Source organism: Pseudonocardia sp. (genome assembly GCF_050246655.1).
Lineage (GTDB): Bacteria > Actinomycetota > Actinomycetes > Mycobacteriales > Pseudonocardiaceae > Pseudonocardia.
Genome location: NZ_JBFWVQ010000045.1, coordinates 1 through 46,079 on the forward strand (window position 1 = coordinate 1; position 46,079 = coordinate 46,079).

At 73.3% G+C, this 46,079-nt stretch carries 41 protein-coding genes and 2 pseudogenes; 14 read left to right on the forward strand and 29 right to left on the reverse strand.

The genetic code is table 11. The annotated features are described in order from the left end of the window. From AB7J25_RS16010 to AB7J25_RS16020, 3 genes and pseudogenes are all read left to right on the forward strand, one after another. The coding region (locus AB7J25_RS16010) for an MOSC domain-containing protein (RefSeq protein WP_428509739.1) at positions 1-595 on the forward strand (595 nt) is incomplete at its 5' end. A 124-nt stretch (positions 596-719) separates the two neighbouring features. Beyond that, entirely contained in the window at positions 720-2,372 is a 1,653-nt protein-coding gene (locus tag AB7J25_RS16015) for an FAD-dependent oxidoreductase (RefSeq protein ID WP_428509741.1), read from the forward strand. A 773-nt stretch (positions 2,373-3,145) separates the two neighbouring features. Continuing rightward, positions 3,146-3,373 (forward strand): annotated as a pseudogene (locus tag AB7J25_RS16020) (transposase); the annotation flags it as partial. 37 nt (positions 3,374-3,410) lie between these two features. Here AB7J25_RS16020 and AB7J25_RS16025 read toward each other — a convergent pair. The 13 genes from AB7J25_RS16025 to AB7J25_RS16085 all read right to left on the reverse strand — a co-directional run bounded on the left by AB7J25_RS16025 (position 3,411) and on the right by AB7J25_RS16085 (position 14,847). Continuing rightward, positions 3,411-3,629, reverse strand: coding sequence for a hypothetical protein (locus AB7J25_RS16025; protein WP_428509743.1), 219 nt, complete (start codon positions 3,627-3,629; stop codon positions 3,411-3,413). Between the two features lie 428 nt (positions 3,630-4,057). Beyond that, the gene (locus AB7J25_RS16030; RefSeq protein ID WP_428509745.1) at positions 4,058-4,510 is read right to left on the reverse strand and encodes a DUF1931 family protein; all 453 of its coding nucleotides are present in this window, start codon (positions 4,508-4,510) and stop codon (positions 4,058-4,060) included. 14 nt (positions 4,511-4,524) lie between these two features. Beyond that, the gene (locus tag AB7J25_RS16035; RefSeq protein ID WP_428509747.1) at positions 4,525-6,231 is read right to left on the reverse strand and encodes an FAD-dependent oxidoreductase; all 1,707 of its coding nucleotides are present in this window, start codon (positions 6,229-6,231) and stop codon (positions 4,525-4,527) included. Beyond that, positions 6,228-6,512 (reverse strand): UBP-type zinc finger domain-containing protein, encoded by a 285-nt coding sequence (locus AB7J25_RS16040; protein WP_428509749.1) that lies wholly within the window; start codon positions 6,510-6,512, stop codon positions 6,228-6,230. The genes AB7J25_RS16035 and AB7J25_RS16040 overlap by 4 nt, the downstream gene beginning before the upstream one ends. Continuing rightward, the gene (locus AB7J25_RS16045; RefSeq protein ID WP_428509751.1) at positions 6,509-6,928 is read right to left on the reverse strand and encodes a hypothetical protein; all 420 of its coding nucleotides are present in this window, start codon (positions 6,926-6,928) and stop codon (positions 6,509-6,511) included. The genes AB7J25_RS16040 and AB7J25_RS16045 overlap by 4 nt, the downstream gene beginning before the upstream one ends. Continuing rightward, positions 6,925-7,392: a thioredoxin gene (trxA, locus tag AB7J25_RS16050; protein ID WP_428509753.1), complete on the reverse strand. Its 468-nt coding sequence runs from the start codon at positions 7,390-7,392 to the stop codon at positions 6,925-6,927. The genes AB7J25_RS16045 and trxA overlap by 4 nt, the downstream gene beginning before the upstream one ends. Next, positions 7,389-10,031 (reverse strand): ATP-dependent chaperone ClpB, encoded by a 2,643-nt coding sequence (gene clpB / locus AB7J25_RS16055; RefSeq protein ID WP_428509755.1) that lies wholly within the window; start codon positions 10,029-10,031, stop codon positions 7,389-7,391. The genes trxA and clpB overlap by 4 nt, the downstream gene beginning before the upstream one ends. Continuing rightward, positions 10,022-10,345 carry a chaperone modulator CbpM gene (locus tag AB7J25_RS16060; protein WP_428509757.1) on the reverse strand — a complete coding sequence of 108 codons (324 nt, stop codon included), beginning with the start codon at positions 10,343-10,345 and terminating at the stop codon, positions 10,022-10,024. The genes clpB and AB7J25_RS16060 overlap by 10 nt, the downstream gene beginning before the upstream one ends. A 13-nt stretch (positions 10,346-10,358) precedes the next feature. After that, positions 10,359-11,324: a DnaJ C-terminal domain-containing protein gene (locus AB7J25_RS16065; protein ID WP_428509759.1), complete on the reverse strand. Its 966-nt coding sequence runs from the start codon at positions 11,322-11,324 to the stop codon at positions 10,359-10,361. 4 nt (positions 11,325-11,328) lie between these two features. Continuing rightward, the gene (locus AB7J25_RS16070; RefSeq protein WP_428509761.1) at positions 11,329-11,892 is read right to left on the reverse strand and encodes a nucleotide exchange factor GrpE; all 564 of its coding nucleotides are present in this window, start codon (positions 11,890-11,892) and stop codon (positions 11,329-11,331) included. 10 nt (positions 11,893-11,902) lie between these two features. Continuing rightward, positions 11,903-13,792: a molecular chaperone DnaK gene (dnaK, locus tag AB7J25_RS16075; RefSeq protein ID WP_428509763.1), complete on the reverse strand. Its 1,890-nt coding sequence runs from the start codon at positions 13,790-13,792 to the stop codon at positions 11,903-11,905. Between the two features lie 2 nt (positions 13,793-13,794). Further along, on the reverse strand, positions 13,795-14,328 hold the full coding sequence (locus AB7J25_RS16080) for a general stress protein (RefSeq protein ID WP_428509765.1): 534 nt from the start codon (positions 14,326-14,328) through the stop codon (positions 13,795-13,797). A gap of 27 nt (positions 14,329-14,355) precedes the next feature. Beyond that, a complete protein-coding gene (locus tag AB7J25_RS16085; RefSeq protein WP_428509767.1) occupies positions 14,356-14,847 on the reverse strand; it encodes an Hsp20/alpha crystallin family protein in 492 nt (163 codons plus the stop codon). Positions 14,848-15,251: 404 nt separating this feature from the next. On the opposite strand from AB7J25_RS16085, the gene AB7J25_RS16090 reads away from it, so the two are divergent. Continuing rightward, the gene (locus AB7J25_RS16090) at positions 15,252-15,515 is read left to right on the forward strand and encodes a hypothetical protein (protein ID WP_428509769.1); all 264 of its coding nucleotides are present in this window, start codon (positions 15,252-15,254) and stop codon (positions 15,513-15,515) included. 1 nt (position 15,516) lies between these two features. Continuing rightward, complete coding sequence (locus tag AB7J25_RS16095) at positions 15,517-17,217, forward strand: PucR family transcriptional regulator (protein WP_428509771.1); 1,701 nt, start codon at positions 15,517-15,519, stop codon at positions 17,215-17,217. Between the two features lie 259 nt (positions 17,218-17,476). Here AB7J25_RS16095 and AB7J25_RS16100 read toward each other — a convergent pair whose 3' ends face one another. Beyond that, a complete protein-coding gene (locus tag AB7J25_RS16100) occupies positions 17,477-18,106 on the reverse strand; it encodes an MEDS domain-containing protein (protein ID WP_428509773.1) in 630 nt (209 codons plus the stop codon). A 293-nt stretch (positions 18,107-18,399) separates the two neighbouring features. Between AB7J25_RS16100 and AB7J25_RS16105 the strand changes: the two genes are divergently transcribed. Beyond that, on the forward strand, positions 18,400-20,670 hold the full coding sequence (locus AB7J25_RS16105) for a response regulator (RefSeq protein ID WP_428509775.1): 2,271 nt from the start codon (positions 18,400-18,402) through the stop codon (positions 20,668-20,670). A 99-nt stretch (positions 20,671-20,769) separates the two neighbouring features. On the opposite strand, the pseudogene AB7J25_RS16110 reads toward AB7J25_RS16105, so the two are convergent. The 5 genes and pseudogenes from AB7J25_RS16110 to AB7J25_RS16130 all read right to left on the reverse strand — a co-directional run. Beyond that, positions 20,770-21,708: pseudogene (locus AB7J25_RS16110) on the reverse strand (AraC family transcriptional regulator); the annotation flags it as partial. A gap of 328 nt (positions 21,709-22,036) precedes the next feature. Then, positions 22,037-22,810, reverse strand: a complete 774-nt coding sequence (locus AB7J25_RS16115; RefSeq protein WP_428509777.1) for a hypothetical protein — start codon at positions 22,808-22,810, stop codon at positions 22,037-22,039. Between the two features lie 355 nt (positions 22,811-23,165). Then, the gene (locus tag AB7J25_RS16120) at positions 23,166-23,357 is read right to left on the reverse strand and encodes a hypothetical protein (protein ID WP_428509779.1); all 192 of its coding nucleotides are present in this window, start codon (positions 23,355-23,357) and stop codon (positions 23,166-23,168) included. A gap of 615 nt (positions 23,358-23,972) precedes the next feature. Beyond that, positions 23,973-24,545, reverse strand: coding sequence for a Dps family protein (locus AB7J25_RS16125; RefSeq protein WP_428509781.1), 573 nt, complete (start codon positions 24,543-24,545; stop codon positions 23,973-23,975). A gap of 47 nt (positions 24,546-24,592) precedes the next feature. Beyond that, a complete protein-coding gene (locus AB7J25_RS16130) occupies positions 24,593-25,174 on the reverse strand; it encodes a YceI family protein (RefSeq protein ID WP_428509783.1) in 582 nt (193 codons plus the stop codon). Positions 25,175-25,597: 423 nt separating this feature from the next. On the opposite strand from AB7J25_RS16130, the gene AB7J25_RS16135 reads away from it, so the two are divergent. Then, on the forward strand, positions 25,598-26,419 hold the full coding sequence (locus tag AB7J25_RS16135) for an SAM-dependent methyltransferase (protein WP_428509785.1): 822 nt from the start codon (positions 25,598-25,600) through the stop codon (positions 26,417-26,419). A 13-nt stretch (positions 26,420-26,432) separates the two neighbouring features. Further along, positions 26,433-27,857: an ATP-binding protein gene (locus AB7J25_RS16140; RefSeq protein ID WP_428509787.1), complete on the forward strand. Its 1,425-nt coding sequence runs from the start codon at positions 26,433-26,435 to the stop codon at positions 27,855-27,857. Positions 27,858-27,869: 12 nt separating this feature from the next. Here AB7J25_RS16140 and AB7J25_RS16145 read toward each other — a convergent pair whose 3' ends face one another. The 7 genes from AB7J25_RS16145 to AB7J25_RS16175 form a co-directional block, all read right to left on the reverse strand. Continuing rightward, positions 27,870-28,592, reverse strand: a complete 723-nt coding sequence (locus tag AB7J25_RS16145) for a maleylpyruvate isomerase family mycothiol-dependent enzyme (RefSeq protein ID WP_428509789.1) — start codon at positions 28,590-28,592, stop codon at positions 27,870-27,872. 105 nt (positions 28,593-28,697) lie between these two features. Continuing rightward, positions 28,698-30,050 (reverse strand): right-handed parallel beta-helix repeat-containing protein, encoded by a 1,353-nt coding sequence (locus AB7J25_RS16150; protein WP_428509791.1) that lies wholly within the window; start codon positions 30,048-30,050, stop codon positions 28,698-28,700. Continuing rightward, positions 30,047-32,197: a right-handed parallel beta-helix repeat-containing protein gene (locus tag AB7J25_RS16155; protein ID WP_428509793.1), complete on the reverse strand. Its 2,151-nt coding sequence runs from the start codon at positions 32,195-32,197 to the stop codon at positions 30,047-30,049. Before AB7J25_RS16155 ends, AB7J25_RS16150 begins: the two co-directional genes overlap by 4 nt. After that, positions 32,194-33,516 carry a glycosyltransferase gene (locus AB7J25_RS16160; RefSeq protein ID WP_428509795.1) on the reverse strand — a complete coding sequence of 441 codons (1,323 nt, stop codon included), beginning with the start codon at positions 33,514-33,516 and terminating at the stop codon, positions 32,194-32,196. Before AB7J25_RS16160 ends, AB7J25_RS16155 begins: the two co-directional genes overlap by 4 nt. Before the next feature lie 300 nt (positions 33,517-33,816). After that, positions 33,817-34,671: a polysaccharide lyase family 7 protein gene (locus AB7J25_RS16165; RefSeq protein WP_428509797.1), complete on the reverse strand. Its 855-nt coding sequence runs from the start codon at positions 34,669-34,671 to the stop codon at positions 33,817-33,819. Positions 34,672-34,681: 10 nt separating this feature from the next. Further along, positions 34,682-35,365, reverse strand: a complete 684-nt coding sequence (locus AB7J25_RS16170) for a hypothetical protein (protein ID WP_428509799.1) — start codon at positions 35,363-35,365, stop codon at positions 34,682-34,684. A gap of 84 nt (positions 35,366-35,449) precedes the next feature. After that, the gene (locus AB7J25_RS16175; RefSeq protein ID WP_428509801.1) at positions 35,450-36,121 is read right to left on the reverse strand and encodes a TetR/AcrR family transcriptional regulator; all 672 of its coding nucleotides are present in this window, start codon (positions 36,119-36,121) and stop codon (positions 35,450-35,452) included. Positions 36,122-36,210: 89 nt separating this feature from the next. On the opposite strand from AB7J25_RS16175, the gene AB7J25_RS16180 reads away from it, so the two are divergent. The 3 genes from AB7J25_RS16180 to AB7J25_RS16190 all read left to right on the forward strand — a co-directional run bounded on the left by AB7J25_RS16180 (position 36,211) and on the right by AB7J25_RS16190 (position 39,201). Continuing rightward, entirely contained in the window at positions 36,211-36,849 is a 639-nt protein-coding gene (locus AB7J25_RS16180; RefSeq protein ID WP_428509803.1) for a hypothetical protein, read from the forward strand. A gap of 86 nt (positions 36,850-36,935) precedes the next feature. Continuing rightward, positions 36,936-37,829: an isocitrate lyase/PEP mutase family protein gene (locus tag AB7J25_RS16185; protein ID WP_428509804.1), complete on the forward strand. Its 894-nt coding sequence runs from the start codon at positions 36,936-36,938 to the stop codon at positions 37,827-37,829. A 229-nt stretch (positions 37,830-38,058) separates the two neighbouring features. Further along, the gene (locus tag AB7J25_RS16190) at positions 38,059-39,201 is read left to right on the forward strand and encodes a helix-turn-helix domain-containing protein (RefSeq protein WP_428509806.1); all 1,143 of its coding nucleotides are present in this window, start codon (positions 38,059-38,061) and stop codon (positions 39,199-39,201) included. A gap of 78 nt (positions 39,202-39,279) precedes the next feature. On the opposite strand, the gene AB7J25_RS16195 is transcribed toward AB7J25_RS16190, so the two are convergent. Continuing rightward, positions 39,280-40,863, reverse strand: a complete 1,584-nt coding sequence (locus tag AB7J25_RS16195) for a Na+/H+ antiporter (protein ID WP_428509808.1) — start codon at positions 40,861-40,863, stop codon at positions 39,280-39,282. Between the two features lie 15 nt (positions 40,864-40,878). Then, positions 40,879-41,268 (reverse strand): UBP-type zinc finger domain-containing protein, encoded by a 390-nt coding sequence (locus AB7J25_RS16200; protein ID WP_428509810.1) that lies wholly within the window; start codon positions 41,266-41,268, stop codon positions 40,879-40,881. A gap of 63 nt (positions 41,269-41,331) precedes the next feature. Between AB7J25_RS16200 and nhaA the strand changes: the two genes are divergently transcribed. Beyond that, on the forward strand, positions 41,332-43,995 hold the full coding sequence (gene nhaA, locus AB7J25_RS16205) for a Na+/H+ antiporter NhaA (RefSeq protein ID WP_428509812.1): 2,664 nt from the start codon (positions 41,332-41,334) through the stop codon (positions 43,993-43,995). Between the two features lie 13 nt (positions 43,996-44,008). On the opposite strand, the gene ald is transcribed toward nhaA, so the two are convergent. After that, a complete protein-coding gene (ald, locus tag AB7J25_RS16210) occupies positions 44,009-45,130 on the reverse strand; it encodes an alanine dehydrogenase (protein WP_428509814.1) in 1,122 nt (373 codons plus the stop codon). A gap of 143 nt (positions 45,131-45,273) precedes the next feature. Between ald and AB7J25_RS16215 the strand changes: the two genes are divergently transcribed. Both AB7J25_RS16215 and AB7J25_RS16220 read left to right on the forward strand, forming a co-directional pair. After that, positions 45,274-45,714 (forward strand): Lrp/AsnC family transcriptional regulator, encoded by a 441-nt coding sequence (locus AB7J25_RS16215; protein WP_428509816.1) that lies wholly within the window; start codon positions 45,274-45,276, stop codon positions 45,712-45,714. Between the two features lie 9 nt (positions 45,715-45,723). Continuing rightward, on the forward strand, positions 45,724-46,079 hold a 356-nt coding region (locus AB7J25_RS16220; RefSeq protein WP_428509818.1), incomplete at its 3' end, for an MOSC N-terminal beta barrel domain-containing protein.

A 46,079-nucleotide genomic window follows, 5' to 3' on the forward strand; every position in this document is an offset into this window, starting at 1 on the left:
CGGGTTCGGCCTCACCGCCCGCCGATTGCCCGCCCTGCTCTGGGCCTCGGCCCGGCTCGTCGCGGACCGCGCCGAGCCGGCCGTCGAGATCGTGCTCCCGGACGGCACCGTCACCGTGGACGACGCGGTCCTCTCGGACTGGCTGGGCCGCCCCGTGGCGCTGCGCGCCGCCGAGGAGGTGGTCGAGCGCCGCTACGAGAACCCGTCGGACACCGAGACCGAGGCGCCGGCGTCGTGGGCGGCGTTCCGGGGTGCGGAGGGCGCCTTCCACGACAGCGTGGTGGTCACCCTCGTCTCCCTGGCGACCCTGGCGGGACAGCCGCAGCGGCGGTTCCGGGCGAACGTCGTCCTCGCGGGCGGCGAGGGCGAGGACGACCTGGTCGGCCGCGTCGTGCGCATCGGCGAGGCGGCCGTGGACGTCGCGAAACCGGTGTCGCGCTGCGTCATGGTCACCCGCGCCCAGCCCGGCGGCATCGCGGTGGACCGCGAGATCCTGCGCCGGATCCACCGCGAGCGCGACGGGCTGCTCGCGGTCGGCGGATCGGTGACCCGGCCGGGGACGGTCCGCGTGGGCGACGAGCTCATCCCCGCCTGACGCCCCGGCCGGGGCGTAACGTCGCCGTCGGCTGCCGCCGCCCGTGCGGGCGGACTAGCGTCGACGCTGCGCGGCCGCCGCTGTCCGCCAGGCCCGCCCCGTGCGATCCGCGAGGAGTCCCTGCATGCCCAAGCCGGTGCTCATGACCGTCGACGACGATCCGCAGGTCTCCCGCGCCGTCGCCCGCGACCTGCGGCGCCGCTACGGCGAGGAGTTCCGCGTGGTCCGCGCGGAGTCCGGTGCGGACGCGCTCGACGCGCTGCGGGAGCTGGTACTGCGCGGCGAGCCCGTGGCCGCGGTGCTCGCCGACTACCGGATGCCCGAGATGAACGGCATCGAGTTCCTGGAGCAGGCGATGGACATCGCCCCGCTCGCCCGCCGGGCCCTGCTCACCGCGTACGCCGACACGAACGCCGCGATCCAGGCGATCAACGTCGTGGACGTCGACCACTACCTGCTCAAGCCGTGGGAGCCGCCCGAGGAGAAGCTCTACCCCGTCGTCGACGCGCTGATCGAGACGTGGCGGCTGACGGGTGTCCGCGCGATCGAGCAGACGCGCGTGGTGGGCCACCGCTGGTCCGCCGAGGCGTTCGCGCTGCGCGACTTCCTGGCCCGCAACTCCGTCCCCTACCGCTGGTACTCCGTCGAGGACCCCGAGGGGCTGCGGCTGTGCACCGCCGCGGGCGCGTCCCCGGACGACGTCCCCGTCGTGATCACCCCCGAGGGCACGGCGCTGCGCTGCCCCAGCGAGTCCGAGCTGGCGGCGGCCGTCGGGCTCACCACCACCCCGATCTCGGACTTCTACGACCTCGTGATCGTCGGCGGCGGCCCGGCCGGGCTGGGCTCGGCGGTGTACGGCGCGTCGGAAGGCCTGCGCACGGTGCTCGTCGAGCGCCAGGCCACGGGCGGGCAGGCCGGGCAGAGCTCGCGGATCGAGAACTACCTCGGCTTCCCGGACGGCGTCTCGGGCTCCCAGCTCACGGACCGGGCGCGGCGGCAGGCGGCGAAGTTCGGCGCCGAGGTGCTCACCGTCCGGGACGTGGTGGCGCTGGAGCCGCGCGGCTCGGCGCGGGTGGTGCGCTTCGCGGACGGCAGCGAGATCGCCGCGCACAGCGTCGTGCTCGCCACGGGCGTGGCCTACCGCAGCCTCGTCGCGCCCGGGATCGCCGAGCTGACCGGCCGCGGCGTGTACTACGGCTCCGCCGCTACCGAGGCCCCCGCCTGTGCGGGCCAGGACGTCTACATCGTCGGCGGCGCCAACTCGGCGGGCCAGGCCGCGGTGTTCTTCTCCCGCTACGCCAAGACCGTCACGCTGCTGGTGCGCGGCCCGTCGCTGGAGGCGTCGATGTCGCACTACCTCATCCGGCAGCTGGAGGGCATCGACAACGTCACGGTGCGCACCGGCACGCAGGTGTGCGAGGCGCGCGGGGACGGGCACCTGGAGCAGCTGGTCCTCGCGGGCCCAGACGGCACCGAGGCGGTGAACGCGGCGGCGCTGTTCATCTTCATCGGGGCGGCACCCCGCACGGACTGGCTGGACGGCGTCGTGGAGCGCGACGAGCGCGGCTTCGTCCGCACCGGGCCCGACCTCGTCGTGGCCGGGCGCCCGCCCGCCGGATGGCCGCTGGACCGCGAGCCGTACTACCTGGAGTCGAGCGTGCCCGGGGTGTTCGTCGCGGGCGACGTGCGGGCGGCGTCGGTGAAGCGCGTGGCGTCGGCGGTCGGCGAGGGCGCGATGGCCGTCACGCTGGTGCACCGCTACCTGGAAGAGCAATGATCCCCGCCCAAAACATGCCGCTGACCTGCAGAAACGCGCTCACGCCTCATCCTCGGTCCGCATGAGGTCCGCATGAGGTCCGCACGAGGCTGCGCCCGGGCATCGGCATCGTCCACGGCCCGCCGAGTACGGTCCTCAAGATCGGGAAGTAGGTGGCCGTACACCCCGCAGAACCATCGTCGCGTCGTCATGCCCGAGCCGTTCGGAGACCGCCACGACCCACTCCCCCGCGGCGAGCAACACGGACGCGTAGTGATGTCGAAGATCATGGCTCGACGTGCCCGCTGGCACGGCCGGGACCAGTCGACGCACGGCCTGCGCGATGATGCGTGCGGTATACGTAGGGTGCAGGTAGGGCCTGCCGCTCTGCGGGCCGTAGAACAGCGACCACGGAGCCCGACACCGGTCTGTGCGAGCACCATCGCGCGGCAGCGGTCGGGTACCTCCTCGGCGATTAGGCGGACCTGGTCGACGGTGAGCGGCACGATCCGCGGGCGGTCGCTGCGCGGCAGCGCGATCCGCACCACGGGCAACAAGGCCACGAGTCGGTCCAGCACCGCAGCCGAGTAGATCGACGGTGTCGCGGTAGGCCCCGCGGCCCCACACCCAGGGCAACGACCCGGCCCGGTCGTGACCAGGTTGCCGAACACCACCGTCGTCTCCCCGTCGAGGGCGGCGTCGGTGATCGTCACCCCAAGCTCGACCGTGCGCACGATCGTGTCGGCGACAACGCAGACCGGCGTGGACGTAGGCTGCGACACAACCCCCGGGGAACGATGTTGACCGACGTCGGGCCCGTCGAGATCGGCGTGCCATGTCACCGCGACGGCAGCTTCGAGCCGAAGATCGTCGCGTAGCGGCAGCGGCGCTCCGGGGTGGACGAGCTGGCCATCTCGCTGTCGGCGAAGGGCCTGACCACTGGTGAGGTGCAGGCCCATCTCGCCGAGGTCTACGGCGCCCAGGTGTCGCGGCAGACCATCTCCACGATCACCGACCAGGTCGGCGACGGCATGGCGAGGAGGCCGCAGTCCGATGACGTCACCGGCCGGTACCGGCGGCGTACCGGCCGGCGGCAACCGCCTCCGCCGCAGCGCCTCGACCATGCCATGCAGGTGGGCCACCGCGAGACGCGATGTCGTGGTACGTGCGCTGTCCCGCGCGCGACTCGGCGGCCAGCAGCCCGCAGTGGTGGACCTTCTCGACGTCGCCGTACGGGTACATGTAGCGGCCCTTCCGCTCCGGGTCCTCCCTCGTCATCCCCCGAGGTACCACCTGGCATACTCCCCGATCCCGGGCTCCTCGACGAACGCGTTCTCCCGCTGTGCCGAGGGCCGGTTCACTCCACGCGTCGCGGTCGTCGAACGTGCACGACCCCGAGATGATCAGATCGCGGGCGTGGTCGAACGCCCTCCTGTTCAGCCTGACCGTCATGATCCGTCCGTTCCCGGCTCGGCGGACCGGAGGTGGGCGAGGAACCAGTCCCGCGCCAGCCCGGCGACCTGCTCCAGCACGCCGCGCTCCTCGAACAGGGGGCGTCGGCGATCTCGTAGGCCACCGGGACACCGCCCCGGGGCAGCCGGAGGACCACGACGTCCGGCTGCCCCGGTAGTGCTGGAGCAGGCCGCCAGCGTCCGTCCCGCGTCCCGCGGTCCCGGAACCCCCGATCCGACATTCCCTCTCCCGGGTCAGTAGACCAGCTCGAACACCGCGAACGCCCGGTCCCAGTGCTCGGCCCCGGGGCGCACCAGCCGCGGGTCCAGGATCCGGAACGAGCGCGCCAGCGCGATGCTCAGCCCGCCGAACAGCTCGGGCAGCAGCCGCTCGGTGTCCTCGCCGAACGTAACGTCCCCGGGCGGGCGGCGCACCGTCGCGCGCAGCAGCTCGCGGACCTCGTCGGCGACGTCGAGCCCGTCGAACTCGCGCATCCGTTCCTGCAGGCCCTTGGTGATCGGCAGGTCCTGCGGGGCGATCACGTCCCGGCCGTTCCACTTCGCCGAGTTGCGTCCGGTGACCGCGATGTCGTCGATCATCTCGTCGACGAAGCGCCGGTACCGGCGCAGGTCGTCCTTGTTCATGTCGAGGCTCGCCACCTCGCGGAAGAAGCGCTGGAACAGCGGGATCCCCGTCGGCCGCGTCACTGATCCGCCTCCCTTCATCGCGTCGAGGCCAGGTACTCGTGCACCATCCGGACGGCCATCGCGCCCTCGCCCACCGCAGAGGCGACGCGCTTCACCGACCCGCTGCGGACGTCGCCAGCGGCGAACACCCCGGCTACGCTGGACTCCAGCAGGAGCGGCGGGCGGTCCGCACCGTCGTCCCGCCCGGCGTCGCGGCCGGTCAGGACGTAGCCCCGGTCGTCGAGCGCGACCGCGCCGTCGAGCCACCCGGTGGACGGGGCGGCGCCGATGAACACGGCCAGGATTCGGGCGGGCAGCGTGGTGCGCATGCCGTCCTCGTCGTCGCCCTCCACCACAACGGCCTCCAGGGCGCCCCGCTCCCCGGCCAGCTCGCGCACCTCGGTGTGCAGGTGCACCTCGATGCGGGAGTCGCGCAAGACCCGGTCGGCGAGGTAGCGGGACATGTTCTCGTCGAGGCTGCGCTCGCGCACGACGAGCCGTACCGCGCCCGCGTAGTCGGCGAGGAACACCGCGGCCTGGCCCGCCGAGTTGCCGCCGCCCACGACCACCACCGGGTCGCCCGCGCACATCCGCGCCTCGACCACGGTCGCCGCGTAGATCACGCTGGTCGGCTCGAACTCCTCCAGCCGCGGTACGGGCAACCGCCGGTACCGGGCCCCGGACGTGACGACGACCGCGAGCGCGGCGATCGTCGCCCCGTCGCCGGTGCGCAGGCGGTGGTGCCCGTCGGCGCCGACCTCCAGGCCAACCACCTCGGCGGGCACCGACAGGTTCGCGCCGAACTTCTCGGCCTGCACCACGGCCCGGTCGGCGAGCTCGCCGCCGGAGATCCCGGCCGGGAACCCGAGGTAGTTCTCGATCCGCGACGAGGTGGCGGCCTGCCCGCCGGTGGCGATCCCGTCGAACAGGACGGTGGTGAGGCCCTCCGAGGCGCCGTAGACGGCGGCGGCCAGCCCGGCGGGCCCGGCGCCGACCACGGCGAGGTCGAACACGTCGACGCCGCCCTCAGCGGAGCGGAGCCCGGTGAGCGCGGCCAGCTCGGCGGGCTCGGGGTTGCGCAGCACCCGGTCGCGCCAGACCACGACGGGCGTCTCCGCCGGGGGAATGCCCAGCTCGCGCAGCAGGTGCTCCGCAGCCGGGTCGGACTCCACGTCGACGAACCGGTGCGGCAGCCGGTTGCGGCAGACGAACTCCCGCAGCCTGTGGGCGTCGGGGGAGAACCGGGACCCGATGATGCGGAACCCCGCCCCCTCCGCGATCACCAGCGTCCGCCGGAGGAGATAGGCCCGCAGGATCTCGTCGCCGAACGCCGGTTCGTTGACGCAGCGGGCGCGGAAGCGGTCGGCGGGGACGACGAGCAGCTCGGTCGGCTCGGCCGCCACGTAGGTCACGAAGGACACCTGCCCGGTGAGCAGGCCGAGGTCGCCCAGGAACCGCCCCGGCCCGTGCACCCGCACCACCCGCTGCTCGAGGCTGCCGAACGCCTCCACCACCGCGACCCGCCCGGACAGCACGACACGGAACGCGTCGTCGGGGGCGCCCTCGGCGACCAGGACCTCGCCGCGCCTGGCCCGCCTGCGCTCGCCGAGGGCGGACAGCGCGCGGATCCGCGGCTCGTCGAGCCGGGGGAACGCGCCGCTGAGGTCGGGCGTCTCCCCGTCGGGCACGGAGGCGAGCAGCCGGTCGAGGTCGGGCGGGGCAGGCTTTGTCGTCTGTGTCATGCGAAGCTCTCGTCGACGTAGCACCACCGCCAGCGCTCCCCCCGCTCCATCGACTGCACGATCGGGTGCCCGATGACCCCGGCGTGCGTCCGGGCGTGGCGCATCGGCGAGGAGTCGCAGCAGCCGACGTGCCCGCAGGTCAGGCACATCCGTAGGTGCACCCACGGCGTGCCCATCCGCAGGCACTCCTCGCAGCCCTGCGGCGTGCGCGGCGCGACGTCACGGATCCAGGCGACGTGCGGGTCGGCGACCCGGTCGGGGACCGCGTACCGCGCTGTCACCGCCGGCTCCGGTCGCCGACCACGAGCGCTGCTCCGATGGCGGCGAGCCAGGCGTCCTTGGCCAGCGCCATCCCGTCCTGGCTCGGGAACGGCGAGCCGGGGCGGCGCATGCCCGGCGTGCGGGCGTAGAGCCCGAGCAGGCCAGCGCCGAAGCCGAGCAGCCCGAGCCCGGCCACGGTCGCGGGGACCATCGGGACCAGCAGCGCCGTTCCGATCAGCACCTCGCCGACCGAGAGCGCCTTCGCGAACGTCGTCGCGTCCGTGTCCTTCAGGAAGGGGTAGGCCCCGCTTGCGAAGCCGTGCAGGTGCTTCGCGCTCTCCTCGTCGGCGCCCCACTTGCGCAGGCCCGAATCCAGGACGTAGGCCCCGGTGCTCAGTCGCAGCGGCAGCTGCCAGGCCCGATCGCGCAGGTTCACGTCGTGCTCCTCTCGTTGGATGTGTCGCCGAGCGTCCCGTCCAGCCAGGTGCGCAGTGCCGGGACGGGCGCGGCGCCCGGCTGCCGGGCGAGGACCGCGCCGTCGCGCAGCACTATCAGGGTCGGCACGGCGCGGACCTCGAAGCGCTCCGCGAGCCGCGGGGCGTGGTCGATGTCGACCTTGACGAGCTTGATCCGGCCCGCGCGCTCGGTGGCCAGCCGCTCAAGGGCCGGACTGATCATGCGGCACGGGCCGCACCAATTGGCCCACAGGTCCACCAGCACCGGCAGCGGCGCCCGCTCGGCGACCTCGGCGAAGTCGTCGTCCCCGGCGTCGGCGATCCACGGCAGCGGGCCGTGGCAGCTGCCACACTTCGGCACCCCGTCCCCGACCGCGGGGACGCGGTTGCGCTTTCCGCAGTGGGGACAGGTGACCACCGTCGAGCGGGAGGTCCCGGCCGTCATACCGGCACCGCCACCTTCTCCACCCGCGTCGGGGCGTCGTGGCTGACGACGAGCTGGCCGTCGCGGACGTCGACCATCACCCGGGAGCCGTCCACGACCTCGCCGGCAACGAGGGCCCGGGCCACCCGGGTCTCCACCTCGCGCGAGATGAAGCGGCGCAGCGGCCGCGCCCCGTACACCGGGTCGTAGCCCTCGCGGGCGATGAACGCCCGCGCCTCATCGCTCACCTCGATGTCGATCCGGCGCTCGGCGAGCCGCATCCGCAGCTCGGTGAGCATCAGGTCGACGATCTCGCCGATCTGCTCGGGCGCCAGCGGGGTGAACAGCACGGTGTCGTCCACCCGGTTGAGGAACTCGGGCCGGAAGTGGGCCCGCAGCTCCGCCATGACCAGGTCGCGGGCCTCCGGCTTGAGCTGGCCGCCAGCCGTGACGCCGTCCATGAGGTACTGCGACCCGATGTTCGACGTCATGATCACGACCGTGTTGCGGAAGTTCACCGTCCGGCCCTGCGCGTCGGTGAGCCGGCCGTCGTCGAGCACCTGCAGCAGCGTGTTGAACACGTCCGGGTGCGCCTTCTCGATCTCGTCGAAGAGCACCACCGCGTAGGGCCGGCGCCGGACCGCCTCGGTGAGCTGGCCGCCCTCGTCGTAGCCGACGTACCCGGGCGGCGCGCCGACCAGCCGAGACACCGTGTGCCGCTCCTGGTACTCGCTCATGTCGATCCGAACCATGTTGTCCTCGGAGTCGAACAGCGCCGCGGCCAGCGTCTTGGCCAGCTCGGTCTTCCCGACCCCGGTGGGGCCGAGGAAGATGAACGACCCGGTGGGCCGGCGCGGGTCCTTGATCCCCGACCGGGCCCGGATGATCGCATCGGCGACCGCCTGGACCGCCTCGTCCTGCCCGACGACGCGGTTGTGCAGGATCGTGTCCAGGCGCAGCAGCTTCTCCCGCTCACCCTCGGTGAGGCGGTTGACGGGGATCCCGGTCCATGCCGAGACGATCTCCGCGATCTCCTCCGGCGTCACCTCCTCGCGCAGCAACCGGTGCGCCCCCTGCTTCTCGACCAGACGCTCCTCCTCGGCCGCCAACCTGCGCTCCAGCTCGGCGAGCCGCCCGTAGCGCAGCTCGGCGGCGCGGTTGAGGTCGTAGCTTCGCTCGGCCTCCTCGGCCTCGTGGCGCACCTGCTCCAGCTCGGCCCGCAGCTCCTGCACGCGCCGGATGGCGTTGCGCTCAGCCTCCCACTGCGCGCGCATGGCGTCGGACTCCGCACGCAGGTCGGCGAGCTCGCGACGCAGGTCCGCCAGCCGGGCCTTGCTCGCGGGGTCGTCCTCCTGCGCGAGCGCGGCCTCCTCGATCTCCAGCCGCGTGACCCGCCGGGTGATCTCGTCCAGCGCCGCGGGCATCGAGTCGATCTCCGTGCGGAGCCGGGCGCAGGCCTCGTCGACCAGGTCGATCGCCTTGTCCGGGAGGAACCGCTCGGTGAGGTATCGGTCGGACAGCGTCGCCGCGGCGACCAGCGCGCCGTCCTGGATCCGGACCCCGTGGAAGACCTGCAGCCGCTCGCGCAGTCCGCGCAGGATCGAAACGGTGTCCTCGACGGTGGGCTGATCCACGTACACCGGCTGGAAGCGGCGCTCCAGCGCGGCGTCCTTCTCGACGTGCTTGCGGTACTCGTCCAGAGTCGTCGCACCGATCATGTGCAGCTCGCCGCGCGCGAGCATGGGCTTGAGCATGTTGCTCGCGTCCATCGCGCCCTCGGTCGCGCCCGCGCCGACCACGGTGTGCATCTCGTCGACGAACAGCAGGATCCGGCCCTCGGCCGCCTTGATCTCGGCGAGCACCGCCTGCAGCCGCTCCTCGAACTCGCCGCGGTACTTCGCGCCCGCGATGAGCAGGCCCATGTCGAGGGCGAAGATCGTCCGGTCCTTGAGGCCCTCGGGGACGTCGCCGTGCACGATCCGCTGCGCCAGCCCCTCGACGATCGCGGTCTTGCCGACGCCGGGGTCGCCGATGAGCACCGGGTTGTTCTTGGACTTGCGGGACAGGATCTGCACCACGCGGCGGATCTCCGAGTCCCGGCCGATCACCGGATCCATCCGGCCCGCCCGCGCCGCCTCCACCAGGTCCTGCCCGTACTTGGACAGCGCCTCGTAGGTGACCTCCGGGGTGGCCGATGTGACCCGCTGGTTCCCCCGGACCGAGGTCAGCTCGGCGAGGAAGCGGTCCCGGCTGACGCCGTAGTTCGCCAGCAGCCGCCCGGCCGAGGTCCGTTGGCCCTCCTCGGCGAGCGCGACGAGCAGGTGCTCCACGGACACGTACTCGTCCTTGAGCCGGCGGGCCTCGCGCTCGGCCGCCTCAAGCAGTCGGGCGAGCCGCTGGGTGACCGAGACCTGGCCGGGCTGCGTGGCCGGCCGGGTGGTCCGCGGCTTGCGCTGCAGGTCCGCCTCGAGCTCGCCACGGACCCGGCCGAGGTCGACCCCCAGACCCGCGAGCAGCCGCGGGACCAGCCCGTCGGGCTGGTCGAGCAGCGCGAGCAGCAGGTGCTCCCCGTCGACCTCGGTGTGGCCCGCGCGGGTCGCGAGGTCCTGCGCGGTCGAGAGCGCCTGCTGGGACTTCTGGGTCAGGCGGTTCAGCTCCATCTCCGTACCCCGTCGGTGTCGTGTCGCTGCCGCAGCGCGGCCTCGAGCTGTTGGATCCGGTCGAGCAGGTCGATCACCAGCCCGAGCGCGGTGTAGTTGAGCGAGAGCCCGGTGCGCAGCCGCTCGACCCGGGCCACCGCGGGCAGCTGGTCGGGTGAGAACCAGAGGGAGCCGTCGGGCACGCGGCTCGCGCGGACCAGGCCGAGCGCGACGAACCGCCGCAGCAACTCCGGGTGCACGCCGCTGCGCCGCGCGAACTGCTCCTGGCTCAGCAGACGGTTCGGAATTCGCACGGGGAGGTACCGGGTGCTCATCGCGGGCCGCCCTTCACCGCGACTCCCGCCGCGGGTCGAACCTCGAGTCCGCCGCCAGCTGGGCGAACAGCTGGCGTTCGCGATCGGTCAGCCGAGGCGGAACCATGATCTTCACTTCGGCGATCAGGTCGCCGGGCCTGCCTTTCGGGTTCGGCATCCCCTCGCCGCGCACCCGCAGCCAGCGCCCGGTCGAGGATCCCGGCGGGACCGTCACCTTGGCCTCACCGCCCGGGGTGGGTACCGGCACCGTGGCCCCGATAGCGGCCTCCCACGGCGCCAGCGGCAGGTCGACGTGGATGTCGCGGCCCTCCACCCGGAACCGGTGGTGCGGCTGGAGCCGCACCACCAGGTAGAGGTCGCCCGCTTCGCCGCCGCCGATGCCGCGCCCGCCCTCGCCGGCCAGCCGGATCCGCTGTCCGTCGGTGACCCCGGCCGGAACGGTGACGGTGTAGTTCCGCGGCCCCGACGTGCCGGTCAGGGTGATCGACCGCCGGCCGCCGCGGTAGGCCTCCTCCACCGTGAGCGGCAGCTCGGCCTCCTGGTCGGCGCCGTGGATCGGGCCCGTGCGCCCGCGGCCGCGCCCGAAGGCGCTCCCGAGCAGGTCCTCGATGTCGATTCCCTCGAAGCCAGAGAACCCCTCGAACCCCCGGTCGTCGTACCCCTCGGAGTAGCCCCCGCCCGGGGCGTGGCCGGAGCGGAAGCCGCCCGAGCGGAAGCCGCCCGCGCCCGCGCCGACCCGCTCCTCCCAGTCCTCGGGGACGCGCCGGAAGTCCGCCCCGAACCGGTCGTACCGCTTGCGCTGCTCGGGGTCGGACAGCACCGAGTAAGCCTCGTTGACCTCCTTGAAGCGCTCCTCGGCCGCGGGGTCGGAATTGACGTCGGGGTGGTTGGCCCTGGCCAACCGCCGGTACGCCTGCTGCAGCTCGTCGGGGCCGGCGTTCCGGGACACGCCGAGCACCTCGTAGTAGTCCCGGGCCATCCGGTCACCCCCCCGGCGCCCGGCTGACGGTCACGGAGGCGGGCCGCAGCTGCCGCTCCGGAGGGCCGTAGCCGGGCCGCACCACCGTCGCGACCGCCCCGGGCGGAACGCCGGCGTCCTCGGGCGCGACGATCCCGACGACCTCGTGCCGGGCGGGGTCGAACGGCATGCCCGCCTCGTCCTGGCGTGGGTAGCCGAGCGCGGCCAGCAGTGCCAGCGCCTGCTCGCGCACCGCGCGGACGCCCGCGACGATGGCTGCCGGATCCGCCTCCGCGTGCCGCAACGCCAGGTCGATGTTGTCGAGGACGGGGAGGAAGGCCGCCGCCACCCGGTCGCGCTCCGCGCCGCGCTCCCTCGCGAGATCGCGGTGGTAGCGCTTGCGCAGGTTGTCCAGGTCCGCGGCGGCGCGCCGCCACCGGTCCTCGAGATCGGCGACCGTCGGGCCTTCGGTGGTGGGCCCGTCCGCGCTGGTCGGGGTCCGGCCCTCCCGTTCCTGCGTCGCGCCCTCGGCCGGGACCGACGGGCCGGAGGCCGACCCGTCGTGCCCGTTCTGTTGTGTGCTCGTCATCGCGCCCGCCTCAGCCGCGGTCGAACTCGGCGTCGATAACGTCGTCGTCCGCCGCCGACGAGGCCGACCCGGCGCCGCTCCCATCCCCGCGTGCCCCGGTGCCGCCCGCGGCCGAGGCTTGCAGCCCCGCCAGCACGCCCTGCAGGTCCTGGATCAGCTCACGGACCCGGTCCGCCGGGGCCTGGTCGGCCACCGCTTGCCGGGCGTCGGCGACCAGTATCTCCGCGCGGGCCCGCTCGTGCGCCGGCGCGGCGTCGCCGAGCTCGTCGAGCTGCCGCTGCACCCGGTAGGCCAGCGCATCGAGCTCGTTGCGCGCGTCGACCTCGCGCCGCAGCTGTTGGTCCGCGGAACGGTTGCGCTCGGCCTCCTGCACCATCCGGTCGACCTCGGCCTGGTCGAGGGTCGAGCTCTCCGAGATGGTGATCCCCTGCTCCTTACCGGTGTCCTTGTCCCGCGCGGTGACGTGCAGGATGCCGTTGGCGTCGAGGTCGAGGGTCACCTCGATCTGCGGTTCCCCCCGCGGCGCCGGCCGGATGTCGGTGAGCTGGAAGCGGCCCAGCACCCGGTTGTCGGCGGCGCGTTCCCGCTCGCCCTGCAGCACCACGACGTCGACCGCGGGTTGGTTGTCCGCGGCGGTCGAGAACGTCTCACCGCGCCGGGCCGGGATCGTGGTGTTGCGCTCCACGATGCGGGTCATCACGCCGCCCTGGGTCTCCACGCCCAGCGACAGCGGGGTGACGTCGAGCAGGACCACGTCGGACACGTCGCCCTTGAGGACACCGGCCTGGATCCCTGCGCCGACCGCGACGACCTCGTCGGGGTTGACCGACATGTTGGGGTCCTTGCCGCCGGTGAGCCGCCGCACGAGGTTCTGCACGGCCGGGATCCGGGTGGAACCGCCGACGAGGATGACCTCGTCGATGTCGTCGGGGCTGACCTTCGCGTCGGCCATCGCCTGCTTGACCGGGTCCATGGTGCGGTCGATCAGGTCGGCGGTGATCTGCTCGAACGTCGAGCGCATCAGCGTCGCCGTCAGGTGCTTGGGCCCGTTCGCGTCGGCGGTGACGAACGGCAGGTTGACCTGGGTCTGCGTCACCGAGCTCAGCTCGATCTTCGCCTTCTCCGCAGCCTCGTAGAGCCGTTGTAGCGCCTGCGGGTCCTTGCGTAGGTCGATCCGCTCCTCCTTCTGGAAGGAGTCGGCGAGGTGGTCGACGACGCGCCGGTCGAAGTCGTCGCCGCCGAGGTGGGTGTCCCCCGCGGTGGCCCGCACCTCGACCACCCCGTCGCCGACGTCGAGGATGCTCACGTCGAACGTCCCGCCGCCGAAGTCGAACACGAGCACCGTCTCGTGCTGGTGCTTGTCCAACCCGTAGGCCAGGGCGGCGGCCGTCGGCTCGTTGATGATCCGCAGCACCTCGAGGCCGGCGATCCTCCCGGCGTCGCGCGTGGCGGTCCGCTGCGCGTCGTTGAAGTAGGCGGGAACGGTGATCACCGCTTCGGTCACCTTCTCGCCGAGGTGGCGCCCCGCGTCGTCGGCGAGCTTGCGCAGGATCATCGCGCTGATCTCCTCGGGGGCGTACAGCTTGCCCCGGATCCGGATCCGCGCGTTGCCCTGGTCATCGGGCACGACGTCGTAGGTGACCTGCTCGGCCTCCTCGCGGACCTCGTCGAACTTGCGTCCGATGAAGCGCTTGACCGAGTAGACCGTGCCTTTCGGGTTGAGGATCGCCTGCCTGCGCGCGAGCTGCCCCACCAACCGCTCGCCGCTCTCCGTGAACCCGACGACCGACGGCGTCGTACGCTGCCCCTCCGCGTTGGGGATCACGTCCGACTCGCCGCCCTCCCACGCGGCGATCACCGAGTTCGTGGTGCCGAGGTCGATCCCGACGGCTCGTGCCATGGTCAGATCTCCTTGTCGAGCAGGCGGATGGCCTCGTCCGCGACGTCGGCGTCGACGAGGACCTCGTAGCGCTGCGGTTGCATCAACACCACGGAGGCGAAGTCCCGTCGGCCGCCCTGCATCGCGTGGATGATGAGGCCCACGATGGCACCGAGGGCCGCACCGATGACCAGCCCGTAGAGCCCGAGCAGCAGCCCGGCGATCAAGGGGTCCACCCAGCTGAACACACCGAAGATCCAGCCGATGAGGGCGCCGGGCAGGGCCCCGCTCAGCGCACCGCGCCAGGCGGCCCGGCCGTAGGTCATCCGACCCGTGACCTGCTCGACGAGCTGCATGTCGTGGCCGATGATCGCCACCCGCTCCACCGGGAAGCCGCGGTCGGACAACGTGTCCACGATGCGCTCGGCCGTCGCGTAGTCGGCGGTGGAGATGATCGACCGACGCGGACCGGGTCGAGGCGGTGCGGTCGGCGGGGCGGTGGCGCCGTCGCGGGCGATGACCGGGACCCGCCGGACGCCGCTCGGTTGCTCAGTCATGACTGCCCTCCAAAGGGGGACGACGGCCTAGCCGCTCGCCGACGTGGCGGTCTCGGACGTTTCCGTGGACCTGGACCGGTCCTTCCCGTTCGTCACTCCGTCCTCCGGCGGGCCGCCGGAGGACCCGAGGGCGACGCGGCGCGGCTTGCTCGACTCGGTGACCGGGATGCGCAGGCTCAGCACGCCAGCGGCCAGCTCGGCCGACAGGCCGCCCGGATCGAGGTTGTCGCCGAGGAACAGCTGACGGGTGAACTCCCCGTACGGCCGCTCGTCGACGATCACCTCGTCGCCTTCCTGGCGCTGTGGGACGCGACGCGTGCGGACGGACACGACGTTGCGCTCCACCGTCACGTCGACGTCGTCCTGGCGAACCCCGGGCACGTCGAGGTAGACGAAGAACTCGTCGCCCCGGCGCAGCGCCTCCATGGGCATGCTGCGCGACGCCCTCGCCGCGACCGAGAACGCTTGTTCGGTCAGGCGGTCGAACTCACGGAAGGGGTCGAACCGCATCAGTGTCATAGGGAACCTCCAAAGATCTCGTCTCGCTGCCCTTGTTCGGGTCTGCGGTCCGGGACCACGGTTGCAGCGCCGGGTGCGGCGTCGAACCGGCCTCGCGGGGTCAACCTCCGCCGCACCGATCACCCCGGGGGACCGAGTCCTGGCCGGAGTGGTGCCGTAGGTGCCTCGGCGAATCGACAGCGGGAACATCGTGTCGCTGATCCCGATGACCTGGCCGACCTCGACGAGCTGTCCCTCGGTGTGGCCGGTGCTGCCCGCAGGCGCAACGCTCTGCACCGCCGCGGGACCACGCGCGCGGGCGAAGGGGGACAAGCGCCGACCGGGCGTTTGCTGCACCGATCGCCCGGGTACCCTCCTGACCCCTGCGTCCGAGGAACTCGATGAGCGCACTCCGGGAGGTTCGGATGGCCCCTGTCGCCCACGGGCGCTCCGCGCATCCGCCCACGGGCGTTCCGCGCATCGACGGCGCCGAACTGCTGTCCCAGGGCTACGTGACCCCACCCGCTACCGCAGCCGGCGCCATGCCGACGCAGGCGCTGATGTCCGAGGCGGTGGCGCGCAAGCTCGTCGCTGCGGCGGTCGACGCAGTGGCGCGCAGCCAGGAGCTTCTCGAGCAGGTTCGCTGCGGCCAGCAGGAGACGCGCCGGGAGCGCAGGGGCGAGGGATGACGTGCCCGTCGACGACGACGTGTCGCTGCGGACGCGGATATCCCAGCTGACCGGCCTGTCGGTCCTTGCCATGCTCATGCTCGACCGGCGGGAGGACGCGGAGATCCTACGCCTCGCCGTCACGTCGGCGACCTCGTTCGGACGGTCCCACGTCGTCGCCACCAGCCTGGCCAGCGACGGGGGCATGCTCCGCGGTGCCGACGGTGAACCGCTCGCGGGCCATGACATCGGCGCGCAGCTGGTCGCGCTGGACGGCGCGGACGGGCCGGTCTCGAGCAGCTTGGCGCCATGGGTCTGGGCGTTCACCCTCCGCGGCATCGGCGGGTATGCCGGATACGTCGTCGTCGGTGCCGACGCCGAGCCCCCCGAGAACGACCTCTTCCTGCTGCGCATGCTCGCGCTGCAGACTGGCGTCGCCCTGACCAGCGCCGGGCTGCACCGGCGGGAGCGCGAGACAGCGGCCGAACTGGGCCGGGTGAACTCCGAGCTCGCCTTCGTCAACGAGCAGCTCGGCGCGAGCATCGTCGACCTCCAGCGGCACCGCCGGATCCACGAGGTACTTACGGCGGTCTCCGCATCCGGCGGCGGCGAACGCGGCATCGCCGCCGCGGTGCACGACCTGACCGGCCTTCCGGTCACCGTCGAGGACGGATTCGGCAACCTGCGGGTGTGGGCGGGCCCGGGCGAGCCCCCGACCACCCCCACCTCGGTATCCCACCGCCGGGAGGAGGTGCTGGCGAAGGCCCGTCAAGCGGGCCGGCCGATTCGGGACCGCGGCCGCGTGATCGCTCTCGCTCAGCCCCGCAACGAGGTCCTCGGCGTGCTCGCCCTCATTGACCCCGAGCGGCGCGCGGGCAAGCACGAGCTCGTGGCCCTCGAGGAGGGCGCGGTCGTCCTGGCAATGGAGCTGGCCCACCAGCGCGCGCTGGCCGAGACCGAGCTGCGGCTGCGTCGCGACCTCGTCGACGACCTGCTGTCGGGAACCGACGACGCAAGCGCGCTCCCGCGCGCGGCCGTCCTCGGGCACGACCTCAGCGACCCGCACCAGGTGCTGCTCGTCAGATGGCCCGGCGAGTCCCGCGACGACGCCGTGGAGCAGGCGCTCGAACGCGCCCTTGCCGCGGTCCTGCAGACGCGCGCCCTGCTCGCCCGCAGGCCGGGCGGCGTCGTCGCGATCGTCCCCCAGCCCGCCGGCCCGCCCGCACGTCCCCGCTGGGGCGAGGTCTACAAGGCGGTGGGCGAGCGGCTCCGCAACCCCAATGGCGCGATCGGCGTCGGCGGTGTCGTCATGTCCGCATCACAGGTCCCGCGCTCGTATCACGAGGCGCAGCGTGCGCTACGCATCCGGCAGGGGTCGACCGTGCCCGCCGGCGTGACCGCCTACGACGAGCTCGGCGTCTACCGGCTGCTCGCCTCCGCGGACAGCGTCGAGGCCGAGCATTTCGTCCGGGAGTGGCTGGGCACCCTGCTCGACTACGACGCCGCGAAGCAGACGGAACTGGTCCTGACGCTGTGGCGGTACTACGAGTGCGGCGGGAACTACGACTGCGCGGCCCGGGCGCTGCACATTCACCGCAGCACCCTGCGCTACCGGCTCCGCCGCATCCGCCAACTCACCGGGCACGACCTCAACGCGGTGGACAGCAAGCTCAACCTGCACGTCGCCACCCGGGCATGGCACATCATGCTGGGCTCCTCCTGAGATCGCGCCAAACCGCTCCCGGAGGGCGACGAGCGCTTCTGGCTGCCTGACCGAGGGTGGCACGCGATCGGGCTCGACCGCGACAAGCGTCACCTCGACGCGCTGACCTCGAACGTGGGCCACGCCGAGCTCGCCGCTCGAGAAGCGCCGTTGGCGGGGGCGCGGGTCGCCCTCCACGTCGGCGACGACGGGGCGCATGTCGAGGGCGTGCCGGCGGGCCTGGACATCCACCGACATCCACCCCGACGGCTGACGCCGGTCACGCCACCATGCACCAGGGGTTCTGCACGAGGAGGTTGCCGATGAGCAGCTTCGGGTGCGTTGTCATCGCGTCGACCAGCATGCCGCCGCCGAAGCGCCGCAGGTCGTACATGCACAGCAGCGCCTGTGGGTACCGCGGCGCGAAGCGGTTGATCGCCGCCTCGTACGTGAACAGCTCCTCGCTGGCCGGGGGCTCGCGCAGCACCCAGCTCATCTCGCCGACGGTGCGGACGAACCGGAATGCGTCGGTGGCGAGGGCCGCCCCGATCGTCTCGTCGAGGTACTCGATCATGATATCGGGGGAGAACCGGCCGCCGTTCCGCAGGTAGGCGGGCCCCGCTGGCTCGACCACGAGCTGATCGGAAGCCGCCGCAACGCCCTCGTCCTCGACCTGCCGACGCACCACGTGCGGCTCAGTCGAGTCGATCAGGCAGATGCACTTGTCCCCGTGGCGCAACCCGGCGCGCAGATAGGCGCGCAGGATCCGGTCCCGTTCGTCCGCCCCCGAGTAGAAGCAGCAGATGTGGTCCCCCGACGTGATCACCACGCCGGCAAGCCCGAACGGTGGCGGTGAGGGGACGAGGGGCAGCTGGTCGCGAGGGGTCGGTGGGGGGCTCGCAGCACCCATTGGAGGAGCTCCTGGCAGCGGTCGGGGCTGCTGTCCAACCCGAAGCAGACTCTAACCGCGAGCGATCCCTATTTCCAGCTGCGACGGGAGGGCTACGGTGGGGTGCGCCTCCCGGCGATCCGGAACGGAGGCCCAGTGGGCGGCCCCCCAACCCTGCAGCAGCGATCTTCGACGGCGCGGACCCGACCCAGGCCGCGCTGCGGGCCGCGGACTGGGCGGCAACGCCACTCGGCCCGGTGGAGGGGTGGCCCGACGGGCTGCGGGCGGCCGTGCGGACCGTGCTGCCGTCACGCATGCCAATGCTGCTGTGGTGGGGCCCGCGGCTGACCCAGCTGTACAACGACGCCTTCACCCCGCTCATCGGTGACAAGCACCCGCTGGCGATCGGGCAGGACGCGGCCGAGTGCTACCCAGAGGCGTGGTCGGAGCTCGGGCCGCTCGCCGACAGCGTCCTAGCCGGCGGCGGGGCGATCTACTCCCCGGACCTGTACCTGCCGCGCGAGCGGCACGGCCATGTCGAGGAGACCTACTGGACGTTCTCCTGCAGCCCGATTCGCGCGGGCGGCGGCGCCGTGGGCGGCATGTTCATCGCATGTACGGACACGACCTCGCGGGTTCTGGCCGAGCGGCGGCGGCGCATTCTGCACGAGCTGGGCGGGGTGTCGACAGCCGCGGCACGCAGCCCAGCCGACGCCTGCCGGGTCGCGCTCGCGGTGCTCGCCCAACACCGCCGGGATGTGCCGTTCGCGCTCGCCGCCGTGCTCGACGATACGAGCGCGGAGCTGCGCCTTGCCGCCTCGTTCGGCGCGGCGGACGTCCTGAGGGGGCGCAGCCCGACATCCGACTCGGTGAACCAGCGGGTCCTGGCGTCGGGACGGACGGAGATGGCCTCGGGCATCCGCCAGCGGATCGGGCCGGTCGTCGAGCCCGTCGAGCCGGGTGGGGCGGTCGCGGACAGCGCCGTGGTGCTCCCCCTGACCGATCGGTCCAGTGGACGCACCGTCGGCACGATCGAGCTGGGGATGAGCCCGCACCTGGCCTTCGACGAGGAGTACCGTGGGTTCGTCGACTCCGTCGCGCGGCAGGTGTCCGCGGCCGTGACCGACGCCCTCGCCTACCAGGCCCGGCGGGAGCGGGCGGAGGTCATCGAGGCCCTGGACCGTGCCAGGACGCGGTTCCTGCAGAACGTCAGCCACGAGTTCCGCACGCCGCTGACCCTGGTCCTCGGGCCGCTCACGGAGCTGCTGCGCGACCCGGACCTGTCGGTGCCCCGGCGGGCGGGGGCCGAGGCCGCCCTGCGGGCGGCTCGGCGGCTGGAGCGCCTGTTCGAGAGCCTGCTGCAGTTCGCTCGCGCCGACGGCGAGCCCGAGACGCGCCGCGAACCGACGGACGTCGCGGCGCTGACGGCGGCGTGTGCGGGCATGTTCCGGCCCGCGATCGAGCGCGCCGGGCTGACCCTGGTGCTCGACGCGCCGGCGGGGCCGGGCCTGGTCGAGCTCGACCAGGAGATGTGGGTCAAGATCCTGTCGAACCTGCTGTCCAACGCCGTGAAGTTCACCGCGACCGGCACGATCGAGATCCGGCTGCGTCACGGGGAGCACGATGTCGAGCTGGCGGTCGCCGACACGGGTGCCGGGATCGCGGCCGACCAAGTGCCCCGGATCTTCGACCGGTTCCACCAGGTGCCGGAGGTGGCGGCCTCCCGCACCGGCGAGGGGATGGGCATCGGGCTCTCCCTCGTCACCGAGCTCGTGCGGGTGATGGGGGGCGAGGTCGGCGTCGTCAGCACGCCCGGCGCAGGCAGCAGGTTCACGATCGTCGTGCCCGCTGCACCGTCGACCGACCCCGGCCGCGAGCGCCCGGCGGCCCTGGCGTTCGTGCGCGCCGCGGTCGCGGAGACGGAGTCGTGGGCCAGCACTCCCGAGGAGCCCGAAGCGTCGCCCGCGCGGGAGCCCGGCCCGGGTGGCGCGAACGTCCTGCTCGTCGAGGACAACGCCGAGATGCGCTCCTACCTCGTGCGCCTGTTGCGCGACGACGGCTGCTCGGTCGAGGCGGTCGCCGACGCCGACGCCGCGCTGCGCGCGATCGAGACGGGTTACGACCTGGTTCTTTCCGACGTGATGCTGCCCGGCATGGACGGTCTCGACCTGGTGCGGGCCCTCCGCGCGGCGCCCGCCACGGCCCGGCTCCCGATCCTCCTGCTCACGGCTCGCGCCGGGCCCGAGTCGGCGGCGGAGGGACTGCGTGCCGGCGCGGACGACTACATCGTGAAACCGTTCGGCCCGGTCGAGCTGCTCGCCAGGGTGCGGTCCCACGTGGAGCTGACGCGGCTGCGCGAGTACGCCCTCGACCAGGCCGAGCGCCGGGCGGCCAACCTGCAGGCGGCGTTGGCCAGCAACCGGCAGATCGGCACGGCGATGGGCATCCTCATGCAGCAGCGCAAGGTGACCGAGGCCGAGGCCTTCGACCAGCTCCGCCGCGCCAGCCAGACGGCGAACCGGAAGCTCCGGGACGTCGCCGACGATGTCGTCCTGACCGGTACGCTCCCACCGCTCGGCACCTGATCGCTCTGTCGCGACGTAGACGACCTCCAGCCCGGTCAGGGCCCCCGAATCCGCGTACCGAGCCGTCACCGGACGCCCGGGACCCAACGTCTCTCCCGGCGTCCGGCCGTAGATGCGCAGGTAGACATCGGCGAACCGGTCCGAGTCGGAAAATCCCCAGCGGCAGGCGGTTTCCGTCACCGAAGTCTCGTCCGGGCTCCCGTCCCGTAGCTCGTCGTGCACCCGCTCCAGGCGGACCCGGCGCAAGTACGTCATGGGCGGCCAGCCCACGTGCCGGAGGAACCCCTCCCGCAAGGCCCGCGGCCCCACCCCGACCGTGTGCGCGAGCAGAGTCGGGGTATACGGGAGCTCCGGTCGGTCGTGCATCGTTTCGACGGCCCGGTGCACCGGGCCCAGACACCACGTCCGGATCGGCCGCTCCATCCCGTCCCGGTCGCGGTGGTCAGCAGCGACGAGCATCCCGCGGACGACGGCGTCGCGAAGCGGCGCGGCGACCAGCGGGTTGGCGAGCGCCCCGCTCCACGCGGCGGCGCCCACTAGGCGCACCAGGCGGGCCCAGCGCGCACCGGCCGGAGCCCGCAGATTCACGCTCGGCTGCGGGTCGGGCGGGTGGCCGGGGGCTCGGTCGAGCAGCTCGAGCAGCGCGTCCTCGAGCGCCTCACGATCGATCCGAACCGTGAAGCAGGAGTACCTGTCTCCGAGCCTCATCCGGACGTCTCCGACCGGCTGGCAGATGACCCCCTGCCCGCGGAACGCCTCGGTGGACGCCGACCGGTGCTCGGTCTGCCGCACGCCGGCGCCGGGAAGGTCGACCGTGTAGCAGGTCTGAATGTCTGACGCGGTAGCCCGGATCGCGGCGGCGCACTGGAACCGCCCCACGCTCAGGGGACCGAGCACGACCTCGGCGCCGCGGACGTCGTACGACGATTCTCGGTACAGCATCTCCAGGGAATTCGTGGCGAGGCCGCGTCCCCCCTCGGCCGCGGCGCGGTCGAGGTCCCGATCGTGGTACGAGCTGATGTGGGTTGGCTCCGCCATGGTGCGCACTCCTGTCGCGTCGCGTCGCAGCGGAGCACCAGCGTCACGGGCCGGGCCGCACCGGACATCGGCACGGCGTGCCCAGGAGGTCGGGTCGATCCGGGCCCGCCGGGACGAAGACCGAGCGCCTCCGGTGTCGTCGGATCACTTCGCACCCTTCGCGGTCCACCTGGTGTCCGGCTCCGGCCTGCCTCGTCGGGTCTCCCGACCGAAGCGGCGGACAGTCCACCCGGCGTCTACCTGAGGGCGGCGGTGCCCACACGAGGTAACCGATGGTCAGCAGTTGCAGGTCGACCCCGTCGGGCCGCCCAGGCGACGGGTGAGCCGGTCACGCGGCGCCGGGGTGGGCCAGGTACGTCGTCGCGGCCAACAGCGCGGAGTACGTCGCCAGACCGATGGCGAACCAGCCGAGGCTGGAATGACGTTCAGGCGGGAGCTCGGCGATGAAGACGTTGAGCAGCACGGCGCCACCCAGAAACGCGGTGAGCAGATTGATCAGCACCGTGCTGGTCGGCGCGGCCAGCACGGCCGCCAGCCAACCGCCGACCGCACCCCCCGACAGGGCTAGCAACCTCGCGCGAGTAAGTCCGGCCGGGAGACGCTCGCGCAGGACGTGGTCGGTGGAGAGCAGGTGCAATGACATCGCCGCGGCGAACAGCGTCGCCGGCAGCACGCCGGCCTGCAGTTTGGTCGGCAGGGTGTAGGTGATGAGGCCGCTATACAGCGCGAACACGCCCAGCTGCAGGCCGAACACGGCCGGGATGACCCGGCTGTTCTCGGGTAGCGACAGACGCGCCGCGCGTTCCAGCGAGTAGAAGGCCAGGAAGCCGAGCAAGGCGACCCCGAACGCTGCGAGATTCGACAGCGGGGTTCGTCCCACCTCCTGCTCCAGCAGCCGTCCGACGACCTGGTTTCCCTCCGAGAGCCGGGGCAGCAGGTACAGGAAGACGTAGGCTGCGGCGACCCCGCCGCCGAAGGACCGCACGTCCCGGACCGGGGTCACCGGCATCCTCTCGATCCTCGGGCTGAGCAGGTGCACGGCGGCCAGCACGGCAGTGATCCCCAGAGCGACCCAAACGCTCTGCGGAACCGGCAGGGTCACGGCAGCCCCATGGCGGACAGGGCGTCCCTCACTCCGGCGGCCCACGTCACCGCGCCGTCGGTGGATCCATGCCGCGGCAGGCCTGTGTCCAGGCCGCCGCTGTCCTGAGGCGCGCGCTCCGCTCCCACGGCAGGGACGGTCCAAGCGACGGCGCGCGATGTCAACCGGTAACTCCTCGGCCCGCGACGCGCCGTCAACACCCCTCACGCACGCCTGCGCCAGCTCGGCGGCAGCGGCAGACCGCTCTACCGCGTCGCCGTTTGGTCGCAATGTTCCCGGCCGGTTCTCCGCCGAGTACAAGCGCCGCTTCGGCGTGTCCCCGTCGATGGAAATCCCGCGGAGCTGACCGTCGTGCTCAGCTGCACACGCCCAGCGATCGCTCAGCGCGTCGGACGCTGTCGTGGATGTCGAACAGATCCCCGGCGGGAGCGCCGTCGAGCACACGGTCCACGGCGCCACCGGCGGTGACGAGGTAGAAACCGATGTCCGCGCAGCCAGCGCGACCAGCCAGTGGGTTGAGGCCGACCCGACCGGGCGGGCCGAGCATCCCGATCTCGTCCTGCCAGAGCGATGCCGCCGGCCGATGACCCGCGCATCGGTGGGTGTGGCCGCCGATATGGCTGGTCGATGGGGTGGCGGGGCGGCAGCTTGCGCGGTTCGGCTTCGTGTCCGAGTCGGCGGTCCGGCTTTCCGACGCGGATCGGATCGCGGAGGGCCGATCGACTCGGCGATCATCCGGGAGGACGAATGTCCGAATCTCGGCCGACTCGGGGGAGAGCCGTCGCACCCGTCCCGCCCGGCAGCGTGTTAGCGCGCACAGTTCGCACGATCGAGATCACCGAGGACATCGTGCACGCGATGGTGTGAGTCCTCCTCGTGCTGGTCGGGATCCTGCTCGTCGTCGACACCGCGCGTCACGTCGCCGCCGCGCTGACCGACGGGCAAGACCTGCAGGCGATCGTGATCGTGATCCTCCAGGAGACCCTCCTGCTCTTCATCAACTGCATGACCCACCCCCGGCGGTGTTGCGCGTCCTGGCCAAGGTCAGACTCGCCGACCTCCTTGACGAACGGGCCGCCTGACCCAGCCGTAGCCAGGCACGCGCAGCAGCCAGACACATTGCGCGGCTCAGCGTGCCGCGCCGGCCGGATCGGCTCGAGAGTCAGCTCACGACCGGTACGGGGTCGAGGTGCTCGGCCAAGAACCACACCTGCATCTCGTGCCGCCGGAGCACGTCGCCCATCAGCAGGTCGTTCGTCCCCCATTCGCCGGTCTCCTCGGTGCGCACGATCCCCTCCCGCACCTTGCCAATGATGATCTCGTGGGTCTCGAGCAGCCGGGACAGCATCGCCGGCACCTCCTCGGCGCCATCCGGCGGGCGAGCTACCGAGGTCAGCTCGGCGACGTGCCGCGGGTCGCCGACCGCGACGCCACCCAGCATCTGCACCCGCTCGGCGAGCATGTCGATCAGCTCGAGCTGCTCCGCCGCGTGCTTGTCGAGCAGCAGGTGCAGCTGGTAGAAAGTGTGCCCGCGCATCAGCCAGTGATACTTCTTGTAGTGGCTGTACAGGAGCAGGGAGTCGGCCAGGATCGGGTTGAGCAGCTCGACGCTGCCCTTCCGGGTGCCCTGATCGAGCGCGATCGGCAGGTCGCGGAGCTTCCCGAACGGCTGGATCTCCACGCCGTTGTGGTGCAGGCGGGGCTGGCTGTCGCGAACTTGGGTGTCGCTGGTCATCGTGGCGGCTCCTTCGTGTCAGTTGGTGGATGAAAGTGCTGGCCAGGTCAGCTGGGGACCTTGATCGCGGAGATGTCGACCTCGATGTTCACGCACTCGCTGACCAGCAACCCGCCGGCTTCGAGCGCAACGTTCCAGGCCACTCCCCAGTCCTTGCGGTTGATCGTCGTCTTGCGGTTGATCGTCGTACAGCCCTCGAAACCCACGCGGAGGTTGCCGAACGGGTCGGTGGCGGGGCCGGTGAAGTGGAGATCCATCTCTACCGGACGGGTCGTGGCTTTGATCGTCAGGTCGCCGACGACGTGGAAGACCTCCCCCGACCTCCGCTGCACGGACGTGTTGCGGAAGACGATCTCCGGGTGAGCCGTCGCGTCGAGGAAGTCGTCGGTGCGCAGGTGCTCGTCACGCTGGTTGTTGCCGGTGTCGATGCTCGCGGCCTTGATCCGCACCTCGGCCCAGGGGTTCGCCGGATCCTCGTCCAGGTGTCCCTTGCCTTCGAGCTCCCGGAACTGGCCGCGGACGCGGGTCACCATCGCGTGCCGGGCGGCGAAACCGAGCCGGGTGTGGGCGGGGTCCAGGGTGTAGTCCCCGACGAGCCGTTCGAGGCTGGTGGTCGTGGCGGCGGTCATGGTTCTCCTCCATACGGACATGCCGGTGGTCGATCGCCCGGGGCCGCCGCGGTGAGCAGCGACGCGGCGGCACCACTCGCGAGCATGGCGCCTGACCCGCCGTTCGCCATCGGCCTGGCAGCGCGAGCCGCCAGGGCAGGCGCCGGCCTTCCAGGGCGGTCCAAGGGAAGGTGTCAGATCGTCTGTATACAAGATCGACGATCAGTTGACAGGAGTAGACAGCGACCGTGACTGAAGATCAGCAGTCGGGGCATCCATGGGGGGTGCCGGCCCAGGTCGGCGCCGGCGAGCGGGGCCTGTGCCGCCATCGATCCGGACGGACCGTCCTGCGGTCGAGGTGAGCGTCAGCGGGGTTCGGGGCCGCCGCAACCCCGCTGGTGTTCATCTCGGCCGTGCCGGCCGGCCGCGACTACGCTCGACGGGGTGACGACCACCGGCGCCGCCCGTGCCCGCCGCTACTACGACGCGAACACCTGGAAGTTCCTGCTGTCCGGCAGCGGGCAGCGCGCCATCCACCGCGAGCTGTGGGCGCCGGAGGTCACGGACCTCAAGGGCGCGCTGCACCACGCGCACGACCTCGTCGCCACCGAGATCGGGCCCGAGGACCGGTCGGTGCTCGACCTCGGCTGCGGGGTCGGCACGGCCGCGCTGTACCTGGCGCGACGCCTGCCCGTGGACGTCGTCGGGGTGTCGATCAGCCCGGAGCAGGTGCGGCTCGCTCAGCGGTTCGCCGCCGCGCACGGACCGCTGCGCGGCACCGTCCGGTTCGAGACGGCGGACTTCACCGCCCTGCCTGCCGGGCTCGTCGGGTTCGACGTGGCGTTCGCGATCGAGTCGTTCGTGCACGCGGACCCGGCGTCGGCGTTCTTCCGCGAGGCCGCCCGGGCGCTGCGCCCCGGCGGGCGGCTGCTCGTGATCGACGACGTCCGCACCGGCGATCCCGCCGATCCCCGGCTCGACGACGTCCGCACCGGGTGGCACGCCGAGACCCTCGTGTCGGTGCCGGAGGCGGCCGCGCTCGCCGCCGAGGCCGGGCTGGAGCTCACCGGCTCCACGGACCTCTCGCCCTACCAGCGCCTCGGCCGCCCGCGCGACCGGCTGATCGCGGCCCTGCAGCCGGCGCTGCGCCGGGCACGGTCCCGGTCGGTGTGGGCCGAGTCCCTCGTCGGCGGGGATGCGCTGCAGCGCTGCCACCGCGCCGGCCTGCTGGAGTACCGGCTCTTGCGGTTCGTGAAGCGTTCGTGAAGGAGGGGCCGTCATGACCGACCGCATCACCACCGAAGAGCTGCGCGGGCTCTTCCTGTTCGAGGCCCTCGACGAGGCGAAGCTGGCGTGGCTCGCCGAGCACGCCCGCGTCGTCTCCGCGCCAGCGGGCACGGTGCTGTGCGCCGAGGGCGAGCCGGCGGACTGCTTCCACGTGCTGCTCACCGGGACGGTCGCGATGAGCAGGCGCATCGGGCCCGACGACGTCGAGACCACCCGCACCGACCAGCGTGGCGTCTACTTCGGCGCGGTGCAGTTCTACCTCGACGACGACTCCGCCCGCATCTACCCGGCGACGGTCCGCGCGATCACCGACATCACCGCGATCGCGCTGCCCGCCGTGGAGTTCGCCCGCGCGTTCGCGGACTGGTTCCCGATGGCGGTGCACCTGCTGGAAGGGCTGCTGCTGGGCATGAAGCGCGGCAACGCCGCCGTCGCCCAGCGGGAGCGGCTGCTGGCGCTGGGCAAGCTGACGGCCGGGCTCACCCACGAGCTCAACAACCCGGCCGCCGCGGCCGGTCGCGCGGCGCACGCGCTGCGCGACCGCGTGTCCGCGATGCGGCACAAGCTGGGGATGATCGCGTCGGGCCGGATGAACCGCGACCACCTGCAGGCGCTCGTGGAGATCCAGGAGAAGTTCGTCGAGATCGCTGCGGAGCCGCCGCGGCTCACGTCGCTGCAGGCCGCGGACGCCGAGGACGAGGTGGCGGACTGGCTCGACGAGCAGGGGATCGCCGGGGGCTGGGAGCTCGCGCCGGTGTTCGTCGCGGCGGGGCTGGGGGCCGACCAGCTGGAGGCCGTGCGGGCCGCCGCCCCGCCCGACGCGCTGGAGGGCGCGATCCGGTGGCTCTCCTACACCGTGGAGACCGAGTCGCTGATGCGTGAGATCGCGGACTCGGCGGAGCGGATCGCCGCGCTCGTCGGTGCGGCCAAGCAGTACTCCCAGCTGGACCGGGCGCCGCACCAGTTCTTCGACCTGCACGCCGGCCTCGACGCCACGCTCGTCATGCTCGGCCCGAAGCTGGGCGGGATCCAGGTGGTCAAGGACTACGACCCCGCCGTGCCGCAGATCCCGGGCTACCCCGCCGAGCTCAACCAGGTGTGGACGAACCTCATCGTCAACGCGCGCGACGCGATGGACGGATCCGGCACGCTCACCCTGCGCACCCGGGTCGTGGAGGACTGCGTGGAGGCCGAGGTCACCGACACCGGCACCGGTATCCCCCCGGAGATCCAGGGGCGGATCTTCGAGCCGTTCTTCACCACCAAGCCGGTGGGCCACGGCACCGGGCTGGGGCTGGACGTGAGCTACCGCGTGGTCGTCGGGCGCCACCACGGCGACCTGCAGGTGGACTCCGAGCCGGGCCGCACGACGTTCACCGTGCGGCTGCCCGTCCAGGAGCCGCCCGCCCAGGGATAGCGGGCCGCACGCCTACAGCCAGGCCGGCAGCGCCGGTGCGCGCCTGCCCGAGCCCGTCCGCAGCTCCTTGCCCCTGGACCGGCCGGTGAGCCACGCGGCCAGGCCGGCGATCGGCCCCGTCACCGACTCGGCTGTGCGCCCCTTGCCTGCCAGCGCCCAGGTCCGGTCCACGTCCGAGGCCACCAGCTGCAGCGAGGGGCACCCCTCCCGGGATCCGAGTTGGCCCGTGACCTCGTGGACCAGGGCCAGGAGCATCGGCACCGGCATGTCCGCGAACGACGCGCCGACGTCGAGGTCCACGGCGTGGATCCACATCTCCCGCGCCCGGTACCAGGGCACCGACGCCGCGAGGATCGGCGAGCCGTTGGGGTGCGTCACCGTGGCCGACCAGGCCGACTCCGGCATCCCCCGCACCACCGCGGCGAGCCGGTCCCCGGAGCCGAGGACGTCCTCGCGGATCTCGGCGGGCGTCCGCTTCGCGCCCGCCTCGATGTCGGCGTCGCGGCGCTCCCGGCTCGGGTAGGCGGGGGTGACCGTGCCCGTCCGCGCCCACTCCAGGAGGTTCACCATCGCGTCGGCGTTGCGAGCGATGTGGCTCAGGACGTGCGCGCGGCTCCATCCCGGCAGCGCCGACGGCGCCGCGAACGCGTCCTCGCCCATCCGGGCCATGAGTGCGCGCAGGTGGGCGGCACCGTCATAGGCCCAGGCGAGCGACCTCGCGCGGGACGCCGTCACCCGGCATCGCCCCGGACCGCAGGATGAGCGGGCGACGCCTGGCGCATGGCGACAAACCTACCCGCGGGCGGGCCGCCCCGCTGGGCGGCGGCCGCGGGACGTGGATCACCTCGAGACGACGTCGCCCTCGCGGTTGTCGAACAGGTCGTTGCCCTCCGGTTCCTCCGGCTCGGACCCGTCGCTCTTGATCAACACCCCCACCCGGCTGCCGAAGATGCTGTTCCCGTGGATGTCGAACCGGCCCTGGGTGTCGACGTAGATGCCGTAGCGGGCGTTGTTGCCCAGCGCGTTCGCCCGGACGGTGTTGTCGCCGGCCTCGCTGACCAGCCGCACCCCGTCCCGGCCGTTGGAGAGCACGACGTTGCGCTCGACGACGTTCGCCGCGGACGTCTGGCCGACCCCGATCCCGGACTCGCCGTTGTGGTAGACGCGGTTGTTGCGCACGAGGTTGTGGTGCGACTCGTTGAGGTTGATGCCGTGCGCGACGTTCAGGAACGTCTCGTTGTCCTCGATCACGTTCCGGTCCGACCGCTGGTAGAGCACGATCCCGTGGTGGGCGTTGCGGTACACGACGTTGCCGCGGATCACCGAGTCCACGCAGTCCTCGGCGAGGATGATCCCGTGCTTGCCGTTGTCGTGCACGACGTTGCGCTCGATGACCATGTTGCGCGATCCGGTGTGCGGGTCGATCCCGTAGATGATGTTGTCGTGGAACTCGCTGTCCGCGACGGTGAACCCGTCCACCTCGTAGGTGTAGACCCCGAAGTACAGGTGTGAGACGACGCTGCGCGTGATCGTCCCCGTGGTCCCGGCCGTGCGCAGCGACAGCCCGTAGGACTCCACCGCGCCGTAGCCGAGGAAGCGCACCTCCGCGTGGTCGACGGAGAGCTGCGCGCGGTCGCGGGCCAGCACGTACGCGCGGCCGTCCAGGTGGTCGGTGTCGGCGCGTCCCGCCGCCTCGTCCCACGAGGTGACGCAGCTCCCGGCGACGTCGAGGCGGCCGCCGAGCACGCTCAGCGTGACGTAGCGGCCCGGCTCGCTGCTCAGGCCGAACCACCGGACCTCCGGTGCCGCGATCCGCATGGCCGTACCCGCGGACAGCACGAGGTTCGCGCCGAGGAGCCAGTTGCCGGGGCTCACCTCCCGCAGCACGCCCGGATCGCGCACCGCGGCGGCCAGCGCCGCCGGGCCGAACCCGGTGCCCGCCGTGACCGTGACCGTCCCGGCCGCCCGGTCGTAGCGCGCCGCCACCGGCGTGGGCGGCGCCGGCGCCTGCGGCCCCTGTGCGGCGAGCTCGGCCGACAGGTCCGCCTGGCGCGGGCACGGGTTCGCGGGATCGATCACCACGGGCGCCGGCACCTCCCGCGGCGTGAACGGGGTGGCGTCACGCCCGCACCCGGTGAGCGCCGCGAACAGCAGCAACGCCGCGGCGAGGACGCGGACCGCCCGGCCCCTCACGCGGCACCCACCGGGACGGGCGGGGTGCGCCGGGGGCGCGGCTTGAACCTGCGCTGCCGCAGCGCGTGCACCAGCTCCAGGAACACCGCCACCCCGATCAGGGGCAGCCCGATCGCCGCGATCAGGTTCAGCGGCGGCAGCGACACGTCGTTCACCCCGACCAGCGTCACGTCGCCCCGCAACGACTCGATCGCGTGCACCCGCGACTCGCGCAGCTCCACGCGGGCGGCCGGACCCGCGTCGATCCCGATGTCGAAGGCCTGCACCGCGGCCCGCCGGATCACCACCGGGTCGGCGCCGCGGGCCCGCAACCCGACGTCCGACGCGGACACCGCGACGTCGGTCATCGTCGTGGCGGCCTGGGCGACGATGCCGGTCTCCGAGCCCGCGATCCGGATGTCCTCCAACGTCGCCCCGCTGGAGAACGTCCGCACCGCGTCGTTCGCGACGCCGTCCGTCCGCACGTCGCGGAGCACGACCTGGCCACTGCCCGGGTTCGCGACGATCCCGTCCTCGCCCCCGGAGATCCGCACCCCGGTGACGGTGAACCCGACGGCGCCGCGCTCGACCCGCAGGGCGGTGCCCGTGTCGCTGACGGTCACCCGGGTGAGCGACACGGCCTTGCCGCCGCTGGAGACGCCGACGACCTTCGCACCCTCCACGGTGCTGTCCTCGATCGCCAGCCCGCGGGTGGACTTCTCGATCACGATGCCGCGCCGGCCACCGCTGATCCGGGCCCGCTGCACGACGGCGTCCGCCGTGCCCACGTGGGTGAAGAGGGCCAGCGGCTGGTCGATCGCGGTGAAGTCGGCCACCAGGGCGTTCGTCGAGCGGTTGATCCGCAGGCCACCGGTGAGGTCCGCCTCGGTCGTGACCCCGCGGATCTGCGGCGCCACCTGCCCGACGACCGCGAGCCCGAACCCCTTGTTGCCGGTGGTGGTGATGCCGGTGATCGGCCGGTCGCTGCTCGGGCCCTTCACCAGCACGCCGTTGGCACCGTTGCGCTCGGCGCGGACCTCGCGCAGCACGGTGCCGCGGTCGCCCTGCAGGACCAGGCCGTCCACCGCGGACCCGGCGACCGTCACCCGTTCCAGCGTGACGCCCTGCGTGCCCGACAGCTCCAGGCCGATGGTGTTGCCCACCAGCGTCGTCCCGACCAGGGAGCCCGTGGCGCCCGGGTTGAACTGCACGCCGCTGCGGCCCGCGGGATCGTCGACGTGCGTGCCGAGCCCGCGGAACGTCGCGTCGAGCGCCTCCAGCCGCCCGCTACCGGCGACCACGACGAACGGGCGTCCCGGACCGGGCGGCATCGGCTCGCCGGCCCCCCGCACGGACTCGACGGTGACGCCGCGCACGACCAGCCGCCCGCCACCGGTGTAGACGGACGAGGCGTCCGCGAGTGTGTCGCCGCCGGAGAGCGCGATGCGGGGCGCGCCGGTGAGGTCGAGCGCGGTGCCGGGGGTGAGCACGATCGCCGTCGAGATCAGCACCTCGTCCGGCGTGGCCTGGATCCAGCCGGGCGGGGTGATCCGCGCCAGCGCCGCCGGGGTGACGGTCGTGCCCAGCGCGCGCTGCACGCCGAGACGCCCATCGGCGACGACGTCCACGCCGGAGGCCCGTACGACGACCATCCGGTGCGGTGACCCGTGGCGCAGCCAGGCGTCGCGGGCCTCCCGCTCGTCCGCTGCGCGGCGGGCCGCGGCCTTCGCCGCCGCCTCGGCCGCCTTGCGGGCCTGCTCCGCGGCCCGCTTGCGCGCCTGCTCGGCCGCCTTGCGCCGGGCCTCCTCGGCGGGATCGGGACCCGTGGTGGGCGGCGCCGGCACGGGTCCGGTGCTCGGAGGCGCGGCGGGGCTCGGCGCGGGTTCCGGCGCGGGATCGGCCGACGGTTCGGGACCGGGCTCGGCGGACGTCTCGGGCCCGGAGTCCGACCCGGAGTCCGGCCCGGAGTCCGCGCCGGGTTCGGGTGCGGCGGCCGCGACTCCGAACGCGACCGGCGCCCACGGCTCGGCGGTCGCGGTTCCGGGGACGGTCCGCGCCGCCGTCCCGTCCGCCGTGGTCGTGACGCCCGGCGTCGCGACCAGCACCAGGGCGGCCACGCCGAACGCACCGGCCGCCCGCAGCAGGGCTCCCACGGTCCCGCCGCTCACGACGACACCTGCTCCGGCTCGCGCAGGGCACGCGGTCGGGGCGCCGGGCTCGGCACCGGTGCGGCGCGCTCCTGCAGCCCGGCGACTGCACTGGCCACGGTGGCCACAGTGGCCACAGTGGCCACAGTGGCCACAGTGCTCACGGTGCGCACGACCTGACCGTTCTCGACCGCGACCTGCCGGGTGAGCCAGCGCTGCTTGCGGATCGTGCAGAGCGCGTGGATCTTGATCAGCGCCATCACCCAGGAGACGACGACGTAGCCCGGCACGAAGAAGAACGAGGAGGGCCTGCGCCGCAGGTGCGGCAGGAGCTTCGCCGAGCGGCTGATCCACCACCACGCGGCCAGCACACCGCAGAACACCCAGTTCTGCACCGCGATCGAGTAGATCATGAAGGCCGGGCCCACCAGCAGCGTGAAGCTGGAGATCCCCTTGTCCACCATCGTGTAGGCCAGGAACGGCTTGCGCCACACCCAGCGCCGCGACAGCGCCCGCAGGTCCGACCGCCACGTGTTGCGCGCCCACCGCAGCCGCTGCTTGACGAACACCCGCCACGTGTCCGGGAAGGTCGACCAGACCTCCGCGGTGCGCTGCATGTAGGTGAGGTGGCCCCGCTCCAGGATCAGCGTCGTGAGCCGCTTGTCGTCACCGGACAGGCACGGCACACCCCAGAACGTCTCCTCCATGAACTCCTGCTCGACCTCCAGCAGGAGCTCCCGGCGGTACACCGCCGTCCGCCCGGACAGGCAGGACACGGCCTGGCCCAGCACCGTCTGGGAGGCGTTCTCGTCGAAGTAGCGGTGATCGAGGAACATGTCGGTGATCCGCGCCAGGAACCCCTTCGACCCGTAGACGTTCTGGCGCGTCCCCACCCCGCCGACCCGCGGATCGGCGAACGGCTTGCACACCTCGCGGGCGACGTCCGCGGCCCAGATCGTGTCGGAGTCGACCAGCGCCACCAGCTCGGTGGACGCCGCGTTCCAGCCGCGACGCAGCGCGTCCCGCTTGCCCGGCACGTCCGTGACCAGCACCGTGACCGGGTAGCGCGCAGCGATCTCCCGGCACGTGGTGTCCGAGACGTCGATCACCAGGATGACCTCGTCGACCCGGTTCGCGAGCCAGGACTCGATCGCCGCCGCGAAGACCTCCGGATCCTCCTGGTAGACCGGCACCACGATCGACATCGACAACCGGTGCCCACCGCTGATCGGCCGATACAGCACCGCCGGGATCCGGCGCACCAGCCAGCACCCCCACCGGAACAGGCCGAGGATGCCCAGCGGGGTTCCGAACACGTAGTAGTAGACCGGGAGCGACATCGTCGTCACACCCCTGCCGCGATCGTGGGTGGCACGGACTCGGGGTATCCGCTCCACGACGAAGGGCGGGATGAAGGCACGTTCAGTACTCCTGGGGAGCCGGGGAGCCGGGGAGCGGGCTCCTGGTCGGACACACGGCTGTCGAGGCCTCGAAGACGGGCGTTACCGGTCTGCGAGTACGTCGTTGACCATCTCGGAGTGATCTCGGATCGATCCTCGGAGAATCACGAGGTCACGGCCTTATCACGATCATCGATCACTTCACGAGTGTGAGGTAGATCACAGCAACGTCGGGCCGCCTCACGCAGAGTGCTCGACCCGCAACTGCTCGATCACGGCCTCGCCGACGGCGTCCGGGGCGTCGCCGCGGTCGACGTTCGACTGCAGGTAGGCGCCCGCCTTGAAGTACCAGCCGGAGCCGCTGAGCGGGATCGAGGCCTTCCGCTCCTCGCCGAGGAGGACGTCGATCCGGCCCGCGGTGGCGATGATGCGCACCTCGTACGGCGTGCCGAGCCGGTACGCCGGATCCAGGACGGCCTTCGAGTCGCCGTCGTCCCATTCCACGAGCAGCTCGTCGTCCTCGACGCGCACGAGGACGACGTCGTCCTCCGCGTCGTGGATCTGCGCCACGACGATCTCCGGCTTGGCCGGCGGCAGCGACAGCACGGCACCGCGGACCGTCATCGTGTGGGTCCCGCTGGTGTTGGACCACGACGCCTTCTCGGAGCCGTCCATCTCACGCAGCTCGGAGCGCGGGTACTTGCTGCCCTCCGTCGTGGCGCCGCCCGCGTTCGCGGTGAACAGCACGCCCGTGCCCGCGTCGTCGACCCGGAAGTACGGGCCGCTGTAGTTCTCGAGCTCGGGCTGGTGGACCGTGTCCGGGTCCTCGGGGGTGCCGGTGGGCAGGGTGAGGTACCAGTCGCGGAGGTCCAGGAGCTGGCCCGGGACCTGCGCCGAGACCCCCGGCGCCGGGGTGGCGGGCGCGGGCGGCGGCGCCGCGGGGACCACGGGCTCGGGGCCACCGCAGCCCGCCACGAGCGCCACGCCCGAGGCGACCAGTGCGGTGGCGATCGCGGTGCGGAGTGCGGCGCCGCGCGGCGCGGCGTACGGGCGGCGGGTCCGGGGCAGTCGCGGGTGCGACGTGCGGGGGAGCATGCGCGCGACGCTAGCAAGGCCCGGGCGCGGGACCCGCCCGGCCGTCGCGCGCCCCCGGGCCGGCCACCTGGAGGTGGAGCTCCGGTCGGAAGCCGTGCGCGAGGGCGAGCACCGAGGTCGGCGGCGTGAGGACGGTCAGCGTGCCGCCGGGTCGGGGCCGCGGATCGGCCCACCCGGCGAACGAGAACGCGAACCACCGGTCGCCGAGCAGCAGCCGCGGTGCGCCGGCGAGCACGACGGTGCCGTCGGGCAGGCTCGCCGCACCGGCCTGCCAGGTGCGCCGGTCGGCGGCGCGGGACAGCGAGCTCCCGGCGCGGCGGGCCGGGACGGCGAACCGCTCGGCCGCGAGCCGCCGGTTGAGTTCCCCCGCCCGCACCGGGGCCCCCAGCGCGGCCCCGACCGCGTCGCGGTAGGCGCGGTAGGCCGCGTGGCGGCACTCCCCGCACGGGCGGTGGCCCGCGGCGAGCGCCACCGCGTCGTCGAGGAAGAAGACCGGCGTCCAGCGGCGCGGGCGGGCGAGCCCGACCCGTCGCCCCCGGAACTCCGTGCGGCAGGTGATCCAGAGCGGGCCCCGGTGATGGCGCACGGTCTCGCCGTCGTCGTTCACGAGGCACCCCCGGTTGCCGGTGAACCGGCCCCGCTCGGCGACGGCGTGCAGGTCGCCGAAGGGGTCGACCCGGTTGCGGCGCGGCACGGACCCATGATGCGCCCGGTGTCCATGATCGCCACGGCAGGTGCACGGCGCTCGTATCCGATCGCCCCGCACCCGCCTCGACGATCATGAAGGGGGTCGGTGAGCGGAGCCGTCACCCGCGCGGGCCCCGTCCGTGAGCAGGGTGCGGCACAGCATCTCCGCCCACCACTCCTCGACAGCGTCCGCGGTCCAGCCGCGCTCGTCGCGCAGGACCCGGAAGCCCTCCAGCGTGCACAGGCCGGCGAACACGTCCAGTGCGATGTCGACGTCCACCCCGTCGCGCCACGCGTGGGCGGGCCAGGACGAGAAGACCTCCCGGCGCACGCGGTCCCCCCGCCCGCGCCCGTCGGCGTAGGCCGCCGCGAGCTCGGGACTGTCCCGGCGGCCGTCCACCACGATCCCGACGAGCGCCCCGCCCGCGTCGAACAGCCGCCGGTCGAACGCGACGAACGCCCGCAGCTGGGCGGCCGGATCGCCGCCTGCGGCCTCCAGCGCGGCCAGGGTGGTCTCGGGGCCCGCCAGCTCGTCCGCGGCGTCGATCAGTGCCACGGCGAGCGCCGCCTTCGAGCCGAACGTGGCGTAGACGGTGGCCTCGGCGACCCCCGCGGCCCGCGCGACGGCACGCACGCTCGTGCCGGCCCAGCCACGCTCGACGAACAGCGCGCGCGCCGCGTCGACGATCGCCGCCCGGGTGCGGTTCGCCTGGTCCTCCCGCACCCGCGACCGGTACGGCCGCCGGGCGCTCGCCGAGGTCATGGACCGCACTGTACCAGTTGGCTGTAGATAGCTATATTCACTGAGCGATACTCAGTCAAAGCAGCACCACTCGTCGAACCGGAGGAACCGTGACCGCACCCCTCCGCTCCCCCGCCGCCCTGCTCGGCGCCGGCGGCGTCCTGCTGCTCGCCGGCGGCCCGCTGCACCCCGACGGTTCCGGCGCGACCGTCGAGGAGCACCTGGCGTCGATGCTCACCGCACCCACCTGGGGCATCTCCCACCTGCTGCTGCTCGCCGGGTCGGTGCTGGCGGTCGCCGGGTTCGTGGCCGCGTGGCGCGGCGAGGCGTTCGGCCCGCGCGTGACGCCGCTGCTGCCGCTCGTCATCGCCTGCTGGACGCTCGGCGTGCTCGACGCGGTGCCGCACCTGCTGGCCTCGCACGACCACGCGCACCTCGTCGGCGGCGCCCCGACGCCGATCCTCGACGTGCACCTGGTCCTGCAGACCGTCGCCGTGCCGGCGGTCGGCCTCACGGGCGCGCTCGTCGCGGCGGCCGTCGCGTGGTCGGACCGCACGGTCGCCGCCGTCGCGCTCGGCGCCGTCGGCGTCCTCGGCGGGCTGGGGTACGCCGCCGCGGGGCTGCTCGTCCCGCTCACCTGGGACGTGCGCTACGCCGCGCTGTTCCCGCTGCAGACCGGCCTCGCGATCTGGCTGATCGGGACGGCGGCGCGGCTGGCCGCCCGGTCCCGGACGCCCGTCCCCGCGTGATCGTCCGCGTTCCGCGGGCGGCGGGTCGGCTCCCCGGCTGACCTGCCGTACGGTCGGTCCGGACCGCATGCGGCGGAAGGACCAGCATGGCGAGCTTGCTGCCCGGACCGGCCGATCCCCCTCGTGCCCGCCTGCGCGCGCTGCTCGCCGGTCCCGCCCCTGTCCTCGCCCCCGGTGCGTACGACGCCCTGTCGGCCCGGCTCGTCGAGCAGGTCGGATTCGGCGCGGTCTACATGACCGGGTTCGGCACCACCGCGTCCCTGCTCGGCAGGCCCGACGTCGGCCTGCTCGGCGGCGAGGAGATGATCGCCAACGCGCGCCGGATGGTCGCGGCCGTGGACGTGCCGGTGATCGCCGACGCCGACACCGGCTACGGCAACGCCGTCAACGTCCTGCGCACGGTGGCGAGCTACGAGCAGGCCGGGGTCGCGGGCATCCACCTGGAGGACCAGGTCTCGCCGAAGCGCTGCGGGCACATGACCGGCAAGGCGGTGATCGACCGCGAGGAGATGGCCGGCAAGATCCGCGCCGCGGTCGCCGCCCGCCGCGACCCGGACCTGGTGCTCATCGCACGCACGGACGCGGCGGCCGTCGAAGGGTTGGACGCTGCGCTCGACCGCGCGAGGGCCTACGCCGATGCGGGCGCCGACCTGCTCTTCGTCGAGGCCCCCACCAGCGAGGACGACATCGGGCGGGTCGCAGCCGAGCTCCGCGGCGCGGCGCCGCTGGTGTTCAACTGGGCCGAGGGCGGGCGCACCCCGCCGATCGGGCTGGACCGCATCGCCGAGCTCGGCTTCGCCCTCGTCCTGTTCCCCATCGGCACGCTGCTCGCGGCCACCGCCGGGATCCGCGCCTTCCTGGAGACCCTGCGCGCGGACGGCACGCCCGTCGCGGCGCTGCCGGGCCTGCCGGGCTTCGACGAGTTCACCGACCTCGTGGGGTTGGCGGAGGTCCGCGAGCTGGAGCGGCGGTTCCGCTGAGGCCCGAGGTCGGGCGGCACAGGGGGTGTGCCACCCGACCGCCATCGAGACCGGCGGCCGATGGGGGGGCCCGGCCTTCCGGACCCGGCCGACGGTAGCCAAGCCGACCCCTGCCGCGCAGTGCCGAACCGGACAACACTCGCCCGTCCGGATGCAGCGTTTCGCGGCCCGGCGGGCCCCTCTGGGCCCGGGCACGCGAAGATCGCAGGCGACGGCGTACGGAGGCGACATGGGCGACGCGGAGGGCACGGCGACGTGGGCGGACGTCCACCGCCTGCTGCGTGCCGAGGCCGACGAGATCACCGATGCCCTGGTGGCGCGCTTCCGCGCGGAGCTGCCCGGTTTCGCCGCGCTCCCCGAGCCGATGGTGCGCAGCGGGCTGCGCGACCATCTGATGCGGGCGATCGACGCGCTGGCCGACGACCCGGCCCACCCCGATCTGCTGGAGATGGCCGCGACGGCCGCGACGCTGCGGGCCGCGCAGGGCGTCCCCGTCGACGACGTGCTGCGGGGCTGGCGCATGGGCGCCACCGAGCTGTGGCGCCGCCAGCAGCGCATCGCCGCCGAGATCGGCATCGACGTCGGCGAGCAGCTCGACGCGGCCCGGTTCGTCCTGGAAGGGGTGGACCGGGCGCTCGACGCGGCGATCGCCGGGCACCGCGAGGGCCTGCGCCGCCGCGACGGCCCGGACGCGGCGCTGCGCGCACGGCTCCTGCGCGGCCTCCTGCTCGGCACCACCACCGCGGCGGACCGCGACCTGCTCGCCAGCGGCTACCGGGTCGGCCCGGACACGCCGTGGCGTGCCGTCCGCGCCCGGGTGGACTCCGACGACGAGGCCCGGCTCGCCGAGCAGGCGCTGACCGCCGCCGGTGCGGCCCTGACCGCGCGGGTGGACGGTGAGATGCTCGCGATCGTCCCCGACGGGGCCACGCCTGCGTCGCCCGTCCCGGCCGGCGTGGGCGGGGCCGCCGGGCTCGCCGAGCTGCCGCGCTCGTTCGCCGAGGCGGCCGCGGCGCTCGCCACGCTCACGACCTTCCGGCGCAGCGGCGCAGCGACCCTCGACGAGCTCGGCGTGGAGGTCGCGGTCGCGACCCGCCCGGAGCTCGGGGTGCGGCTCGCCGCCCGCTACGTCGCACCGCTGCTCGCGACCGGAGTGGCGGGCGCGGACGTGCTCGGCACCGTCGACACGTACCTGCGCAGCGGGCTGCGGGTGCACCGGACCGCCCAGGCCCTGTACGTGCACCCGAACACCGTGCGCCACCGCCTGCGCCGCTTCGAGACGCAGACCGGTGCCCGCCTCGACGACATGGCGGAGGTGGTCGGCGTCTGGTGGGCGCTGCGCCACCACGAGGCGCACGGCGACGCCGGCTGACCCGGGCCGGGCGACGACCCCCCGCCTTCCCGGGGGAGGCGGACCCCGTCCCGACCGCCCGCCGCGGACGGGCCGGGATCAGGTGTCGCGGCGGAGCATCGAGTCCTCCAGGTCCAGCTCCCGCTGCACCCGCCGGAACACCTCGTCGTCGATGCGCCGCTCGTCGCGGTAACGCACGAACACCTCGCGCTCCGCCGCGAGCATCTGCATGCGGAGCCGGCGGAACGCGACGCTCGGGGTGCGGTCGACCTCCTCGACGGGGCCGAGCCGCTCCCACGCGGCGTTGCTGCGCGACTCCGCCATGTAGCGCAGCTTCGCGACGGCGTGGCGCGTCAGGGGGTTGCCGTCGTCGAGCTCCGCCAACCGCGCCGCCGCGGCCTGCGCCGCCGCCGTCTGGGCCTGCGCCTCGGCGAGCGCGTCCGCGAAGTCCTCGTGGCCGCGGACGTCGAGGCGGCGGATCACCGTGGGAAGCGTGAGTCCGTGCAGCAGAAGCGTTCCGACGGTGACGACGAACGCCAGCAGGATGATCTCCTCCCGGCCGGGGAACGGCGCGCCTGTGTTCGTGACCAGCGGGATCGCGAACGCCGCAGCCAGCGTCACCACCCCGCGCATCCCCGCCCAGGAGATGACGGCAGGCACCTGCCAGCGCGGGGACGGGTCGCGCTCGCGCAGCCGCCGGAACAGCCACCGCGGCACGTACGTCGTCGGGAACACCCAGACGATCCGGGCCAGCACGACGACGAGGACGAGCAGAACGCCGTCGAGCAGGAGCGGCAGCAGCGGGGAGTCCACCCCCTCGACGACGGCCCGCAGCTGCAGGCCGATGAGCGCGAACACCAGCGACTCCAGCACGGTGTCGGCCGCCTTCCACACCGCCTCCTCCTGCAGCCGTTGCGCCGGGCCGGCCTGCGGCGCCCGGTGGCCGAGGTAGAGCCCGGCGACGACGACCGCCGTGACCCCCGAGACGTGCAGCGCCTCCTCGGCGAGCAGGAACGTCCCGAACGGGACGAGCAGCCCGACCGCGCTCTCCAGCACCCCGTCGCGCAGCAGCAGGCGGATGCGGTGCATCACCGCCCCGACGGCCCAGCCCACCACCGCACCGCCGAGCGCGATCAGGACGAACACCCCGATCCCCTGCCAGACCGTGTAGCTGGCACCCACCGCCACGGCGACCGCGACCCGGAACGCGGTGAGTGCGGTGGCGTCGTTGAGCAGGCTCTCGCCGGCCAGGATCGTCATCACGCGCCGGGGCAGGCCGAGCCGTCGCCCGACGGCCGTGGCGGCGACGGCGTCCGGCGGCGACACGACGGCGCCGAGCACGAGCGCGGACGCGAGCGGCAGGCCGGGCACCAGCCACCAGGCGGCGAGGCCGACGGCCGCCGTCGTGAAGAGCACCAACCCCACGGCCAGCAGCCCGATGGGGCGCAGGTTGTCACGGAAGCGCAGGTAGGAGCTGTCCAGCGCCGCCGAGTAGAGCAGCGGCGGCAGGATCAGCAGCAGGACGAGGTCGGGGTCGATCGCGTAGTCCGGCACGCCGGGCACGAACGACACCGCGAGCCCGACGACCACGAGGACGAGCGGTGGGGACGCGCCGATCCGGCGGGCGAGCGCGGTGACCGCGAGCGACCCGACGAGCAGCGCGATGAGCGGCAGACCGTGCACCTGGTCGGCGCCCCGTCAGACGATCATGGAGTCGACGTAGCACCACCGCCACCGCTCAACCGGCTCGAACGAGGCCATGACGGGATGACCGGTCGCGTCGTGGTGGGCACTGGCGTGCCGGAACGGCGAGGAGTCGCAGCAGGCGACATGCCAGCACGTGAGGCACTCCCGCAGGTGAGCCCACGTCTGCCGGCCCTGCGCGAGGCAGTCCGTGCAGCCCTGCCTCGAGCTGGGCGCCACGTCGCGGATCTCGGCGAGATGGGAACAATCGGGCACTGCAGGTCCCCTCGGGAGGCGGGTGGGCCGGGTGGACGCCGCGACCACGACCGCCCGGCGACCACAACCGTCGAGTACAGCCCCGCGGCGCACGCGGCGCAAGGTGATGATCGCCGGCTCCACGCGCACGAGGGGCTTCGGCGACAATGTCGGCGTGAGCGACGCGCGTCGGCGGGCCGGAGCGGCCCCGACATGACCACCACCGCGCCCGAACGCACCGACGCAGGACCGGCAGGTCCGCTCTCCGCCCAGGTCGCGGCGCCGGTTCGCCGGTTCCTGCGTACGGAGGCCGGCAGCGCCGGGCTGCTGCTGGCGGCGACGATCGCGGCCCTGCTGTGGGCCAACCTCGGCAGCGGCTACGAGGCCTTCTGGGACACCGAGCTGGCGATCCGGCTCGGCGACCACGAGCTGTCGCTGAGCCTGCAGCACTGGGTCAACGACGGCCTGATGGTGTTCTTCTTCTTCGTCGTCGGGCTCGAGGTGAAACGCGAGCTCGTGATGGGCGAGCTGACGGACCGGCGCCGGGCCGCGGTGCCGCTCGCGGCCGCCATCACGGGTCTGGTGGTGCCGGCGCTCGTCTACCTCGCGGTCAACCCCTCGGGCCCGGCCGCGCACGCCTGGGGCGTGGTGATCTCCACGGACACCGCGTTCCTGCTCGGGGTGCTCGTGCTCGTCGGCCCGGCGTGCCCGACGCAGCTGCGGCTGTTCCTGCTCACCCTCGCCGTCGCCGACGACGTCGGTGCGCTGGGCGTCATCGCGATCTTCTACACCGAGGAGCTCGCGATCGGTCCGCTGGTGCTCGCCGCGGCAGGCCTCGCGCTCATGGCGGCGATGCGGTTCTGGCTGCGGCTGTGGCGCGGGCCCGCCTACCTCGTCGTCGGCGTCGGGGTGTGGCTCGCGATGCACGAGTCCGGGGTGCACCCGACGATCGCCGGGGTCGTCATCGCGCTGCTCTCGCCCGCGTACCCGCCGCAGCGCGACGAGGTCGAGGAGGCCGAGCGGCTCACCCGCGCGTACCGCCAGTCCCCCAGCCCCGAGTACGCCCGCGCGGCGCGGCTGGGGATCGAACGGACGGTGTCGGCGAACGAGCGGCTGCAGCTGCTGTTCCGGCCCTGGTCGAGCTACGTCATCGTGCCGATCTTCGCCCTCGCGAACGCCGGGGTGGTCCTCGACTCCGCCACGATCGCCGCATCCGCCACCTCGCCGGTGACGCTGGGCATCGTCGCGGGTCTCGTGCTGGGCAAGCTCGTCGGCATCCTCGGCGGCGCGGCCGCCGCGGTGGGCCTGCGGCTCGGCGTCCTCGCACCGGGGCTGCGGTTCGGCCAGCTCGCGGGCGGTGCGGCGCTGTCCGGGATCGGCTTCACGATCTCGCTGTTCATCGTCGATCTCGCGCTCGACGACGATCCCGCGCTCGCCGACCAGGCCCGGGTGGGCGTGCTGGCCGCGTCGCTGCTGGCGGCGCTCCTGGGCTGGGCGCTCTTCCGCATCGCGGACCTGCTGCGCGGGGGTGAGCTCGAGCGCCGTCCCACCGCGCTGGACCCGCCGGTCGACCCGGAGCGCGACCACGTCCGCGGTCCCGTCGACGCGCCGTTGACGCTGGTCGAGTTCGGCGACTTCGAATGCCCGTTCTGCGGGCGCGCCACGGGCCTCGTGGAGGAGCTGCGGGAGCGGTTCGGGGACCGCCTGCGCTACGTCTTCCGCCACGTCCCGCTCGTCGACCCGCACCCGCACGCCGAGCTCGCCGCCGAGGCCGCCGAGGCCGCCGGGGCGCAGGGCCGGTTCTGGGAGATGCACGACGTGCTGTTCCGCGATCAGGGCCGGCTGCGTGCGGTGGACCTGCTCGAACACGCCGAAGAGATCGGGCTGGACGTCGAGCGGTTCGCCCGCGATCTCGGCAGCGGCCGGTTCGCCGCACGGGTGCGCGAGGACGCCGCGTCCGCCGACGCGAGCGGCGTGGCGGGCACGCCGACGTTCTTCGTGAACGGGGTGCGCCACACCGGCCCGACGGACACGGCGAGCCTCGCCGCCGCACTCGGCGATCCCGGTCCGGCGCCCGTCACCGCGACCACCGCGCCGGCACGGCCGTTGCCGGCGCTGGGCAACCCTGGCCGGGCCGAGATCGGCGACCGCGTCGACCCGGCGCTGCTGCCTCCCGACCCGCCGGAGACCCCCGACGACGGTGGCGCCTACCCGCGCCTGTCCGCCGAGCAGATCGCCCTGCTCGAGCGGCACGGCACGCGCCGCACGGTCGTTGCGGGCGACGTCCTGTTCCGCGAGGGCGATCCCGGCTACGACCTGTTCGTCGTCCTGTCGGGCCGGATCGGGATCCTGGAGCACGCGGGCACACCGGAGCAGCGGGTGGTCAAGGTCAACGGTGCGGGCCGCTTCCTCGGCGAGCTCAACCTGCTCGGCCACGAGCCGGTCTTCCTCAGTGCGGTGGCCGTCACGCCGGGCGAGGTCCTGGACGTGCCCGTGACCGCGTTGCGGACGGCGTTCGCCGAGTCCCCCGCGCTGCGCGACCTCGTCGTCCGGGCGTTCCTGCTGCGCCGCTCGCGGCTCCTGCGGTTCGCCGCCGAGCTGCGGATCATCGGTCACGCCGGGGACCCGGCGACGACGAGCCTGCGCACGCTGGCACAGGAGCGCGGCGTGGCGGTGAGCGTCGTCGACCCGGAGGAGGACGGCGACGGCGCGGCCGAGCTGCTCGACGAGATGGGTATCGACCTGGGCGCCGAGGGCGAGGCGGGCAGGCTGGTGCTGCCGATCGCGCTGTGGCGCGACGAGGTGCTGTTGCGCCCGACGCCGGACGAGCTCGCGGCGCTGCTCGACGAGCGGCCCGCGACCCGGCCGGAGCCGTGATCAGGGCCGCTGGTCAGGCCACCGCGAGCAGCGGCCGCGCGTCCTGGAGCGTGAGGCCGAGGTCGCGGGCGACCTCCGCGCTGGTCAGCGCCCCGTCGTGGGTGGCGAGGCCCGCGGCGAGCCCCGGGTCCGTGGCGAGCGCGTGGCGCCATCCCTGGTTCGCCAGCCTCAGCACGTACGGCAGCGTGGCGTTCGTCAGGGCGTAGGTGGAGGTGTGCGGCACCGCGCCGGGCATGTTCGCGACGCAGTAGAAGACGCTGTCGTGCACCCGGTAGGTCGGGTTCGTGTGGGTCGTGGGTCGCGAGCTCTCGAAGCAGCCACCCTGGTCGATGGCGACGTCCACCAGCACCGAACCGGGCTTCATCCGCGCCACCAGGTCGTCGGACACGAGCTTGGGCGCCCGCGCGCCGGGGACCAGCACGGCGCCGACCACGAGATCCGCCTCCAGCACGGCCTGCTCCAGGGCGTGGGCGGTCGAGACGATCGTGCGCACGCGCCCCGCGTAACGGTCGTCCAGCTCGCGCAGCTTGGCGACGTCCAGGTCCAGGACGGTGACCCGCGCCCCGAGCCCGACGGCCATCGCGACCGCGTTGCGGCCCGCGACACCCGCCCCGAGGACGACGACCTCCGCGGGCGCGACACCGGGCACGCCGCCGAGCAGGACGCCCCGCCCGCCGTTCGCGGCCATCAACGCGGTGGCCCCGGCCTGCGGCGCGAGCCGGCCCGCCACCTCGCTCATCGGCGCGAGCAGCGGCAGCGACCCGTCGCGGCCGCGGACCGTCTCGTACGCGATCGCGGTGGTGCCGGAGGCGAGCAGCGCCTCGGTGCACTCGCGGGAGGCGGCGAGGTGCAGGTAGGTGAAGAGCACCTGGCCGCGGCGCAGGCGGTGGTACTCGCTCGCGACGGGCTCCTTCACCTTGAGCAGCAGGTCCGCCGCGGCCCAGACGGCGTCGGCGTCCGCCATGATGCGCGCGCCTGCCGCGACGTAGTCCTCGTCGGCGATCGCGCTGCCGAGCCCGGCGCCCGCCTCGACGGCCACGTCATGGCCCGCGCGCACCAGCTCGTGCACCCCCGCGGGGGTGAGGGCGACCCGCGCCTCGCTGTCCTTGACCTCACGAACCACACCGACCAACATGCAGCTATTCTGAACTTGTCAGTCATTCACTGCCATACTATCGGCGTAAGATTCGAGAGAATGCTGTGTTAACCGCAGAATCTACAGATGGTGGCGCGCGTCATGTGCCGTTGCCGAAGGATGTTCGGCCGCGCCTGGACGACGTGGACCGCACCCTGCTGCGCCTGCTCGCCGCGGACGGCCGCATGTCGAACAAGGATCTCGCCGAGCGCGCCGGCATCGCCCCGTCCACCTGCCTCGCGCGGATCCGGTCGCTGCGCGAGCGCGGCGTGATCCGCGGCTTCCACGCGGACGTCGATCCGCGCGCGCTCGGCCACGACCTGCAGACGATGATCGCGGTCCGGCTGCACCCGCACGCCCGCGGCCATCTCTCGGACTTCGCCGAGAGCATGCGGCGGCGACCCGAGGTGCTCGACGTCTACTTCGTCGCGGGCGCCTACGACTACCTGCTCCACGTCGCCACCGCGGACACCGACGCGGTGCGCTGGTTCGTCGCCGAGCACCTCAACCGCAACCGCGACGTCGCGCACACCGAGACGAGCCTGATCTTCGACCACCTGCCCGCCGCGGGCCGGTACGGATAGCGTCGGGACGTGCGTGTCGCGGAGCTGTGGCGTTTCCCGGTGAAGTCGCTCCAGGGCGAGCAGGTGCGGTCGAGCGAGGTGGGCCCGCGCGGGCTCGCGGGCGACCGGGGCTGGGCGCTGTTCGACGTCGCCACCGGGTTCGGCCTCACCGCACGCCGCATGCCCGCCCTGCTCATGGCCTCGGCCCGGCTCGTCGCGGACCGCGACGAGCCGGCCGTCGAGATCGTGCTCCCGGACGGCACCGTCACCGTGGACGACGCGGTCCTCTCGGACTGGCTGGGCCGCCCCGTGGCGCAGCGCGCCGCCGAGGAGGTGGTCGAGCGCCGCTACGAGAACCCGTCGGACACCGAGACCCAGGCGCCGGC

What these genes read in the sequence shown, in the direction of transcription:
- ald (WP_428509814.1), bottom strand. Translation starts at nt 45,130, where the DNA reads ATGTTGGTCGGTGTGGTTCGTGAGGTCAAGGACAGCGAGGCGCGGGTC.
- trxA (WP_428509753.1), bottom strand. Translation starts at nt 7,392, where the DNA reads ATGACGGCCGGGACCTCCCGCTCGACGGTGGTCACCTGTCCCCACTGC.
- AB7J25_RS16185 (WP_428509804.1), top strand. Translation starts at nt 36,936, where the DNA reads ATGGCGAGCTTGCTGCCCGGACCGGCCGATCCCCCTCGTGCCCGCCTG.
- AB7J25_RS16175 (WP_428509801.1), bottom strand. Translation starts at nt 36,121, where the DNA reads ATGACCTCGGCGAGCGCCCGGCGGCCGTACCGGTCGCGGGTGCGGGAG.
- AB7J25_RS16080 (WP_428509765.1), bottom strand. Translation starts at nt 14,328, where the DNA reads ATGACTGAGCAACCGAGCGGCGTCCGGCGGGTCCCGGTCATCGCCCGC.
- AB7J25_RS16025 (WP_428509743.1), bottom strand. Translation starts at nt 3,629, where the DNA reads ATGACGAGGGAGGACCCGGAGCGGAAGGGCCGCTACATGTACCCGTAC.
- AB7J25_RS16085 (WP_428509767.1), bottom strand. Translation starts at nt 14,847, where the DNA reads ATGACACTGATGCGGTTCGACCCCTTCCGTGAGTTCGACCGCCTGACC.
- AB7J25_RS16160 (WP_428509795.1), bottom strand. Translation starts at nt 33,516, where the DNA reads ATGTCGCTCCCGGTCTACTACTACGTGTTCGGAACCCCGCTGGGCATC.
- dnaK (WP_428509763.1), bottom strand. Translation starts at nt 13,792, where the DNA reads ATGGCACGAGCCGTCGGGATCGACCTCGGCACCACGAACTCGGTGATC.
- AB7J25_RS16070 (WP_428509761.1), bottom strand. Translation starts at nt 11,892, where the DNA reads ATGACGAGCACACAACAGAACGGGCACGACGGGTCGGCCTCCGGCCCG.
- clpB (WP_428509755.1), bottom strand. Translation starts at nt 10,031, where the DNA reads ATGGAGCTGAACCGCCTGACCCAGAAGTCCCAGCAGGCGCTCTCGACC.
- nhaA (WP_428509812.1), top strand. Translation starts at nt 41,332, where the DNA reads ATGACCACCACCGCGCCCGAACGCACCGACGCAGGACCGGCAGGTCCG.
- AB7J25_RS16090 (WP_428509769.1), top strand. Translation starts at nt 15,252, where the DNA reads ATGGCCCCTGTCGCCCACGGGCGCTCCGCGCATCCGCCCACGGGCGTT.
- AB7J25_RS16140 (WP_428509787.1), top strand. Translation starts at nt 26,433, where the DNA reads ATGACCGACCGCATCACCACCGAAGAGCTGCGCGGGCTCTTCCTGTTC.
- AB7J25_RS16065 (WP_428509759.1), bottom strand. Translation starts at nt 11,324, where the DNA reads ATGGCCCGGGACTACTACGAGGTGCTCGGCGTGTCCCGGAACGCCGGC.
- AB7J25_RS16100 (WP_428509773.1), bottom strand. Translation starts at nt 18,106, where the DNA reads ATGGGTGCTGCGAGCCCCCCACCGACCCCTCGCGACCAGCTGCCCCTC.
- AB7J25_RS16035 (WP_428509747.1), bottom strand. Translation starts at nt 6,231, where the DNA reads ATGACACAGACGACAAAGCCTGCCCCGCCCGACCTCGACCGGCTGCTC.
- AB7J25_RS16015 (WP_428509741.1), top strand. Translation starts at nt 720, where the DNA reads ATGCCCAAGCCGGTGCTCATGACCGTCGACGACGATCCGCAGGTCTCC.
- AB7J25_RS16120 (WP_428509779.1), bottom strand. Translation starts at nt 23,357, where the DNA reads ATGCTCGGCCCGCCCGGTCGGGTCGGCCTCAACCCACTGGCTGGTCGC.
- AB7J25_RS16190 (WP_428509806.1), top strand. Translation starts at nt 38,059, where the DNA reads ATGGGCGACGCGGAGGGCACGGCGACGTGGGCGGACGTCCACCGCCTG.
- AB7J25_RS16105 (WP_428509775.1), top strand. Translation starts at nt 18,400, where the DNA reads ATGCCAATGCTGCTGTGGTGGGGCCCGCGGCTGACCCAGCTGTACAAC.
- AB7J25_RS16130 (WP_428509783.1), bottom strand. Translation starts at nt 25,174, where the DNA reads ATGACCGCCGCCACGACCACCAGCCTCGAACGGCTCGTCGGGGACTAC.
- AB7J25_RS16165 (WP_428509797.1), bottom strand. Translation starts at nt 34,671, where the DNA reads ATGCTCCCCCGCACGTCGCACCCGCGACTGCCCCGGACCCGCCGCCCG.
- AB7J25_RS16060 (WP_428509757.1), bottom strand. Translation starts at nt 10,345, where the DNA reads ATGAGCACCCGGTACCTCCCCGTGCGAATTCCGAACCGTCTGCTGAGC.
- AB7J25_RS16125 (WP_428509781.1), bottom strand. Translation starts at nt 24,545, where the DNA reads ATGACCAGCGACACCCAAGTTCGCGACAGCCAGCCCCGCCTGCACCAC.